46 protein-coding genes (1 of these 46 running past the window's edge) are annotated in these 57,671 nt (G+C 62.7%); 36 read left to right on the top strand and 10 right to left on the bottom strand.

Translation table 11 applies throughout. The features are described from left to right. The 3 genes in view from pqqC to pqqE are tightly spaced (at most 7 nt apart) and all read left to right on the top strand, a layout consistent with a single transcriptional unit that may run on beyond the window. Window positions 1-450, top strand: the 3' portion of a protein-coding gene (pqqC, locus tag DIE17_RS31000; protein ID WP_124489109.1) for a pyrroloquinoline-quinone synthase PqqC. The gene continues 270 nt to the left of window position 1, outside the view; 450 of the gene's 720 nt are visible here — the last part of the coding sequence; its start codon lies off the left edge, out of view; it ends in the stop codon at window positions 448-450. Beyond that, window positions 447-728 (top strand): pyrroloquinoline quinone biosynthesis peptide chaperone PqqD, encoded by a 282-nt coding sequence (gene pqqD / locus DIE17_RS30995; protein WP_124489108.1) that lies wholly within the window; start codon window positions 447-449, stop codon window positions 726-728. The genes pqqC and pqqD overlap by 4 nt, the downstream gene beginning before the upstream one ends. Window positions 729-735: 7 nt before the next feature. Next, on the top strand, window positions 736-1,854 hold the full coding sequence (gene pqqE / locus DIE17_RS30990; protein ID WP_124523763.1) for a pyrroloquinoline quinone biosynthesis protein PqqE: 1,119 nt from the start codon (window positions 736-738) through the stop codon (window positions 1,852-1,854). A gap of 28 nt (window positions 1,855-1,882) precedes the next feature. Here pqqE and DIE17_RS30985 read toward each other — a convergent pair whose 3' ends face one another. Continuing rightward, window positions 1,883-2,947: a DNA topoisomerase IB gene (locus DIE17_RS30985; RefSeq protein ID WP_124523776.1), complete on the bottom strand. Its 1,065-nt coding sequence runs from the start codon at window positions 2,945-2,947 to the stop codon at window positions 1,883-1,885. 475 nt (window positions 2,948-3,422) lie between these two features. Here DIE17_RS30985 and DIE17_RS30980 point away from each other — a divergent pair, with 475 nt between their 5' ends. From DIE17_RS30980 to yjfF, 4 genes are all read left to right on the top strand, one after another. After that, window positions 3,423-4,385: an ABC transporter substrate-binding protein gene (locus DIE17_RS30980; protein ID WP_124523762.1), complete on the top strand. Its 963-nt coding sequence runs from the start codon at window positions 3,423-3,425 to the stop codon at window positions 4,383-4,385. Between the two features lie 68 nt (window positions 4,386-4,453). Next, window positions 4,454-5,968 carry a sugar ABC transporter ATP-binding protein gene (locus tag DIE17_RS30975; RefSeq protein WP_124646673.1) on the top strand — a complete coding sequence of 505 codons (1,515 nt, stop codon included), beginning with the start codon at window positions 4,454-4,456 and terminating at the stop codon, window positions 5,966-5,968. After that, window positions 5,965-7,005, top strand: a complete 1,041-nt coding sequence (locus tag DIE17_RS30970; RefSeq protein WP_124921560.1) for an ABC transporter permease — start codon at window positions 5,965-5,967, stop codon at window positions 7,003-7,005. The genes DIE17_RS30975 and DIE17_RS30970 overlap by 4 nt, the downstream gene beginning before the upstream one ends. Then, the gene (gene yjfF / locus DIE17_RS30965) at window positions 7,002-8,138 is read left to right on the top strand and encodes a galactofuranose ABC transporter, permease protein YjfF (protein WP_124921559.1); all 1,137 of its coding nucleotides are present in this window, start codon (window positions 7,002-7,004) and stop codon (window positions 8,136-8,138) included. The genes DIE17_RS30970 and yjfF overlap by 4 nt, the downstream gene beginning before the upstream one ends. A gap of 3 nt (window positions 8,139-8,141) precedes the next feature. On the opposite strand, the gene DIE17_RS37605 is transcribed toward yjfF, so the two are convergent. Together DIE17_RS37605 and DIE17_RS30960 are read right to left on the bottom strand one after the other, a co-directional pair. Continuing rightward, on the bottom strand, window positions 8,142-8,300 hold the full coding sequence (locus DIE17_RS37605; RefSeq protein ID WP_185715776.1) for a hypothetical protein: 159 nt from the start codon (window positions 8,298-8,300) through the stop codon (window positions 8,142-8,144). 143 nt (window positions 8,301-8,443) lie between these two features. After that, complete coding sequence (locus tag DIE17_RS30960; RefSeq protein ID WP_124921558.1) at window positions 8,444-9,604, bottom strand: porin; 1,161 nt, start codon at window positions 9,602-9,604, stop codon at window positions 8,444-8,446. 1,648 nt (window positions 9,605-11,252) lie between these two features. Here DIE17_RS30960 and DIE17_RS30955 point away from each other — a divergent pair. Then, entirely contained in the window at window positions 11,253-12,296 is a 1,044-nt protein-coding gene (locus tag DIE17_RS30955; RefSeq protein WP_185640906.1) for a GlxA family transcriptional regulator, read from the top strand. Window positions 12,297-12,364: 68 nt separating this feature from the next. Here the strand turns inward: DIE17_RS30955 and DIE17_RS30950 are convergent, their stop codons facing one another. Further along, on the bottom strand, window positions 12,365-12,826 hold the full coding sequence (locus DIE17_RS30950; RefSeq protein ID WP_124921557.1) for a GDP-mannose mannosyl hydrolase: 462 nt from the start codon (window positions 12,824-12,826) through the stop codon (window positions 12,365-12,367). 703 nt (window positions 12,827-13,529) lie between these two features. Here DIE17_RS30950 and DIE17_RS30945 point away from each other — a divergent pair. The 16 genes from DIE17_RS30945 to DIE17_RS30870 all read left to right on the top strand — a co-directional run bounded on the left by DIE17_RS30945 (window position 13,530) and on the right by DIE17_RS30870 (window position 31,859). Further along, the gene (locus DIE17_RS30945; protein ID WP_044846981.1) at window positions 13,530-13,787 is read left to right on the top strand and encodes a hypothetical protein; all 258 of its coding nucleotides are present in this window, start codon (window positions 13,530-13,532) and stop codon (window positions 13,785-13,787) included. A gap of 667 nt (window positions 13,788-14,454) precedes the next feature. Beyond that, entirely contained in the window at window positions 14,455-15,429 is a 975-nt protein-coding gene (locus DIE17_RS30940) for a GlxA family transcriptional regulator (RefSeq protein ID WP_124921556.1), read from the top strand. Between the two features lie 89 nt (window positions 15,430-15,518). After that, window positions 15,519-17,036, top strand: a complete 1,518-nt coding sequence (locus tag DIE17_RS30935; protein ID WP_124921555.1) for a mannose-1-phosphate guanylyltransferase/mannose-6-phosphate isomerase — start codon at window positions 15,519-15,521, stop codon at window positions 17,034-17,036. Window positions 17,037-17,081: 45 nt separating this feature from the next. After that, window positions 17,082-18,461 carry an undecaprenyl-phosphate glucose phosphotransferase gene (locus tag DIE17_RS30930; protein ID WP_124921554.1) on the top strand — a complete coding sequence of 460 codons (1,380 nt, stop codon included), beginning with the start codon at window positions 17,082-17,084 and terminating at the stop codon, window positions 18,459-18,461. 57 nt (window positions 18,462-18,518) lie between these two features. Continuing rightward, a complete protein-coding gene (locus DIE17_RS30925) occupies window positions 18,519-19,691 on the top strand; it encodes a polysaccharide biosynthesis/export family protein (protein ID WP_409410400.1) in 1,173 nt (390 codons plus the stop codon). Continuing rightward, the gene (locus DIE17_RS30920; protein ID WP_124921553.1) at window positions 19,688-20,128 is read left to right on the top strand and encodes a low molecular weight protein-tyrosine-phosphatase; all 441 of its coding nucleotides are present in this window, start codon (window positions 19,688-19,690) and stop codon (window positions 20,126-20,128) included. The genes DIE17_RS30925 and DIE17_RS30920 overlap by 4 nt, the downstream gene beginning before the upstream one ends. 4 nt (window positions 20,129-20,132) lie before the next feature. Beyond that, window positions 20,133-22,346 (top strand): polysaccharide biosynthesis tyrosine autokinase, encoded by a 2,214-nt coding sequence (locus tag DIE17_RS30915; protein WP_124921552.1) that lies wholly within the window; start codon window positions 20,133-20,135, stop codon window positions 22,344-22,346. A gap of 51 nt (window positions 22,347-22,397) precedes the next feature. Next, window positions 22,398-23,516: a GDP-mannose 4,6-dehydratase gene (gene gmd / locus DIE17_RS30910; protein WP_124921551.1), complete on the top strand. Its 1,119-nt coding sequence runs from the start codon at window positions 22,398-22,400 to the stop codon at window positions 23,514-23,516. A 5-nt stretch (window positions 23,517-23,521) separates the two neighbouring features. After that, window positions 23,522-24,484 (top strand): GDP-L-fucose synthase, encoded by a 963-nt coding sequence (locus DIE17_RS30905; protein ID WP_185735408.1) that lies wholly within the window; start codon window positions 23,522-23,524, stop codon window positions 24,482-24,484. A gap of 1 nt (window position 24,485) precedes the next feature. After that, window positions 24,486-25,787 carry a lipopolysaccharide biosynthesis protein gene (locus DIE17_RS30900; protein WP_124921549.1) on the top strand — a complete coding sequence of 434 codons (1,302 nt, stop codon included), beginning with the start codon at window positions 24,486-24,488 and terminating at the stop codon, window positions 25,785-25,787. A gap of 4 nt (window positions 25,788-25,791) precedes the next feature. Next, window positions 25,792-26,415 (top strand): acyltransferase, encoded by a 624-nt coding sequence (locus tag DIE17_RS38340; RefSeq protein ID WP_124921548.1) that lies wholly within the window; start codon window positions 25,792-25,794, stop codon window positions 26,413-26,415. Further along, the gene (locus DIE17_RS30890; RefSeq protein ID WP_124921547.1) at window positions 26,405-27,613 is read left to right on the top strand and encodes a glycosyltransferase family 4 protein; all 1,209 of its coding nucleotides are present in this window, start codon (window positions 26,405-26,407) and stop codon (window positions 27,611-27,613) included. Before DIE17_RS38340 ends, DIE17_RS30890 begins: the two co-directional genes overlap by 11 nt. Next, complete coding sequence (locus tag DIE17_RS30885; protein WP_124921546.1) at window positions 27,613-28,977, top strand: hypothetical protein; 1,365 nt, start codon at window positions 27,613-27,615, stop codon at window positions 28,975-28,977. Before DIE17_RS30890 ends, DIE17_RS30885 begins: the two co-directional genes overlap by 1 nt. Before the next feature lie 31 nt (window positions 28,978-29,008). After that, window positions 29,009-30,163, top strand: coding sequence for a glycosyltransferase (locus DIE17_RS30880; RefSeq protein ID WP_124921545.1), 1,155 nt, complete (start codon window positions 29,009-29,011; stop codon window positions 30,161-30,163). A 47-nt stretch (window positions 30,164-30,210) separates the two neighbouring features. After that, on the top strand, window positions 30,211-31,356 hold the full coding sequence (locus DIE17_RS30875) for a glycosyltransferase (RefSeq protein ID WP_124921544.1): 1,146 nt from the start codon (window positions 30,211-30,213) through the stop codon (window positions 31,354-31,356). An 8-nt stretch (window positions 31,357-31,364) separates the two neighbouring features. Then, window positions 31,365-31,859, top strand: a complete 495-nt coding sequence (locus DIE17_RS30870; protein WP_124921543.1) for a hypothetical protein — start codon at window positions 31,365-31,367, stop codon at window positions 31,857-31,859. 84 nt (window positions 31,860-31,943) lie between these two features. Here DIE17_RS30870 and DIE17_RS30865 read toward each other — a convergent pair whose 3' ends face one another. Both DIE17_RS30865 and DIE17_RS30860 read right to left on the bottom strand, forming a co-directional pair. Further along, on the bottom strand, window positions 31,944-33,077 hold the full coding sequence (locus DIE17_RS30865; RefSeq protein WP_124921542.1) for an acyltransferase: 1,134 nt from the start codon (window positions 33,075-33,077) through the stop codon (window positions 31,944-31,946). A gap of 150 nt (window positions 33,078-33,227) precedes the next feature. After that, entirely contained in the window at window positions 33,228-36,728 is a 3,501-nt protein-coding gene (locus DIE17_RS30860) for a hypothetical protein (RefSeq protein WP_124921541.1), read from the bottom strand. Window positions 36,729-37,218: 490 nt separating this feature from the next. On the opposite strand from DIE17_RS30860, the gene DIE17_RS30855 reads away from it, so the two are divergent. Genes DIE17_RS30855 through DIE17_RS30845 form a run of 3 tightly spaced genes read left to right on the top strand, consistent with a single transcriptional unit; the run spans window position 37,219 to window position 38,847 of the window. Further along, entirely contained in the window at window positions 37,219-37,776 is a 558-nt protein-coding gene (locus tag DIE17_RS30855; RefSeq protein ID WP_124921540.1) for a putative colanic acid biosynthesis acetyltransferase, read from the top strand. Beyond that, entirely contained in the window at window positions 37,766-38,623 is an 858-nt protein-coding gene (locus tag DIE17_RS30850; protein WP_124921539.1) for a glycosyltransferase family 2 protein, read from the top strand. The genes DIE17_RS30855 and DIE17_RS30850 overlap by 11 nt, the downstream gene beginning before the upstream one ends. Next, entirely contained in the window at window positions 38,620-38,847 is a 228-nt protein-coding gene (locus DIE17_RS30845) for a hypothetical protein (protein WP_124921538.1), read from the top strand. Before DIE17_RS30850 ends, DIE17_RS30845 begins: the two co-directional genes overlap by 4 nt. Before the next feature lie 1,009 nt (window positions 38,848-39,856). Here the strand turns inward: DIE17_RS30845 and DIE17_RS30840 are convergent. The 4 genes from DIE17_RS30840 to galU form a co-directional block, all read right to left on the bottom strand. Beyond that, entirely contained in the window at window positions 39,857-41,266 is a 1,410-nt protein-coding gene (locus DIE17_RS30840) for a UDP-glucose dehydrogenase family protein (RefSeq protein ID WP_124921537.1), read from the bottom strand. A 31-nt stretch (window positions 41,267-41,297) separates the two neighbouring features. Then, the gene (locus tag DIE17_RS30835) at window positions 41,298-42,563 is read right to left on the bottom strand and encodes a glycosyltransferase WbuB (RefSeq protein ID WP_124893924.1); all 1,266 of its coding nucleotides are present in this window, start codon (window positions 42,561-42,563) and stop codon (window positions 41,298-41,300) included. 176 nt (window positions 42,564-42,739) lie between these two features. Next, entirely contained in the window at window positions 42,740-43,321 is a 582-nt protein-coding gene (locus DIE17_RS30830) for a phosphatase PAP2 family protein (RefSeq protein WP_124921536.1), read from the bottom strand. Between the two features lie 98 nt (window positions 43,322-43,419). After that, the gene (gene galU, locus DIE17_RS30825) at window positions 43,420-44,304 is read right to left on the bottom strand and encodes a UTP--glucose-1-phosphate uridylyltransferase GalU (RefSeq protein WP_044846964.1); all 885 of its coding nucleotides are present in this window, start codon (window positions 44,302-44,304) and stop codon (window positions 43,420-43,422) included. Between the two features lie 401 nt (window positions 44,305-44,705). On the opposite strand from galU, the gene DIE17_RS30820 reads away from it, so the two are divergent. From DIE17_RS30820 to DIE17_RS30780, 9 genes are all read left to right on the top strand, one after another. Further along, window positions 44,706-44,903 carry a flagellar transcriptional regulator FlhD gene (locus DIE17_RS30820; protein ID WP_044846963.1) on the top strand — a complete coding sequence of 66 codons (198 nt, stop codon included), beginning with the start codon at window positions 44,706-44,708 and terminating at the stop codon, window positions 44,901-44,903. A 724-nt stretch (window positions 44,904-45,627) separates the two neighbouring features. Then, on the top strand, window positions 45,628-45,861 hold the full coding sequence (locus tag DIE17_RS30815; protein ID WP_124489821.1) for a flagellar transcriptional regulator FlhD: 234 nt from the start codon (window positions 45,628-45,630) through the stop codon (window positions 45,859-45,861). Between the two features lie 281 nt (window positions 45,862-46,142). Beyond that, window positions 46,143-46,598, top strand: coding sequence for a cellulose biosynthesis protein BcsD (bcsD, locus tag DIE17_RS30810; RefSeq protein ID WP_124646745.1), 456 nt, complete (start codon window positions 46,143-46,145; stop codon window positions 46,596-46,598). Between the two features lie 45 nt (window positions 46,599-46,643). Beyond that, window positions 46,644-47,069, top strand: a complete 426-nt coding sequence (gene bcsP / locus DIE17_RS30805) for a cellulose biosynthesis protein BcsP (protein WP_124646744.1) — start codon at window positions 46,644-46,646, stop codon at window positions 47,067-47,069. Further along, entirely contained in the window at window positions 47,066-47,845 is a 780-nt protein-coding gene (gene bcsQ, locus DIE17_RS30800; protein WP_124489818.1) for a cellulose biosynthesis protein BcsQ, read from the top strand. Before bcsP ends, bcsQ begins: the two co-directional genes overlap by 4 nt. After that, window positions 47,794-50,019, top strand: a complete 2,226-nt coding sequence (gene bcsA, locus DIE17_RS30795; RefSeq protein ID WP_124646743.1) for a UDP-forming cellulose synthase catalytic subunit — start codon at window positions 47,794-47,796, stop codon at window positions 50,017-50,019. The genes bcsQ and bcsA overlap by 52 nt, the downstream gene beginning before the upstream one ends. A 15-nt stretch (window positions 50,020-50,034) precedes the next feature. Next, window positions 50,035-52,542, top strand: a complete 2,508-nt coding sequence (gene bcsB, locus DIE17_RS30790; protein ID WP_124646742.1) for a cellulose biosynthesis cyclic di-GMP-binding regulatory protein BcsB — start codon at window positions 50,035-50,037, stop codon at window positions 52,540-52,542. Between the two features lies 1 nt (window position 52,543). Further along, complete coding sequence (locus DIE17_RS30785; RefSeq protein WP_124921535.1) at window positions 52,544-57,016, top strand: cellulose synthase subunit BcsC-related outer membrane protein; 4,473 nt, start codon at window positions 52,544-52,546, stop codon at window positions 57,014-57,016. A gap of 215 nt (window positions 57,017-57,231) precedes the next feature. Beyond that, complete coding sequence (locus DIE17_RS30780; RefSeq protein ID WP_044846956.1) at window positions 57,232-57,465, top strand: flagellar transcriptional regulator FlhD; 234 nt, start codon at window positions 57,232-57,234, stop codon at window positions 57,463-57,465. Window positions 57,466-57,671 lie beyond the last annotated feature (206 nt).

The following is a 57,671-nucleotide window of genomic DNA, read 5'->3' as shown; positions in this document are numbered from 1 at the left end:
GACCACGACGGTCATGGCGGCCAGGAAGGCGGGATCGAGGCCTGGGCGCGGCTCGGCGAGGCGGTCGGCATCGAGCGCGCGGAGCTGTGGTCGCTCGCGCACGTGCTGCCCGGCGTGCGGTTCGCGGTCGACGCCTACGTCAATTTCGCGCGGCACGCGCCGTGGCAGGAGGCCGTGTGCTCGTCGCTGACCGAGATGTTCGCGCCGCAGATCCACCTCGACCGGCTCGCGGGCTGGCCGTCCCACTATCCGTGGATCGAGGCGGACGGGCTGCAGTATTTCCGCAGCCGCGTGCCGCTGGCGCAGCGCGACGTCGAACACGGGCTCGCGGTGACGCTGAGCCATTTCACGACACCGGACGCGCAGCGGCGCGCGCTAGACATCCTGTCGTTCAAGCTGGATGTGCTGTGGTCGATTCTCGACGCGATTGAAAAGGCGTACCCCGCATGAACTCCAACGAAGCCGTCAGCGGCGTGCCGCTGCGCCCCTCGCTGAGGGGCATGTACCGCCTGCAGTGGGAGGCGGCCCAGGATGCGTACGTGCTCCTGTATCCGGAAGGCATGGTCCGGCTCAACCCGAGCGCGGGCGAGATCCTCGCGCGCTGCGACGGCAAGCGCGAGCTCGACGACATCATCGACGAGCTCGAGCGGCTGTTCAGCACGTCGGATCTCGCGTCGGACGTCTATCGCTTCCTCGATCATGCGCGACTGCGCGGCTGGCTCGACTGACATGGACATGACACCGCCTCCGAACCGCCCGAGCGCGCCGCTGTGGCTCCTCGCCGAGCTCACGTACCGCTGTCCGCTGCACTGCGCGTTCTGCTACAACCCCGTCGACTTCGCGACGCACGGCGCGGAGCTCGACACCGACGCGTGGCGCACGGTGATCAGCGACGCGCGCGCGCTCGGCGCCGCGCAGATCGGCTTTTCCGGCGGCGAACCGCTGCAGCGCGACGATCTGGAGGTGCTGGTCGAGCATGCGCGGTCGCTGGGTTTCTATACCAACCTGATCACGTCGGGCGTGGGCCTGAATGCCACGCGCATCGGCCGGCTCAAGGCGGCCGGCCTCGATCATGTCCAGTTGTCGCTGCAGGATTCGACGCGCGAGCTGAACGACTTCCTGACCAGCACGCGCACCTTCGACCTCAAGCGCGGCGTCGGGCGGCTGATCAAGTCGCATGGCTATCCGATGGTGCTGAACTGCGTGCTGCACCGGTACAACCTGCCGCACGTCGGCCAGATCATCGAGATGGCGCTCGACCTCGGCGCGGATTTTCTCGAGCTTGCCAACACGCAGTATTACGGCTGGGCGATGCTGAATCGCGACCAGCTGATGCCGACCGCCGAACAGCTGCGCGAAGCGGAGGAAACGGTCAACCGCTACCGGAAGCTCGTCGGCGAACGGTGCAAGATCCTGTTCGTCGTGCCCGACTACTTCGAGCAGCGGCCGAAGGCCTGCATGAACGGCTGGGGCTCGGTGTTCCTCGGCGTCGCGCCGGACGGCACCGCGCTGCCGTGCCATGCCGCGCGCGGCTTGCCGGGCCTCGCGCTGCCGAACGTGCGCGACCGGTCGCTGCAGGAGATCTGGTACGACAGCGACGCATTCAACGCGTTTCGCGGCGACGGGTGGATGCGCGATCCGTGCCGCACCTGCGACGAGCGTCACACGGATCATGGCGGGTGCCGCTGCCAGGCGTACATGCTGGCCGGCGATCCGGCGCAGGCCGATCCGGTCTGCGCGAAGTCCGAACATCACGGCCGGGTCGAACAGGTCGTGCAGTTCGCGCGGCGGGCAGGGCGCGAGGACGAGCGGCCGCTGATCTTTCGCAGTATTGCGAATTCGATCGCGAGTTGAGCGGCAGCGGGCGGCGCGTCGGTGAGCCTCACTTGTTCGACCGCTTGACCGCCTGCCGCGCCGCCTGCTCGAGCAGCGCCGCGAACGCCGCTTCGTCGACGCGCAGCCCCCTCGGCGTGCGGCGCACCTGCAGCGCCGCAAGCATCCCGGCCTCGAACGTATCGAGCACCACCGGATGAATGTAGCAGCGCCGGCACACGGCCGGCGTGTTGCGCAAGACCTCGGCGACGGTGCGCACCGTTTCGACGATCTGCTTGCTGGCGTGCGCGACGTCCTGCTGCGGGACGCGCCGCAGCAACGCGAGCGCCTGCACGCTGCCTGCCCACGTCCGGTAATCCTTGGCCGTGAACGCCGCGCCCGCTGCGTCGCGCAGATAGTCGTTCACGTCGCACGAGCCGACCGAATGGCGCGTGCCGTCTTCGTCCAGATACTGGAACAGCTCGTGTCCCGGCAGCTCCGCGCAACGGCGCACGATGCGGCCGACGCGCGGGTCGTCGACCGTCACGTCGTGCTCGATCCCGCTCTTGCCCGTGAAGCGCAGCCGCACCTGGCCCGGACCGATCGTCACGTGGCGCTTGCGCAGCGTCGTCAGCCCGTACGACGCGTTCTCGCGCGCATACTCGGCGTTGCCGATCCGCGCGAGCGTCGTGTCGAGCAGCCGGACGACCGTCGCGACGATCTTCGCGCGCGGCATGCCGGGCAGCGCGAGATCGCGCGCGACGCGTGCGCGGATGCGCGGCAGCGCGCGGGCGAATTCAGCCATCCGTGCGTACTTGTTCGCGTCGCGTGTCGCGCGCCACTGCGGGTGATAACGATACTGCTTGCGTCCGCGCGCGTCGCGCCCCGTCGCCTGCAAATGGCCGCGCGGGTCCGTGCAGATCCACACGTCGGTGTAAGCGGGCGGAATCGCGAGCGCGTTGATGCGGGCGATCTCGTCGGCGTCGCGGATCCGCGTGCCGTCCGGCGCGTAGTACGCGAAGCCGTTGCGCAGCCGCCGGCGCGTGTAGCCGGGGCGCCGGTCGTCGACGTGGCGCAGCGGCGCGGCGGACACGTCCGCGTCCGGAGGTGCCGCGCGGGGCGTGCGCGTCTTCATGCTGCGATGCGTCGATCGACGCGCGCGGTTGATTCGCGCATCGGCGGTGCGGGTTCCGCTCGTCGCTGCTGCGGGCATCGTCTTCTCCTTGTCTTTCGCGCGATTCGGAGCGTGACAGCAAGAAGCGTGCGCCGTGCTTGCGGCGCCATGCCGTTACCGTTGCGCCGGCCGACCATGGAGAAAAACAATCCGGGTGGCGTTCTCGTTGATCGCCCCGAGTTCATTTGACGACGCCGCCCCGCCCGCTTAGGTGTTTATACGTATGCAGATACCGATATCGCTTCAATCCAATATTTCATTGGAAGGTTATCGGACTTGTTCCTAGACTGATCCGGGGCGTACATCTCGGGCCGGCCGCAACGGCCGGGCCGCCTCGCCCCGAACCGCGCCCGTGCCACGCAGAACCACAACAGCACGACACGGCATCGCGCCAGGCCGGCGCCGCGGCATACAACGACACCATCGGAGACGGACCATGACATTCATCAGGAAGCTGGCGGCCGGCGCGATCGTCGCCGCGGCGACGGTGCTGGCCACCGGCGCGCACGCGCAGCAAAAGCCGATCACGCTCGGGTTCTCGCAGGTCGGCGCGGAAAGCGCGTGGCGCACCGCGAACACCGTGTCGGTGAAGGGTGCGGCGAAGGAGGCCGGCATCAACCTGAAATTCTCGGACGCGCAGCAGAAGCAGGAGAACCAGATCCGCGCGATCCGCTCGTTCATCGCGCAGAAGGTCGACGTGATCGCGTTCTCGCCGGTCGTCGAGTCGGGCTGGGAGCCGGTGCTGACCGAAGCGAAGGCGGCCCGTATTCCGGTGATCCTGACCGATCGCGGCGTCGACGTGAAGGATCCGTCGCTGTACGTGACGATGATCGGTTCGGACTTCCTCGAGGAAGGGCGGCGCGCGGGCCACTGGCTGGAAGAGCGCTACAGGAACGACGCGGGCCCGGTCAACATCGTCGAGCTGCAGGGCACGGTCGGCTCGGCACCCGCCAACGACCGCCGCGCGGGCCTGCTCGAAGTGATCAAGAACAATCCGAAGTTCAAGGTGATCGCGTCGCAAAGCGGCGACTTCACGCTCGCCGGCGGCAAGCAGGTGATGGAAGCGTTCGCGAAGACCTACGGCAAGCAGATCAACGTCGTCTACGCGCACAACGACGACATGGCGCTCGGCGCGATCCAGGCGATGGAAGAAGCCGGCATCAAGCCCGGCAAGGATGTGAGTGTCGTGTCGTTCGATGCGACCAAGGGCGGCTTCCAGGCGATGGTCGCCGGCAAGATCAACGTCGACGTCGAATGCAGCCCGCTGCTCGGCCCGCAGCTGATGACCGCGGTGAAGGACGTGGTCGCCGGCAAGCAGCTGCCGAAGCGCATCGTCACGAACGAGACGGTGTTCCCGATGAGCGTCGCGGCGCAGGTGCTGCCGACCCGCAAGTACTGAATCCCGGCGCACGCGGACGGCGGCGCGTTCGCCGCCGTCCGGCCGCCGCTTCGAATCGAGGGCGATCCATGACGAGTCCGCCGGTGGTCGAGATGATCGGCATCGACAAGGCGTTTCCGGGTGTCCACGCGCTGCAGCGCGTGAACTTCCGGCTGTTTCCGGGCGAGATCCACGCGCTGATGGGCCAGAACGGCGCCGGCAAGTCGACGCTGATCAACGTGCTGACCGGCGTGCACGCGCACGACGCGGGCGAGATTCGCGTCGGCGGCGCGCCGGTGAGCTTCGCCGCGCCGCGCGAGGCCGAGGCGGCCGGGATCCAGACGCTGTACCAGGAAGTGAACCTGTGCGCGAACCTGTCGGTCGCGGAGAACATCTTCGCGGGCCGGCAGCCGATGCGGCGCGGCGCGATCGACTGGAAGACGATCCACGCGCGGGCACGCGATGCGCTCGCCGAGCTCGACCTGTCGCTCGACGTCACGCGCTCGCTCGACGCGTATCCGATCGCGGTGCAGCAGATGGTCGCGATCGCGCGGGCCGTGTCGGTCGACGCGCGCGTGCTGATACTCGACGAACCGACGTCGAGCCTCGACGACGGCGAGGTCGCGCGGCTGTTCGACGTGCTGCGTCGGCTGAAGGCGTCGGGCATCGCGATCCTGTTCGTCACGCACTTTCTCGAACAGACCTACGCGGTGTCCGACCGGATCACCGTGATGCGCAACGGCGAGCGCGAGGGCGAGTACCTCGCGCGCGACCTGCCGGTCGACCTGCTGGTCGCGAAGATGACCGGCCGTGAGCCGATGTCCGGCACGCTGCAGGCGGGCGCGGCGGCCGTGCAGCGCGATGCCGATGCGGCCGCGCCGTTCCTGTCGATGCGGCAGGTCGGCCGGCGCGGGATGATGAGCCCGCTCGATCTCGACGTGCGGCCCGGCGAAATCGTCGGGCTGGCCGGGCTGCTCGGCTCGGGGCGCACCGAGACCGCGCGGCTCGCGTTCGCGGCCGAGCGCACCGACACCGGCGCGATCGAGATCGACGGCGCGCGCAAGCGGCTCGCGTCGCCGCACGACGCGGTCCGCAACGGGATCGCGTATTGCCCGGAGGATCGCAAGAAGGAGGGCATCGTCGCCGCGCTGTCGATCCGCGAGAACATCGTCCTTGCGCTGCAGGCGCGGCGCGGCTGGTGGCGGCTGATCAGCCGTGCGCGCCAGCGCGAGCTTGCCGAGACCTACATCGCGCGGCTCGGCATCAAGGCGCGCGACGCGGAGCAGCCGATCGGGCTGCTGTCGGGCGGCAACCAGCAGAAGGTGCTGCTCGCGCGCTGGCTCGCGACGGAGCCGAAGCTGCTGATCCTCGACGAGCCGACCCGCGGCATCGACGTCGCCGCGAAATTCGACATCATGGAGCGCGTGCTCGCGCTGTGCGCGCAAGGGCTCGCGATCCTGTTCATCTCGTCGGAGATCAGCGAAGTGGTGCGCGTGAGCCACCGGATCGCGGTGCTGCGCGACCGCCGCAAGGTCGCCGAACTGACCGGTGCCGACGCGTCGGAGGAACACGTGTACCAACTGATTGCGGGAGGCCGGTCATGATGCGGCTCCGTGGATTGCTTCGTCATCCGCTCGTGTGGCCGGTGCTGACGCTCGCGCTGCTGTTCGCGCTCGACGTCGCGCATCGCCCGGGCTTCCTGTCGATCGCGCTGCTCGACGGTCACCTGTTCGGCGCGCCGGTCGACATCCTGAATCGCGCGGCGCCGCTCGTGATCGTGTCGCTCGGCATGACGCTCGTGATCGCGACGCGCGGGATCGACATCTCGGTCGGTGCGATCGTCGCGATCGCGGGCGCCGCCGCGGCGATCGTGCTCGACGGCGATCCGGCGCGGGTCGGCACGGCGCTCGCCGCCGCGCTCGGCGTCGGGTTGCTCGCCGGCGCATGGAACGGCGTGCTCGTCGCGTTCGTCGGGATGCAGCCGATCATCGCGACGCTGATCCTGATGGTCGCCGGACGCGGCATCGCGCAGCTGCTGACCGGCGGGCAGATCATCCCGATCGGTGTGCCCGGCTACCTCGCACTCGGCGGCGGCTATCTCGCGGCCGTGCCGTGCGCGGTCTGGATCGCGCTTGCGACGATCGTGGCGAGCGCGCTGCTGGTGAACCGCACGGCGCTCGGCCTGTTCATCCGCGCGATCGGCGTGAACCCGGTCGCGACGCGGCTCGTGGGCTTGCGCGCGGGGGCGGTCGTGTTCGGCGTGTATCTGTGCTCCGGCGTGATGTCGGCGCTCGCCGGGATCCTCGCCAGCTCGAACGTGCGCAGCGCCGACGGCAACAACGCGGGGCTGCTGCTCGAGCTCGACGCGATCCTCGCGGTGACGCTCGGTGGCACGTCGCTGCTCGGCGGCCGCTTCAGCCTCGCCGGCTCCGTGCTCGGCGCGCTGATCATCCAGACACTCACCTACACGACCTATTCGATCGGCGTGCCGCCGGAGGCGACGCTCGTCGTGAAGGCGATGGTCGTGATCGTCGTGACGCTGATCCAGTCGGACGCGGCGCGCGCGCTGGTCGTCCGGCACGCGTCGCGGCTGCTGCCTTCCGCGCGTTCGCGCGCCACCACCGGAGCGACGCCGCGATGAACCGATTCCTCGCACGGCTCGCCGACCCGCGCACGCTGCCGATCGTCGTGACGATCGTGCTGTTCGCCGCGCTGTTCGGCTTCGGATCCGTGATGTATACGGGTTTCTTCTCGATGCAGGTGCTGACCGGGCTGCTCGTCGACAACGCATTCCTGCTGATCGTCGCGATCGGGATGACGTTCGTGATCGTGTCGGGCGGCATCGACCTGTCGGTCGGCTCGGTCGTTGCTCTGACAACGATCTTCTGCGCGGTCGGCGCCGAGCGATGGCACTGGCCCGTCTGGGCGATCGTGCCTCTCGTGCTCGTGTTCGGCGCGTTGTACGGTGCGGCGATGGGCGCGCTGATTCATTACTTCCGGCTGCAGCCGTTCATCGTCACGCTGGCCGGGATGTTTCTCGCGCGCGGCGCGTGCTTCCTGATCACGACGCAGTCGATCACGATCAACGAGCCGACCTTTCATGCGCTCGCGGGCATCAGCGTGCCGGTCGGCGGCGGGACGCTGAGCGCGGGCGCGCTGATCGCGCTCGCGACGCTGGCCGCCGCGCTCTACGTCGCGCATTTCACGCGCTTCGGCCGCAACGTGTATGCGATCGGTGGCAACGAGCGCTCGGCGCTGCTGATGGGGCTGCCGGTCGCGCGCACGAAGGTCGGCGTGTATGCGCTGAGCGGCTTCTGCTCGGCGCTCGGCGGCGTGGTGTTCACGCTGTACGTGCTGTCCGGCTATGGGCTGCAGGCGCAGGGAATGGAACTCGATGCGATCGCCGCGACCGTGATCGGCGGCACGCTGCTCACCGGCGGAGTTGGGTACGTGATCGGCTCGGTGTTCGGCGTCGGCATCCTCGGCACGATCCAGGTGCTGATCACGTTCGACGGCACGCTGAGCTCGTGGTGGACGCGGATCGTGATCGGCGCGCTGCTGTGCGTGTTCTGCCTGCTGCAGCGAATCATCGAGCGGCATGCGGCGCGGCGGCGGAGCGGCGGCACCGGGCTCGATCCGAAACGGCGCAAGCGGGAAGTCGCGCAGGCCGGGTCAGCTGCGCCGGGTGACGATGCGGCGCTGGTGTCGACGATGCGGCGGGTGTGGCGGGTGTGGCGGGTGTGGCGCTTCACGCCGTCGGCGGCGCGCCGGTGACGGTTATGCAGGTTCGGGCATATCCATCTCTGGTTCGGCGTTGAACGGCGTATGTTTCGACGCATCGGCGATGCCGATGTGTTTCAGCAACGCGGTCAGCCGCTCGATCGCGTGCAGGTCCGGCGCATCGAGCGGCTCCCGTACCGCCTGCACGAACGCCACATGCATGCTCGTCGAGTCATGCCACGATATCGGCAAGGCGGCCGTTGCCGGCGAGCACGGCCGGTTCGTCGAGCGCCGCGCCGGCCGGCCGTCACGAGTGTTTGGGGACGACCTCCGGACATGTCGGCGCCCCGAAGTGACGATCAGAACCGGTGACGCAGCCCCAGATTGACCAGGGCCTGCTTTTTCGTGCCGTTGTAGCCGTATGAACCGATCGACGCCTGCGCCGGCATCGCACCGCCGGCACCGTCCCCGGTATTCCCGCTTGCATGCTGATAAGCGGCCGTCATGTAGACATCCGTACGCTTCGACAGGTTGTAATCGGCACCGACCGATGCCTGGTGGTAGTTCGCCGCGGTGTCGCCGCCCGACTTCGTGAAGCTGTAGCCGACCCCGACGAGCAGCGCGGCGGACGCCTGATAGTTCAGGAAGCCCTGGGCGGTGTTGTAGTGTTCGTTCTTCGCGAACACCGATGCGCCGTCGCGTCGATACTGGGCGTTGCTGTAGCCGGCGCCCACGGTGAACGCACCGATCACGTACTGACCGGCCACCCGAGCGATGCCGATGGAATGGGCCGTCTGGTAGCCGGTATTGATTGCGCCGTCGAACGTTCCGTCCGACGTGCTCGACCATGTCGTGCGGTTTCCCGTGACGGGATTCGCGTTGGCTGCATAGAAGTATCCGCCGGCGAGACTCAGCGGACCGTTGGCGTACGACACGCCGGCCGAATACGACTGCTTCGAGCCGGTGCTGCCCGCGACACCGCCTAGCGAATACATCGCCTCGAACTGGAGTCCGGCGATGACGGGCGACGTGTATTTGACCGCGTTGTCGACGCGGAAGCTGTTGTCGTAGTTGTCGACATCACCGGCGGTGGCGAACACGCTGCCGAAGTAGTTGTCGGCGGTAATCGGCTGCACGAGGTCGATCAGCGGATCGTATTGGCGACCGAGCGTGAGCGAGCCATACTGGTTGCTGGTCAACCCGACATAGGCCTGGCGGCCGAAAATGCGGCTGCCCTGACCGAGGCCGCCCGTACTCGGATTGAAACCGTTTTCCAGCTGGAAGATCGCCGCCAGGCCGCCGCCGAGATCTTCCGAACCCTTGAGCCCCCAACGACTGCCCGACAGATTGCCGGCGCTGCTGTTGCCGAGCGCCCAAAGGTTCTTGCCGCCATCGGCGTTGCGCACGTACGTGAGCGACGTGTCGATCGTCCCGTAAAGCGTCACGCTCGACTGCGCGTGGGCTACGCCGCCCATCGCGACCGACGCGATCGCAAGGACAGGAAAAAATGCGTGTTTCATGGTCTCTCCTTTTGCAAGCATGCCTGCGTTCAAATGAACGGAAGCAGACTACATCGAGAGATTTTTAGTGCGAAATTAAAATGGCGAGGTGTCTCAAAAAAATAACGGAGAGTGATGCATTTCGGTTCGTGCAGGCTGGTCGAATTGACGATGTCTTTGATCGAAGTGGAGTTTGCGGAGAGAAGGGAGGGTGATTTCTTTCGATGAATAAATGAGGGTGCGGCGGGATAACATAGTCGTGATACGCCAATGATTTGATTTAATCGGACTTCATGGTTTTTTGGGAGCGATTTTCGATTTTATTATTGGCGAGTCCGGGGCGAGCCGGCGCGGAGTCGGCACTCTCGTTCATCGTGCAGCCTCATCGTCCGGGGTATGTGCCGACTCTTCGGGAAACCGTGCCGAGGCGTATCGAAAGATCCGGGGCGAGACGTGCGGAGTCGGACCGGCAAGGAAACCGCATCGAGTGATGGTGGTGCAGACACGCTCATTTCCGAGGCTGGGGTGCAGTGCATTCTGCATGCTTGGTCTACAGGCGCTGCGGTATTAACTCATGGTTGTTCCGCAAGCGACATCGTCCGGGAAGGAAGGCGTTTTCAAACTGCGTCCCACATTGGAAAATTCCCGGTTATGGGCGTTGAAGACGCAGGAATCAATGGCCGGAAAATTCGAAGACGATGGCGAGCCGATAATCGCTGCACGATGAGCGAGATCGATGTGCGGGTCGACCGTCCGATCGAATGGTGTATGTAAAGCCTGTTCGACGATGCTTCACAGCGAGAGCAATCATCGCGACCGAAGTCATGCCGGCAGGAATTCGATTCCCGAGCGTGATTGGTTGAGGCGGGCGCCGCCAAGCGTCGGATGTCAACGCGCACGTCGTACGATCACGCCCGTGACAATTCGGTTTCCTTAGCGATTGGCAGGGCGATATCTCCGATTCGCGAGTTGCCGCATGCGCCTTCGAGCGGTCGACGACCCGGCAAGCATCACGATCGGCCGGCGGCAGAGTCGCATGTTCCGGAAGCCGATGGCCCTGGTGATGTGACGCGCGGGCCGTGGCGCACGTCGGGTTTGATGTTACGAAATATTCGGGCATTCCCAGTCGCGCGGATTTATCTGCCGAAATTCGGCTATCATCGTCAAATAATATTTCGAATGCATCTGGAAGAATTTACTTAATATAGGCAAACGTTAAAGCGCTTGCCATCTATGATTTTTTCGTATCGCGCTTGCATGGTAAAGCTTGCAAGGTAATATCCCCTCCCGCAGAGGGAGGCATTGCGCATATTTTTTTGTCTCATCCCCTCCAGCCGTCGAGGCGGCGGACAACGCGAACGCGTCGATTCCTTATGACCAATGCTGTAAGGATCTGTAAGGAACTGAACGCATGTTCTATTTCCGGAGTGAAACATGCGCTGCTCGTTGTGTTGCAAAAATGTTTCGTCAATGATCTGGATCAAATCTCCATGACTTTGTGCCGTCACGCCAGCTCCTATTCCTGATTATCAACAAATAATTGGTTCCATATCATCGCCTTGACTGATTCCGTCAACAATGAGGCGGGATCGGACACCGACGGATCGGCCGACGATTTAGCCGCATATGATGCGCTGCAGAAAATGCAAAAAATTGTTAAGAGGCCGAGATGATGCAAATAGCGCCGAACGAAACGACTACGGGGTTCAGAGTGAGTGGTGACCGGGGAAGAAGCGTCGGTCGTCGGCGGGACAGCGTCATCATCCTGCTGCTCGACGGATTTTCGATCATGCAAATGGGCCGGCTGGCCGCGGTATTCGAACTGGCAAATCAGCTCGAAGGCGTGAACGTCGCGTTTGCCGATCGCTATGAATTGCGGCTTTATTCCAGTCACGGCGGTGCCGTTCGTTCGTCGTCGGGTGTACAGATCTGGACGGAAGCGGCCCGCCCGCTCGATGCGAGCAGTGTGCAGGCCATGTTCGTGCTCGGTGGACAGGGGCGGGCAAGCGGCCTCGACGATGCGTTCATCAGCTGGTTGCAGCATGCCCATCAGCGCGCCCGCGTGGTCAAGGGCGACAATGCCGGCGCCGAAATGCTGACGGCGATTCGCCTGAACCAGAAAGTTCCGGAAGTCGTGCCGCAGGCGGTGCTTGCCGTTGGCGGTACGGGCGAATCGGGGCCATCCGACGACGATGGCGAAGGCATGTTCGCGGCCGCGTTGTCGATCGTCGTGCGTGACGCCGGCTACGAAGTCGCGCAAGAGATCGTTTCGTACATGATGCCGGGGGCGAACCGGAAATTTGCGAGCGTCCTGTTCGGGGCGCAGGAGGCGCGAGCCAGTGAATTGATTCGCGCGGCCGCTCAGCATCTTCGAGCCAACAGTGCGAATCGCATCTCGATCGCCAATGCTGCGCAGGCCGCTGCGATGAGCGAGCGGAATTTCCTGCGGCGCTTCAAGAACGAAATCGGCGTGACGCCAACCGAATTCGTGCTGCGGGTGCGGCTCGAAAAGGCATGCTCCATGCTGGTCGAGACGGATTTGCCCGCCGACAAGGTCGCGCGGCGGGTCGGCCTCGGTAGTGGAGACCGGCTGGCCAAGCTGTTCCGTCAGCATCTGTCGATGTCGCCGACGGAGTATCGCGCGGCCGCTCGGGACAGAATGTTCGCGTCGGTCGGCGGCTCGGACATTCGCAACGGTACATCGTCGCTTTGATGCCCGCGCCGGGCTAACGACCGGCGTCGGGTAGTCGATTTGTCCGCCGGAGCAGCGTTCGCCCGATTTCAGGCGGACGTGCCGAAGTAGGTTCGCGTATTCGAATGGACCGTTTGATCGGCGACGATCTCGTCGGCGGTCGCCCATCGGTAGGCAGTGTGCTGGGCATTCGGCAGCGACACGAGGTCGAACTTGCCCCGGAGCTTGTATCCCATCACCACATAGTGCGTCGAGATGCCCGGTTCGCCGCCAAAGTTGTCTTCGTAGAGGTGATCGTAGATGCCGATCAGTTCGGCATCCGCACGTTCCAGACCGCTACGTCCGAGTTCGTCGCGCGCGATGCGATTGAACGCATCGTCGAGACGCTCGTTCTTGCGAATCCGGCCGCCCGGCACGAACCAGAAACCCTGCGCGGGACGATTGACACGGTGACCGAGTAGATACGCGCCATCGCCGTTCGAGATGATCAGGTCGATCGCAACGAGCGGGGTTGCGTCGACGACGCGCAAGAAAGTGTCCAGCGGAAGCATGGCGGATGGGCTCCTGGAAGTCTGTCGAAGTGCACCGGCATCGTTGCGCGTTCGAGGCGACTCGGTCACGACGATGACATGCCGGCTTCGGCGATGAGCGAACGTTGAATGTCCGTCTGCACGCATCTCATCATGGCCAGTCGAGGTTGCGCTCGTCGGCCAAAACACCGAAGCAATCCGCCAATTGCAGGAAGCGGATCGGGCGTGACGGCGCAATGCCCGTCGAGAAACGTGTGCGCGTGCATCAATACATTTTCATTCGGCCATGATCGTGGTCGAAGCCGCCATCTCGTTTTGAAACGGTCGATTCGACGTTACGCTTTTGTCTGGCCTTTCGAGGAGACGCGTTCACCCCGGAACTCTCCTCGGAATTTTGCCTGCGTGCCGTGTGGCACGCAGGCCTTTTTATTCATCACGGGTCGAGCTGCGCGTACGGTGAATGTCAGTCGCCGTCGTTCGAGTCGTGGATCCGCAAGACGATCCGTGTGACCTGGCTTCGAACATTACGAAGCAGTGCGAACGTTGTTGCACGCGCGCGGTGCTTCGCGTCGCGCGCCGCCCGGAGGAAACGTACGGTAACCGGTTGGCGGAATCGTCGGATCAATTGTCATGTCCGGCATGCTGCATTGCAATGTACGCTATCGGCATCGAACCGCGCGCCATCTGATGCGCGGTATCTCGCCGAAAACGGAGCATCGCCGCCATGAACGTCGCGCTTCTTATCTTCTCGAGGATTTGCTTCGTCTGGATTCTCGTCTACCTCGTCTTCAGCACCGCGTCCGGCCTTTGGGCCGGCGCACGTCATGGCCAGGGGCTGCTGCTGCTCGAATTTCAGTCGCGCCGGGCCCGCGGCTCGCGTGAGGTGGCGCGAGCTCGAATCTTGAAAAGGATGGCGCTGTCGGCGCTGTTCGCGCTACCCGTGGCGATTGCGTCGCTCGTTGCGAGCGCGGTGATGTCGTAGACGCCCGGCTCGCGTGTGCGTCGTCATGCGGCTGGAGCGAGTACCGGCCGGCTCGAACTCGAAAAAAATGCAAGGAACTGAAGGGGCGGCGGATTGCTGCATTGCGTCGTCAGCGCGTTTCGCCAGGCGCCGGGCTGGCGGATCCGGGCTAATCGGCTATGCGCGGCACCCGTGGCCGAATACGACGCATCGATGCAGGCTGATCGTCAACGACGCCGATCGCGTTGCGCCACCGTACTGTCGAGTTCCAGGGCCGAATCGACTGCTGCTCCACAGCGATGCTCGCCAGCACATGATCATGTCGCACCACATTGCTTGCCGTTGTGATTCATGCACGAAGGTGCCGCGCAGCATCTTGCCGAACGCCTGACGGCCAGTGGGGCGCACCACGACGCTTCGATCACCGAACGACTGCCGTCGGATATCACTCGCTCGTCATGCGAGCGCCGCTGTTTCTGCAAGCTCTTCGTCATCCGTTTCGCTGCCGCGAGGTAGTCGGAAACCGCCAACATTTGGCCGATCAGGGAATTCCCGCAGACTAATCCGACGACTGTTTGTTCGAATCGGCCAGTGTTTAAACGCCATTCGGCGCCCTCGGTATGATGCGTCGCAACGGAGTAAAAAACGACGACCGAAGTTGATTGGACTGATTGTCCGAGAGCACGCCATGACGCACACGAGTGTCGATCATTCGGGAGATGAAGCGGCAGCAGATGTTGGGGAAAAGCGGTCACGCAGGAATCGGGATATCGGCGTTGTCGTCTTCGACGGGTTCTCGTTGTTTGCGGCGGGCGCGGTATTCGAGGTGTTCGAAGTAGCCAATGAAATCTATGCGCCGCGCGCGACAGGACTTCCGCTGTACGACATTCGCTTCTATTCGTCGAAGGGTGGAAACATCGTCTGGTCGTCGGCCATCAGCGTGCGGACATTCGCATGCGATGCGGGCACGGCGCACGCATTCGATGCGCTGTTCGTCGCGGGTGGCGAAGGTGCGCGTCGCGCGTCGCGCGACGCCCGGGTGATCGACTGGTTGCGGATCGTGCTGCCGAAGGCGGGCATGGTCGAGACGATCGGCGAAGGCAGGATGTTGATCGATGCGGCGCTGAATGGCTCGCACGTGATCGATGCAGTGGATGCGGTGCGCGTGGGTCGCGGCGGCTACGAGCCGGCAAGAGCCGCATTGGCGCTCATCGAACGCGACCTGGGTGGCGATGCGGTGCGAGGCATTGTGGCGCGGCTCGCGCTGGGCGACGCATTCGAGCCGGCCGAGCAGGAGGGTGAAGTGCGCAATGGCACGCCAGCCGATCGGGTCCGCGCGACGGCGAGCTGGTTGCGCAAGAACTGTGGAAGAGCCATATCCGTCAGCGATGCAGTGCGGGTTGCTGCAATGAGCGAACGGAACTTCCTGCGCCATTTCAAGCAGGAAATCGGCATGACGCCGTCCGAATTTCTGCTGCGGGTTCGCCTGGAGCGCACGGTGCAGATGTTGATGGAAACCGACTTGCCGATCGGCACGATCGCACGGCAATGCGGGTGGGGGAACGGTGATCGCCTGGCCAAGATTTTTCGGCGACACCTCGACGTGACACCCTCGGAATACCGGCTCCAGGCACGCTCGAGCCAGACGGAACTGGAGTTGTAGAGAAGGCTGGATAAGCTTCGGCGAAGGGACGGAGCTCATTCCCGGATTTTCAGATCGAATTATTGCCTGAGAGAATAGGAGTGCAGATTATGTCGGCATCCATCGAAACAGAGCGCGGCGAAACAGGACCGGTCGGCTCCGGTCGCGGCGACGCAGTCGACGTGAAGGTCAGCGTCGCGCCCGTCGTTCTCGCGGGCGGATCGGGGTCGCGCTTGTGGCCCATGTCGCGCGAACAGTATCCGAAGCAGTTGATCGGCGTACTGGGTGCGGATTCTCTGCTGCAGGCAACCGTCCAGCGCATGACGGGTCTTTCGATCGAGGAAGGCGATGTGTCGGCGCCCATCGTCGTTTGCGGCGACGAGCATCGTTTCGTCACGGCGGAGCAGCTCCGGGCCAGCGGCCTCGATGCCCGCGTCATCGTCGAGCCGGCCCGGCGCGATACGGCGCCCGCACTGACGCTGGCGGTCGCTGCCGCCAGTGCGGACGGGAAGGACGCGATCGTCGTCGCGATGCCGGCCGATCACGCCATTGCCGATACCGCCGCGTTTCATCGTGCGATTGCACTCGCGGTGGAGCATGCGCGGCGCGGCGCGATCGCGACGCTTGGCGTGCCGCCGACCCGGCCCGATTCGGGGTTCGGCTACATCAAGATCGGCGAGGCCCTTGGCGCCGGTGCGCACCGCATCGAGCGATTCGTCGAGAAGCCGGCCGCCGAACTCGCGGCGCAGTACGTCGAATCGGGCTCGTACTGGTGGAACAGCGGCATTTTCGTCGTGCGCGCGAGCGTCTGGCTCGACACGTTGCGCACGCTCCAGCCCGATATGCACGCCGCATGCCTCGCGGCACATGTACACGGCAAGCACGATGGTCCTTTCTTCCGGCCGCATGAGGATGCCTTTCTCAAGTCGCCGTCGGATTCGATCGACTACGCGGTGATGGAACGCCTCGTGTCCGACACGAGCCTGGTGGAGGGCGTGGTCGTGCCGCTCGATGCGGGCTGGTCGGATCTCGGCTCGTGGGATGCGGTTTGGGAGGCGCTCGACAAGGATGCGGACGGCAACGTCGGGCGCGGCAAGGTCGTGTTCGAAGGTGCGACGTCGAGCTTCGTGCATTCGGAAGGGCGGCTCGTCGCATGTGTCGGCATGACCAATGCGGTGGTGGTCGAAACCGCCGACGCGGTGCTGGTGGCGGACCGCTCGCGCGTCCAGGACGTGAAGGGCCTCGTGAACCGGATCCGCGCGCAACAGGCGCCGGAAGCCGACACGCACCGGAAGGTGCGCCGCCCGTGGGGCTACTACGACTCGATCGATCACGGCGCCCGATTCCAGGTGAAGCGCATCGTCGTGCATCCGGGCGGACGATTGTCGCTCCAGCTGCACCACCACCGTGCCGAGCACTGGATCGTCGTGAGCGGAACTGCGCTCGTTACCCGCGGCGACGAGCAATTCATGCTCGGCGAAAACGAGTCCACCTTCATTCCGCTTGGTGTGACGCATCGGCTCGAGAACCCGGGAAAGTTGCCGCTCGAGCTCATCGAAGTGCAATCGGGATCGTATCTCGGCGAGGACGACATCGTGCGGTTCGACGATACGTACGGGCGTGCGTAATGCCCCGATTCGACTGTGATCGTTGGCGTCAGACGGGAGATTGAAATGTTCGGTCTACAAGGCTTGATGGCTCGACTCGTGGATATCGCGTTGATCGTCGCCGGCTCGTTGCTTGCGTCGCAATTTCGCTATCAGACGGTTTCCGAGGGGCACTTCGACAGCGCACTCGTCACGTTCGCGATTGCGTTCACGCTGGTGCTGTTTCCGGTATTCGGCGTGTACGAATCGTGGCGGGGACGGTCGATGCTGAGGTTGAGCGGGAAGATCTCGCTCGCATGGCTCGTCGTTCAGGCGTGCGGGATCGTGTTGATGTTCTCGCTCCATCGCTCGGACGTGATTTCCAGGCTGTGGTTCGTGTACTGGACCGCGATGACGGGGGGCGCACTGATCGCGTCGCGAATCGGCACGCATCTGTTTCTGCGCAGTGTTCGTCATGCGGGCATCAACCTGCGCAGCGTCGCGGTTGTAGGACACGCTCAGCACTGCCAACAGGTGGTTCGAAACATCGAGGAGTCGCCGGCGAGCGGATTTCGGCCGGCGGCTGTATTCGACCTGCGCCCCGTTACCGCGAATGCTTCGCATCGCTTGCCGGTATTCACGGAGCTCGATGCGTTCGCGCAGTTCGTCCGGGAGAACGGTGTCCAGGAAATCTGGCTCGCGCTGCCTTTGTCGGAGGAGGCGACCGTTCTGCGGTTCGTCAATACGTTCGGCGACGATCTCGTGAACATCCGCTTCATTCCCGACGTGCGCAGCGTCGCGCTGTTCGACGGCGCGATGATCGACCTCATCGGCGCGCCGGCGATCAATCTCGTGGCGTCGCCGCTTCCGCGTCATGCAATGTGGCAGAAGGAGGTGTTCGATCGCCTGTTCGCCGCAGTCGCGCTGGTGGCGCTGCTGCCGCTGATGGTGCTGATCGCCATCGCGGTGAAGTTGTCGTCGCGCGGGCCGGTGTTCTTCAAGCAATACCGCAAGGGTGCGGACGGGCGCAAGTTCCAGATCCTGAAGTTCCGCACGATGCGCGTGCACGCCGAACAGGCTGGCGTGGTCACGCAGGCGACGAAGAGCGACTCGCGTATTACCCGTGTCGGACGCTTTCTCAGGCGAACCAGTCTCGACGAGCTGCCGCAGTTTCTTAACGTGCTGCGCGGGGAGATGTCGGTGGTCGGGCCGAGGCCGCATGCGATCGAGCACGATCGGCTTTATCAGAAAGTCGTCGACGGGTACATCCATCGCTATCGGATCAAGCCGGGGATTACCGGATGGGCCCAGGTGAACGGGTATCGCGGGGAAACCGATCGTCTCGAGAAGATGCAGAAGCGTGTCGAGTATGACCTTTATTACCTGCGGAACTGGTCGTTCGCGCTGGATATGCGGATCGTGTTGGCGACGGTGGCGAAGGGGTTGGTGAATGCGAATGCTTACTGAGCGGTGATGGAAGTCGATGCAGGTACATGCAGTTCAACAAGAACCGGGGAAGATCTGATGGGATGTTTCTGGCGAGGGCCCGACGAGTCGACGAAGCGGATTCGTCGAAACACTGCCCGAATCATGGCTGCGGCGGCAGCTAGCACGATGTTGGCGGGCTGCGGCATCGCGCCTGGGATGCGCATGGCGTCGCCTGCGACGCTGCCTGTAGCGAGCGGCGATGCGCAGACGCCGCAAAAAGATGTCGACGTACCTATTACCGATATCAACCTTAATCTGATTCGGCAATTGCGGGATGCGGACGCAAATGCCGGCGACAGTCGGATTCTCAGCCTGATCGGCAAGCCACCGCCATATACGCTCGGTGTCGGCGACGTGCTGCAGATCACGGTTTGGGACCATCCGGAATTGTCCGGCGCGGTGGCGACGCAGACGCAGAGCGCGGTTCGTCCGGCAGATCCGGCATCGGGCTTCGTGATCGGCGAGGACGGTAACCTGACATATCCATATGCCGGAACGATGCATGTGATCGGACTTCGTGTCGACCAGGTGCAGGCGAAGCTCTACGAGCGACTCGCGTCGGTCTTCAAGCGGCCGCAACTGACGGTTCGTATTGCGTCGTTCCGATCGCAGCAGATTTATGTTGACGGTGAAGTGCATACGCCTGGCCCGCAGGCGATCAGCGACATTCCAACGACTCTGTACGACGCCGTCAGTCGAGCGGGCGGCTTTTCTCAGACAGCGGACCAGAGCCGAATGGTGCTGGTCCGGAATGGAACAACTTATCCGATCAATTTTCCGCAGCTGCTCGCACAAGGGAAGAACCCGGCAAGCATCATGTTGAAGAGTGGCGACCTGCTGCGCGTCGTGTCTCGTGACGACAACGGCGTCTATGTGATGGGCGAAGTGTCGAAGCCCGCAACTGCTATCCCGATGCGTAACGGGAAGCTGTCGCTGAGCGATGCGATTTCCCAGGTCGGCAGTCTCAACAGTGCGACGGCCGACGCCGCGCAACTGTATGTCATTCGTGGGTCCAGTGATACGGCCCCGCAGGTCTTCCATCTGGACGCGCGCTCTCCGGTCGCAATGATTCTGGCGAATCAGTTCGAGTTGCAGCCGAAGGACGTCGTCTACATCGACGGCAACGGGCTGGTGCGAATCAGCCGCGTGTTGAACCTGCTGTTGCCGGCAATCAATGCCGGTCTGTATGGTGCGGTCGCGACGAAATGAAAGCCACGATTCTGGTTGTCTGCGAAGGGAACATCTGTCGAAGCCCAATGGCGCAAGGCCTGTTGGCTTCAAAGCTGTCGACCATGCGCATCGTATCGGCGGGCCTGAGTGCATTGTCCGGCAGACCCGCAGATTCGACGGCGGTCGAGTTGATGGCCGAGCGCGGCATCGACATCAGCGGCCATATCGCATCGCCGGTGAACCTGCAATACGTGCGCGACGCCGGCTTGGTGCTCGCGATGACGATGGAACAGAAAAGGAGGCTTGAAGAGGGTTATGCCTTTGCCAAGGGCAAGGTGTTTCGTCTGGGGGAAAGCAACGGCGAAGACGTGATCGATCCGTATCGACAGGATCGCGCCGTATTTGAAGCGTCGATCGCTCAGATCGAGCATTACGTGTCGAGCTGGATCGACACAATTATTCGAATATTTCATTGATCGTATGGCCACGATACCCGAAAACCAACTCAACGACGCTGCTGCAGGCGACGCCGTCCGTTTGGCAGACTATCTCGTCGTCCTTGCCGAGAACTGGCGACTGATCGCCGTCGTCACCGCAATGGGGCTGTTCGTCGGCGTGTTGTATGCGTTTCTATCGCACCCGATCTATCGTGCCGACGCAATGATTCAGGTAGAGGACAACTCGGGATCGGCGAAGGATGCGCTCGGCGAATTGGCGTCCATCTTCGACACAAAGGCGACAGCCGCCGCAGAAATCGAATTGATTCGCTCGCGGATGGTAGTGGGCGAGGCGGTACGACAGTTGCATCTCGATATTGAAGTTCGGCCGCGGTATTTCCCGATCGTCGGTGCATGGTTTGCGAGGCGGACGGGCAGAGATGGTGTTGCCGCACCTATGCTGGGTCTGAAGCGGTTCGCATGGGGTGGGGAGCGCATCGTCGTATCCAAATTCGACGTACCCGATGTGTGGAACCGCAAGGCATTTGTGCTGAAGGCGACGAAAAATCAGTCGTACGAGCTGTACGACGAGGACGCAAATTTGGTGTTGCAAGGAAAGGTCGGCGTCGAGGCAAACGGTGCGCTAAAGGACAAGGGCATGGCGCACATTGTTGTCGAGCAACTCGTCGCGCGCCCGGAGACCGAATTCCAATTGATGCGTACTTCCACGCTCGCGACCATCGACGCGATCCAGAAGTCGTTGACGATCGACGAGAAGACGAAGGATTCCGGGATCATTGGCCTGAAGTTGGACGGTTCTGACAACGCGCGGACAACCGAGACCGTCAATGCGATCGCGCGCAACTACGTAAAGCAGAACATCGACCGCAAGTCGGCCGAGGCGGAACATACGCTGTCCTTCCTCGATCAACAGCTGCCGCAGTTGCGCAAGGAGCTCGACAAGGCAGAGGACCGGTACAACGCCTTCCGCAACAAGAACGGCACGGTTGACTTGTCCGAGGAAAGCCGATTGCTGCTGCAGCAGATCGTCGACAACAAAACCAAGCTCCTTGACCTGCAACAACAGCGACTCGGGTTGGCCGAGCGCTTCGCGGCGACGCATCCGTCGATCGCTGCTCTGGATGCACAGATCAAGGCGATGCAGGCGGCGCAGGACACATTGACGCGCCGCATATCGATGCTACCCGACACTGAACAGACGGCGCTCCGACTGTTGCGCGACGTCCGGGTCAACACCGAGCTGTACTCGAACCTACTAAACAGCGCACAACAACTGAAGATCGTGAAAGCCGGCCAGGTCGGTAACGTTCGCGTGGTCGACTATGCGGAACTCGCGGAGCGGCCTTTCCGGCCCAATCGCCCAGTCGTCGTGGCGCTTGCCACTGTACTTGGTCTGTTCGCAGGCGTGATCGCCGCATATGTGCGCAAGGCATTGTACGGCGGCGTCGAGCACTCGGAGGAAATCGAGTCGATTGGCCTGCCGGTCTACGGCGTGGTGCCGCACAGTGAGAAACAACGGCAGATCCATCGCGGTTTGCAAGTCAGTAATGCAGACGCACGCGTGCTTGCAGTAGAGGCGCCAACCGACGTCGCAATTGAAGGCGTGCGCAGCCTGCGCACGGCGCTGCAGTTTGCACTTATCAATGCAGAAAACAACATCGTGATGGTGACCGGGTCTCGCCCGGAAGTCGGCAAGACGTTCATCTCATCGAACCTGTCGGCGGTATTGGCTGCGACCGGAAAGCGTGTCCTGCTCATCGACGCCGACATGCGGCGCGGTGACGTGCATTCGTACTTCGGATTGAAGAGGCGGTCGGGCCTGTCCGATGTGATCAGTGGTGCCGCGCTCGACAGTGTGATCGTCCGCGACATCGTGCCGGGACTCGATGTGCTGCTCAACGGGATGTCGCCACCGAATCCGTCCGAACTCCTGATGAGCGAACAGTTCCGCGCGTTGCTTGACTACGGTTCTCGTCACTACGACATCGTGATTGTCGATACGCCGCCGGTGCTTGCGGTCACGGATTGCGTGCTGATCGGCAAGCATGCGGCGACGACGCTGCTGGTCGTGCGTCACGGCTTCCATCCGTTGTCCGAGATCCGGGAGAGCGTCAAGCGACTCCGGAACGGTGGCGTGGTCGTGAAGGGAGCGCTGTTTACCGACGTACCACAGCGACGGGTTGGATACGGAACGTACTACGCCGGCTACTACGGTTACGAGAGCAAAGCCAGCTGAAGCTTTCTGAAGGCAATTGAAACCATTACGGAATTGGGTGAGGAAAACAACATGGACCGCAAAGTTGCGTTGATCACAGGTGTGACCGGCCAGGACGGCTCGTATCTTGCCGAGCTGTTGCTGAACAAGGGCTATCAGGTGCACGGCATCAAGCGCCGCTCGTCGCTGTTCAACACGGATCGCATCGATCACCTGTACCAAGATCCTCACGTCTCTGACGCACAGTTCTTTCTGCATCACGGAGACCTGTCGGACTCGACCAGTCTCGTCAGAATCATTCAGCGCGTGCAGCCCGACGAGATCTATAACCTTGCCGCGCAAAGCCATGTTGCCGTGTCGTTCGAGGAGCCCGAGTACACGGCAAACACCGATGGCATTGGCGCACTGAGAATTCTCGAGGCGATTCGTATCCTCGGGCTCCAGAAGAAGACGCGGTTCTATCAGGCATCGACGTCGGAACTTTATGGGCTCGTCCAGGAAATTCCGCAGAAGGAAACGACACCGTTCTATCCGCGCAGCCCTTACGCGGTGGCGAAGTTGTACGCGTATTGGATTACGGTCAATTACCGAGAGGCATACGGCATCTACGCGTGCAACGGCATTCTGTTTAATCACGAGTCGCCCGTGCGGGGGGAGACGTTCGTGACGCGGAAAATCACGCGTGCAATTGCTCGTATTGCGGTCGGTCTGCAGGATTGCCTGTACCTCGGAAATCTATCCGCGCTGCGTGACTGGGGGCACGCGCGTGACTATGTCGAGATGCAATGGCTCATGTTGCAGCAGCAGCAGCCGGAAGACTTCGTGATCGCCACGGGCGTGCAGTACAGCGTGCGCGATTTTGTTCAGACTGCGGCGGCCGAAGTTGGCATCACCGTCCGGTTTGAGGGACATGGTGTCGATGAGATCGGTGTCGTCGAAGCGGTCGACGACAAAGAAAGCAAAATTGCTGTCGGCGATGTAATCGTCCGCGTTGATCCGCGCTATTTTCGTCCAACGGAAGTCGAAACCCTCCTCGGGGACCCGTCGAAGGCTCATGAGAAGCTGGGTTGGAAGCCCGCGACACCGTTTTCGCAGCTCGTCCGTGAGATGGTTCATTCCGACCATCAGGCCGCAAAGCGCGATGCATTGATCAAGCTGGCGGGTTTCAAGGCGTTCGAATACAACGAGTGAGCGCGATGACTACCACTAAACGAATCTTCGTCGCCGGTCATCGTGGCATGGTCGGTTCAGCGATTGTCCGGCTGCTTGAAATGCAGGGGAAAGTGGACGTCGTGACGCGATCGCGAAGCGAACTGGACCTTATCAACCAGCATGCGGTAGAAACGTTCTTCCGAGAGAACAAAATCGACGAGGTGTATCTCGCTGCCGCGAAGGTCGGCGGGATCCTGGCGAATAGCCACTATCCGGCCGACTTCATCTACGAGAACGTGATGATGCAGTCTAACGTCATCCACCACGCGTACAAGGCAGGGGTGAAGCGCTTGCTGTTTCTTGGGTCATCCTGCATCTATCCGAAATTCGCAGAGCAGCCGATACGCGAAGACTACCTGATGACGGGAAAGCTTGAACCGACGAACGAGCCGTACGCGATCGCGAAGATTTCCGGCATCAAGATGTGCGAAAGTTACAGTCGACAATACGGCGTCGACTATCGCAGCGTCATGCCGACCAATTTGTATGGCCCGGGCGATAACTACCATCCGGATAACAGTCACGTGATCCCGGCGTTGTTGCGGCGCTTTCACGAGGCGAAAGTCGATCAGTTACCGGTCGTGCGCGTCTGGGGATCAGGTAAGCCGCTTCGCGAGTTCCTGTATGTGGACGATCTGGCCGCGGCATCGGTGCTCGTGATGGAGTTGCCTTCCGACCAGTACCGAAACATCACCGATCCGATGGAATCCCACATCAACGTCGGAACTGGCATGGATACCACGATTGCGGATCTGGCCACCCTGATCGCGGATGTCGTTGGTTATTCGGGCGCGCTCGAATTCGACACGTCGAAGCCTGATGGTACGCCGCGCAAGCTCTTGGACGTTTCGAAGCTTAGGTCGATCGGCTATGTACCGCAAATTGCGTTGGCCGACGGCTTACGGCGTGCCTATGACGACTTCCTGCATTCGGCGTACCGGAAGTGACATGCTTGCTACTCTCAGGAATCAGATCAGGAAAAGCAAGCTGCGGTCTTCATCGGTGTTGTCCGGGGTCGTCGCAAATATCTTCAACCAGGGCATCACAGTCATCATTCAGCTCGCTTCGCTGCCGATATTCCTGCATTTCTGGGGAGCAACCCGCTATGGCCAATGGATCGTCATCTCCGCGGTACCCGCGTATTTCGCAATGTCCGACATTGGTATCGTCTCGGTCGCGATCAACAAGATCGGTATGTTTCATGCGCGGGGCGAGGTCGAGCAGGCAAATGTCACGCTGCAAAGCGCGTTCGTTGGCGTAACAGGGCTAGTAGTGCTCGGAACGCTGACGGGCGCTGCGTTTGTGTTCCTGTTCGATTCGGACACGCACGGCGAACCCTGGGCTCTGTTGCTGTTAGTGACGACAGCGTTGCTAAATTTGTATTCAGGTCTGTTCGATGCTTCCTTTCGCGTGATTGACCGTTATGCGGCCGGAGTGTTCCTGCTTTCATTTGCTCGCCTCGGTGAATGGCTGGCCACTGTCGTGTGCGTTGCCTCGGGGGGCGGGATCGTCGCCGCAGCCGCGGCAGCGTGCGGCGCACGCGCCGTAATCCAGCTCGCGATCCTGTTCGGCCTAATGCGCTCGGACAGTAATCTGAAGTGGGGTTGGTCGAAGAGCTCGTTTGCTGAACTGCGGTCGCTGCTTCCACAGGGCGCAGCGTTTCTCGGGTTCCCGCTCGGTAATGCGTTGAGTATCCAGGGAATGACTCTGGTGGTCGGCCATTTTATCGGCATGCGCGAAGTCGTTGTCTTCAATGCGTATCGCACGCTGTCGAGATCGATCACGCAACTCATCACTACAGTCAGTCGCGCGGTATGGCCGCGTTTCTCGAACCTTTACGCGCGAGGACAGCATCGTGAAGCGACGGCACTACGCAGAAGAGCCGAGGCCAGTGTCGGGATCGCCGCAGCAGTGACCTTCGTGTTGTTGGTCGCCTTCAGCCGCCCGTTGATCGAGTTCTGGGGACGTGGCAAGTTGCCATACCAGCCGATCGTCCTTGTCTGCCTGCTTTCGGTCGCCGTGGTTACGTCACTGTATCAGGTGAAGTTGGTTGCCTTGATGGCGACGAACCGTCACACCGGCGTGTCGATTCAGTTCTGCGTGATTTCCGCCATAGCGGTAGGCGCCGGCTGGGTGCTGTCCGCCTTTGTCGGAATGACGGGCCCGATCACGGCGGTTGTCATCGCGGAGATCGCGATTTTCATGTCAGTCACACGGGCGTTTCGCGTCATGACGGCGGGAGGGTTCTAACGCGATGAAATACTTGTGGATCCATCGAGAGCGTCCTCGCCTTGGGTCGCGTCGCTGGTTGGTGGTTTGGGCAAAGCGCGCACTGATGTTGCGCCGCTTGGTTCGGCTTGCACTGATCCAGGCGCGGCTGCGCGTGAAGGGCATGAAAATCGGGGAGCTGTCGGTGCTTTATCGCTTCAGGATCCAGGGATCGCCAGCTCGGATAAGCATCGGTTCACACTGTTTCGTCTCCGAGAACGTGATGATGGCGGCGCATGACAGGATCACAATCGGGTCCCGCGTCGTGATCAACGACGGGGTCAATATCTTGACGGCGTCGCATGCACTCGACGATCCGCACTGGCGCATGTACTCCCGCGAAGTCCGGATCGACGATTATGCATGGATTGCAACCAACGCGACCATTCTTCCGGGCGTCCATGTCGGAACCGGCGCGGTGATCGGGGCCGGTGCGGTTGTGCGCTCCGACGTCGCGCCTTACACAGTTGTGGTCGGCAACCCTGCGGCTCCTGTTGCCAGACAGCGAGTTCAGAGACTGACCTACGACCCAGCGCTGTTCAGTGCGCCCTTCGAGGCTTGGGTGGGGACTAATAATCAGACGAAGCTGGAAGGCGAGTATGGGAAATGATGTTCTCGTTGCTCATCCGTACAAGCACCACGCGTTCGAATTGGGCGCGGCGATCGCGGAGGCCGGACGGAATGTGCAGTTCGTGACGCCGTTTTACAGCAAGGGGTTGACCGCATTGCTGTCCCGACTTCCAATGAATGCCGGTCGCCGCGCGAGCGGCTACGCACATCCGGGGCTGCCCGCGTCGAACGTGCGTTGCCCGCTTGCGGCAACACTACTGCGTGCTGCGCTGGGTACAACGCGGCCCATCGCCTTTCGCGATGCGTTTGACCGGATGACCGCGCGCTACGTTCTGGAGTCCGCAGGTCGATTCGAGTGGCTTGTGACGTTGCAGGACTACATGCCGCGAACGGTCGATGCCGCAGTGCAGGTTGGCGTTCGAATCTGGTCCGACCAGATCCTGAACCAGACGGATGGCGCGATGGCTCGTATCGCAGCCCACCATCGTGTTCTCGGACTGCCCATCCCGGACCATGACGAATCGAAGAACGACGCGATCCTGCAGAAAGCGCAAGTGATCACGGTACCGTCAACGTACTATGAGCGTTCGTTGTTGAGCGGCGGTATTCCGCCAGGTGACATCTACAAGATTCCGTACGGCGCTTTTTTTGAGCCGCAACACGCGGTCCCACACACCGCCGCTCGCGAGCGGCAAGAATTCCGTGTCGTCGCGCGCGCGAATACGATCCGCAAGGGCGGACATCTCCTGTTGTCCGCCATCGAGTCCTGGGGCGAGCGCTGGGTGGCGGCACTCGGCGGCGGCACCATGCTGGTCAGCGTGCTGGGCGAACTGGCACCTTCCCTCGTCGGGAAATTAAGCGCGCTCGCCATCCCACGGAACGTGAGGATCACTCACGGTACGATTCCGCATAATCTAGTTGGAGAACTATATGGAAATGCGGACCTTTTCGTTATGCCGTCGCTGTCCGAGTCGCTGTCGCTCGCGTGCCTCGAGGCGTTGAGTTTTGGCCTGCCGCTGGTCGTGACGCCCTATACGGGAATCGAAGACGTTGCGGGCGTGTGCGGATTCGTGGTGGAGGACAGCATGGATAGTCTCGGCGAAGGCATTCTCGAGGCGATCGCGTCGCGCCAGCAGTTTCCCGGCATGAGTATACGCGGGCGGGCGCTCGTACGGGACGTCTACAACTGGCAGCGATACCGGCGACTGATGAAAGACATGATCGAAGCGAGGATGTGATGCGGCGGTCCCATTATTTTGCGTATGTCGTCGCCTTGCTGTTCGTGGTCGGGATGGCGCAGTATGCGCCGCTGGCGATCGATTCGATCATTCGCGGAAATGTCCAATTATGGACGGTCGATTCCGGCGCACTGGATGGCGCGGGCCCGACTCGCTACCTCAAGGATCTGTTCGTATTCGGGTTCGGCGTCTATTGGCCTATCGTCGTACTGCGGAGAAGACAGACCGTCGAAATTTCGAAGATCTGCTCGTTCTACTTCGCCTGGATCGCAACGCTCGTATCCATTGGTCTGATCGCCTTCGTGGCCGAACTTAGTCCGGCGTTTTTCCTGCCAGCTGGTATCCGCTGGGTGATGCTTCTCCACTGTTCGTTTGGGTTGTTTCTCTTCTCGCGGGATTTCCCGCGGACGCCGGCGGTTCAGCGCACGCTGATCGTGCTGCTGTTGGTGCTCGGCATGCTCAATGTCTATGTCGCAAATAAGCAGGCGTCGCTGGGCGCGTCGCTATCGCACGTCGTATTGGTGCAAGGTCGTGTGACGGGATTGTTCAGCAATGCCGGAATCGCCGGGATGTTCGGTCTTGCACTCGCAATCTTCTCCTTGCTACTCGATCGCGCGCATGCGTGGCAGCGTGTCGCATTGATCGCTTCTGCATTCCTGACCGCTCTGCTATCGGGTACACGATTTGCGGTCTTATCGATTGCGTTGCTAGCTGCCGTGCTTTGCTGGGAACTGATCGCTGAAGGCGCCGAGAGGAGCAAGAAGATGTTGCTCACGGTTTTCATCGTGCCTTTTGCACTGGGTGCCGCTGCAGCCGGCTACGTGTCGCTAATGGCTGCGGCTGGCCGTGGTGACATTGTCGGCTCGCAGCTAGAGAAAGGCGGTCGGATTTCCAACGCGGTGACGACCTTGTCGGATCTGGAGAATGCAGATCTCGACGAGCTGTTTGTCGGACGTGGCCTGGGTATAGGAACCAATACTGCGGTTGGATATCTGCAAGCGAGTGGCATTGATCCGAAACAATTCCGCTTCAACTGGTTGATCGACAACGCGTTCATCACGCTGATTTTCCAGACTGGCATCGCGGGTCTTTTGGTATTTGCGAGTGGCATGTTTGCCTTTCTATGCAAGGTAAAGCCGAAATGGAATCGCTCCCTTAAGGCCCGATACTGGGCGTTGTTGATCATCACGATGGTGACATTCAACGGCGGAAATGTCCTAGAACACTATTTTCTGCTGACGTCGTTCTTCGTAGGCTTCGGAACACTCTTCTGGGGAGACCGTCTGGAGGCGCGCACGGCGGCGGCAGTGTCGGCCTATCGAGCCCCTCGCGCGCTGATTGCGGGCGAAGTGAGGCCGCGATGATCGTGTCGCTCAATCGACGGAAACGAAAATTATGATCGTATTCATCGCGGCCTACAGTCCGCCCGACCGAATCGCCCATACCAGCCTGGGCGCAGTTAGAAAGATCGAGTTTTTCCTCGGACTGCTGGGACGCTTGTCGCGCGATGTACTGCTGGTCAATACAGCGCATAACGAAAGCGCTTGGCAGGAGCGCCGTGTGCGCGAGTGGACTCTGGCCGGCTCCCGCATCCGTGAGATATCGTTGCGTACGTATCCGGTTCGGCCGGTCGGAAAGATGCTTAATCTGCTTGAAGTGAATGCCATCGTCCGAGAGATTGGGCGACATGGCAAACCATCGTTGATATGGATATACAACCCATACGCACTCGAATCGATGCTTGCAAGAGCGTTGCATCGCCGATACGGAAAGGGTGTTGTCCTGGAGTTCGAGGACTGGGTGCTGGCGAGACGCACGATGCATCCGAAATCGACTCTCGACTGGATGGCATGGCGTTATGTGTTACCGAAGCCGGTGCTGTGCCTCGCCGTCAACAAGGCGCTGCAGAGCCGAGAAGCCGAGCGAAGTGGTTGTCGAACGATGCTATGCCCCGGTGTGGTTTCGCGGAAACTGACGATTGCATGCGCGCAGCGCGCGCCGTTTTCGGACCCGACGCGGGGAAAGATCGTTGTTGGATATTTCGGGAGTCTCAACGCTGAAAAGGGAGCGGGGAAGGTGCTGGCGCTGGCGGAATATGCTGATCCCACGCTCGAGATCCATGTATGCGGAGCTGGTCCGCTGTCCGGCGCGTTCGAGGCTGCAGCGCGGCGTTCCAGCACATTAACCTTCCACGGAGTTCTCCCCGATGACCAGTTATTCGAAAGGATCTCCGCATGCGATGTGTTGCTCAACCTTCATAGTCCGATCGAGAAGATGAGCGGTGGCGTATTTCCGTTCAAGGTCATGGAGTATGTCGCGTCAGGGCGGCTAGTGCTGTCGACATCTCTGCCGGACATAGGAATCAGTGAGATTACCGACGCGCTGCACGTCGTCGGAGATGATCTTTCTACACTCGTTGAGCTACTGCGAAACGCGGCCGAGTTGTACGGAGCAAGCCGAAATGCCATCAAACGAGCGCAATCGCGTGCCGAAACGATGTTCGGCGAGCACGGAATGGAAGATGCGGTCAGGCGCTTGCTGAATGCATAGTGGAATATTGTGTAAATTGATATGCGATGATTAATCGAGGTGGGCGATTGAGGCTTCTTCATGTTATTTCGTCGATCGATGCAACCGGAGGCGGCCCGATCGAAGGTGTGACGCGTCTGGCGGCACAAGTCAAACTGCTGGGGCACAGCATCGATATAGCGTGTCTGGACGACGATGAGCGGGATGCGCCGAGCAACGGTCCGTTTGGTCGAGTGATTCGCCTGGGAAAGGGCAAGGGAAAATACGGCTTCAATCCAAAATTGACCCGATGGCTAGAGGAGCACGCGTCAGAGTACGACGCGGTTGTGGTGAATGGCCTCTGGCAGTTTCACGGCGCTGCGGTACGGGCGGCATTAAGTCGCTGCACGATCCCGTACTTTGTGTATTCGCACGGCATGCTGGATCCATGGTTCAACAAGGTTTATCCGATCAAGTACCTGAAGAAGTTGCTGTACTGGCTCGTAATCGAGCGAAGGGTGGTGAATCACGCGAAATCGATCGTTTTTACGAGTGAGACAGAGCGTGTGCTCGCGCGCACGTCGTTTCCGCTGTACCGTGCGAACGAAGCCGTGACGGTCTACGGTACCGCGCCACCGCCGGTTGCCGAGCCTGGCCGCCATTTGCCCGACACAGGGAAGTCGGCGGACTCGAGGAAGATCATCCTGTTTCTCGGACGTATTCACGAAAAGAAGGGTTGCGATCTGCTGGTGAGCGCGTTCGCGGCACTAGGAGCGTTGCGGAGCGAGTATCGATTGATAATTGCGGGGCCCGACGAAAGCGGGTTAGTAGAACGGCTGTGTGCTGAAGCTGTCCGCCTTGGAATTGATCGGGACATCACATGGGCTGGCATGGTGACTGGGCGCGACAAGTGGAACCTGATGTACTCCGCCGACGTGTTTTGCCTGCCGTCGCATCAGGAGAACTTCGGTATCGCCGTGGCGGAGGCATTAGGGTGTGGCGTACCGGTGCTGATTACCGACAAGGTAAATATCTGGCGCGAGATCATTGAATATGGAGCCGGGTACGCGGCAAGCGACACGGTGGAAGGCGTGACCGAGGTGCTCCGGAACTGGGTGAATACGACGGATGCGACCAAGCAACTGATGCGTGAGAGAGCGCTCGCGTGCTTCAACGAGAAGTTCCATATCGAACAGGTCGCGTTAAGCTATTTGCGGATTGTCGGCGGACAATAGGAGCCGGGATGATTGCGATCTGTATGCAAACGAACATTACTCGAGTATCGCTGTGCATGGCGTTGGCACTTTCGAGCGTGGTAGTTGAGGCCCAAACAGGAAAGGCGCTTCGTATCGATTCGGCGAAGCATGTCGGCGTATCGACAAGCATTGCTGCGAACGGGCCCCGCACGCCTGTAGCGACCGGCGGCACGGTACCGGATTCGTTACTTGGCGGTCCGCCGGGGTATGACGACGCCAAACTGGCGAGCTTCGGGGCGCCTGAAGAAATGCCTGCGCCTCGCGCATACGACAAATTGACCGATATTCCGCCGACGCCAACCGAACGGCTGGCACTCGCATCTGTTCGAGCAGGTGTTGATCGTAGCGCTGGTGTGAGATTCAAAGTGCGCAGGGAGGCACGTGCGGCAAGGGTGTCTGACGAGATGCCGGCGATCTATCCGGCCGACGTATATTCGCAGGGCAGCGTAAGTAAGCTGTCGGTCTACTCACTCCCCTGGTAGCAGGGAACGTTGTCCCGCATATCGCGTCCCCTGCGGGCAGGCAGCGGGGTGTCGCGACTGGCGCTACGTTGCTGCTTGCTACTTCTATTGTCCGCGTCGCAGCGATTCGGAGCCGCCGATCGGAAATCGCGCAGACAGTAGCAGTGCCTTGAAATATTTCGGGCGCTCGACGAACTTCGCGAGCGCCCGTGCAAACACGATAGCGATCGCGAAGGCAACGGTGCCACACGCGGCCGACCGATACAGAGACGTGCCGATCCAGCCGAGCGAGAAGGCCAACACAAGCGCTAAAATCGGAAAATGTACGACATACAGCGTATAGGAAAAATCACCGGTCCGAACCAGCCAGCGGGGATAGGCGCGATCGAGCGCGCGCCAGCCGAATAGTAGGTAGCCGTATAGGAAGGCAAAAGCAGCACCGGCGGTCAACTCGATCGAGCGAACCGGGAATGCCGCAGCAATCATCCGCGGGTTGGTTGCCGCGAGCTTGGCGATCAGGACCACGCCGACGATGCTGGCTGTTGCCAGCACCGCATTGCGATATCGGTAGCGATAATGCGTCATCAGGCAAGCTGCTGCGCCGTATGACCAGATCGCGAAGAAGAAGGCGAAACTCTCCTTTCCAATCGACGCAGCGATGGCCGCTGTCACGGCGATTGTGAGTGCCACCGTACGGAGGCCGCGATGGCGTGCGAAGCAGCCTAGTGCGAAGAAGAACGCGATCACATAGCTCCAGACTTCAAGATACAGCGACCAGAGCGGCGGATTTGCGCGGGTCATGCCCTTGAGCATCACAAAGGACTCTACGAATTCGCGCGATGATAGGGTCATGGCGGGAACAGCATAGGCGTCGGTTGGCAAACCGAACCGTGTACTCGAACCGGGAAGATGCAATGTGTGCAATGTGAGCCAACAGAGCACTATCACAACGAGGCTGGCAACGAACGGTGGATAGATGCGCGCGATGCGCGCGGCGAAGAACTCTCTAATTCCGAAGCCACCGGTCGATTCGTTGTTCTTCAGGATGCTGAGCGTAATCAGATAGCCGCTCAGCAAAAAAAATACGATCACCGCGTGCAATCCCAGTGTGCGCGACAGAATCCATGCCGGATGCTCCTGGCCGATCAGTCTGACAAAGTAGATCTGGCAGATGTGTGATAAACCGACGAACAGCGCTGAGGCGCCACGGAAAGCATCGAATTTCTCGTGATTGTGCATTACTACTCCGGTCGACTTGCTCGGCTCGTTCTGACACACACCTATAGGGCGCGCAACTTGTTGGAAAGTGTAGAGGCTATCGACGTTCGCAATCCGACAACATCTGGGCGATTGCAGCTACGCAGGCATGGTGGCGTGCGGTCGACGGCATCAGCGGGAGAAATGAATATCACCCCACAGTTTCGGGGTGAGCTCGGCTTCGCTTGGCACGTCACTTACCAGCCCCGTCGCCTTGTTTGACCAATACGAGCGCTGAAGTGTCTCGATTCCGTTTCCTCGCAGCACGCCGATATCGCCTTTTAGACTCGTGCCAGCAGGCGCGACGAGTCGTAAGGTCTTCAGTGGAATTGAGATCCTATAGATGAACCGTTTGGTCCCACTGGTGGGGCTTCGTTCGACGTCTTGCGTCAATTCCAACTGGTCGCTGACGTCGGTGACTTGATCGAACCGGATCGTTCGAAGCGGCGAGCTGAAGGTCGCCGAATTGCTGGTGCTTCCCGGTTCGACGGGGCGATACAACACCGCGGTTTTTTTGCCTTCAACACGTGCGACAAGCAGGCGCTCGTCACCTTCGACTGCGAGCGTTCGATCTCGCGACGCACTGGCGTCGGTACCCAGCATCAGGTCGATTCCGCCACCAGTCTTGAATAAGTTCTGTAGTGCATCACCGCTATTCTCCAGCAGCGCAGGATCGTCGGTTCGCACCGCGATCAGCAAGCGGTTAGGCGAGATCGCGAGCGCTGCGTCCGTATCGACCTGACGGCGTGCCCAACTTCCAACGAGAATATTTCGCACATCGATGGTGACCCAGCGGGTTGTCTCATCTGGCCAGCGCGGGCCGGTGGCGAGTGACGCGGCGCTGTCGTCGGATACACGTTCAACTTCGAGAACACTGGGTTGCGTCGTCCTCGACGCGGAACTGGCAATTTCGTCGAGCATGACTTGACGCTGTGCATCTGCAAGTTGCCGCGCCGTGACGGTGATTGCAGCATCACGCAAACGTCGTATTCCGTCGAGACCGTAGAGCCTAAACAGTGAACCGGTATGTCCGGCCTGGAGGTAGATCTTGCCGTCGTCAGTCGCTGTCAGGATCGAATGAAAACTCTCAGGGAGGAGGCTCGTCGATGTGAAATCCGTGCCTCGTATGCCGCGCAGTGGTAGCGGATCGAATTGGCTTCTGGCATCCCGGAACAGCGTAGCGACGAACAGGCCATCTATCGTGAACAGGTAAACTTGCCCCTCGTTGCCGTTAATGGCCCATAACTGTCCGGCATCCGACGGCGCTGGTGCGTCGATCGGATTGCCTAGCACGCGGGTCGTACCGATCAGCTCACCAGGAGACTCGGGAAGGGGGGCGATGTGCGATGCGTGGAGGCCGGGCCATAAGCTCGGGTATGACCACACTGCCGTACCGTTGCGCGAGCCGCCAACGCCTTGCGGCCCCAATGGGGCAGCAGGCGTGGTCAGCACGACCCAACCGCCTTTGCCGACTAGGACTTGTCCGCCCCCAGAGCTGGCTGGAGGTTGCACGTTCCGTGCGAGAACGTCGCCGCTCTGAATGGTGTACTGGGGAACGCCTTGTGCCGAGATCCGGGTTGGCGCAAAGCGTAGCGCAACGTCACCGACGTTCGCGATTGTAAAAGACAGGTCGTTGCCGATACCCACGCCGCCGACGAGCGTTCCGTTTTTTCCGGTTGGCGTCGGCGACAGGAACTGGACTTCGTCGGCATCGAGGCGCCCGTTGCCGTTTTCGTCGGACCAGATGAACAGAAGCGATTGCCTGTCTGGCGCAACACCCGTCGGCATGCGTTGTCGCATGGCGGGCGACGAGAATGCGGGCAGCAACTTTCCTGCGCCGTCCAGCGTACTGCCCGCCGCCGCGACCGGGTGTGCGATTCCTTTGTCGATGCGCCAGAGTATCGCGCTCGGCGGTCCACTGACTTCTGACGCGTGCGCGTTGGTCAAGTAGAGCGAGTCGTTTCGATGGATCGGGTATTCGGGCATCGTACCGGTTCCTTTGCCGGTCAATCCAATGTCACCATTTTCGGTCCTGAAGTAGATAGCTTGCGGAACGCTTGTTCCACCGTTCGGGTCGATCCGGAATTCCATTCCGCCGCCTTCGTCCGCGTAGAACATGCGTGTTGAGTCAATTGGATCGACGGCACCGCCGCCGCCGTAACGGCTCGGGCCATAGAACGCGTTGACGAAGCGACCGTCAGAAGCATTCCAGACGCTAACCCTTTTTGGTGTTTTATCGCTTTCGGCAACCCAAAGGTGTCCGCGTTCGTCGAGCGTGACGCCCGCGGGGTGGTTCATATGAAGTGGGTCATAAGGTCCGAGGGATGGCTTACCAGGATGTCCTATCGTGCGCAGCAACTTGCCACCTGCACTGAAGACCTTGACCTGATGGCTTTGCCCCCAATCGCTGATGTACAGAGTCCCGTTGTCGTCCACGTATATATACTGCGGATCGTCGAGGCTAGCCTTGACCAGTACGTCCGGTACGGTCAGCTTTGCCGGCGAGGTCTCTGATATACGGAAGCGCAAGACGTCGTGCGTGGTCAGAACGAGCAGGCGCCCGGACGTATCGAACGACAATCCGCGCGGGTCGGGAACGTTGCTGGTACCGAGTACAGTCTTCCGCGCGGCATCGATAAATAGCAATTGATTAAGTTGGCCAAATGCAACGACCACCACGCCATCATGTGCGGCGAGCCCCGTGAGATCGAATCTCTGCGTATAACCAGTCACATCCGACGCGTTTGCATCCGCCGGCATTGGTATACGGTACGGCTGGTCGAGCACCGGCACATCTTCGCCCGTACCCAAACGGCCATCTTTGGGTTTTGATCGAGGATGCGAAAGCAGCGCGTTCAAGCGTAGCTCGCGAACATTGCCATTGTATTTGTCGCCATGCCACGACGTCGCAGCGTAAGCATAGACGTCCTTCAACGGGTGTACACCTGTATCCCGCGCCAATTGGGTGGCACCTGTCCAGTTGCCGCCGATCCACATTTGCCCCCAACGCTTACGTCCATCGAGGTCGAGCCACGCAAGACTGCTTCCGCCTTCGGTGAAGTAGCTGCCGACAATCACCTGCCCGATGTTAGCGGACCGCACTCCTGCAGGGTCCGAAATCGTTCCTGCCGGGATGAAGAGCACTGAACTCGGTGCCGAATGGTTTGCAAGCCATTCACTGCTGCGATCCTTCGTTTGCCATGGAGGGACACCATTGCTATATGGTGTGAGTTCATAAGCGATCCTGATAGAAGGTCGAACCAGGCCGCGCACGAGATATCGACCTGGAGCGACGGTTTTCCCGGGGATGTGATACTGACCATGCGCCGCAGCATCGGTGTCGCGGCCTCGATCGTCAAGGCCGTCCCACCACGCGATATGGTTTCCGGCAGGAAACCGGGTTTCGCTGATGAGGTTCCTGACACGCTTGCCGTTTTGATCGTCGATAACTAGCGTCACAAATCCAGCTTGCGCGATCGAAAATCGGATTGGAATCGAAATCGGAATGGATGACGATGTCGTGGCGGCGAGTTGCGGCGGCGAAGTCGATTCCGCGATACTCGGGGCACTTGTTAGCATCCCGGCAATCGTGATAACGAAGCTGCACAATCGTGATGCAACCTTTCCTTGCATGCGGATCACCTTGAACAGGGCGGCAGCGCGCCCGCGCCGGAGCATTGTGCGCTTGACGTATGACCGATGCGTTGACGTCGGCGACACTGAGGCGCAACGGTTCCGCAAGAATAGTAGAGATTTCCTAAGTGCGCATGCGTTGGATAGAGTCGATTTCCGCCAATGCGTCGTCGAAGCGGCGCGCTTGTCGTTCCTGATCCGGCAGCAAACTCCAGCACGGTCCGTGTTGTCAATGGCGAAAGCTGACAGGAATATGGCCGGCCTAAGAATGGTCCGATGGTATTGTTCGTCATCAGTTCGATTCGCGCGATTCATCACGTGATTTCCACGTACTCCGATACAAGGGTCGCCACGCTCGTTTCGGACGAGGCGAGCTTTGCGCAAGCGTTCTTGCTCGACACGACCATGCTGCGGTGACCTCGCGAGACGCGAATGTGGTGCTTTGATAGTTCGGCACTGCATGGTCGAGAACCGGCACCTTCAAACGACGATGATCATCCAGGGCAACGATCCGACTGTCTCCCCATCGTTCACGCTGCGCAATCGCGTGATGCGCCAAATATGGAACTGGGCGTGGCTGCTGCTGTTCCGTCCGAGTCCCAGACCATGTCATGCATGGCGTGCCGCGTTGCTTAGGATTTTCGGTGCGCGCATCGGCGAACACGTGCATGTCTATCCGGCCGTGCGTGTCTGGGCGCCGTGGAATCTTCACATAGGGGATCGCGTGGGCGTCGCCGACGGTGTGACGATCTACAACATGGATGTGGTCACCATCGGCGACTATTGCGTTGTCTCTCAGGGAGCTCATCTCTGCGGCGGTTCTCACGATTATCAGTCGAAAAATTTCCAGTTGATTGCCGCGCCAATCGTGTTGCAAGCTCATACGTGGGTATGTGCGGAAGCATTTATTGCGCCGGGCGTGACCATTCCCGCCGGAGCCGTGATTGCAGCCCGCTCGGTCGTGACTCGCAGCCCACTGGAAGCGTGGGCGGTTTATGCCGGGATGCCGGCAAGAAAAATTGGAAAGCGGACGAAGCATGACACCTAACCCATCCGGTATCTCAGTCATCATTCTCACGAAGAACGAGGCACGCGATCTGCCAGGTTGCCTCGAGAGCGTCGCATGGTGCGACGACATTCACGTTTACGATTCGATGAGTACCGACGCGACAGTCGAGATCGCGAAAGCATTCGGTGCGACGGTCACTCAACGTCCGTTTGACAACTGGGCCAGTCATCAGAACTGGGGACTTGCCAATATACGGTTCAAGCATCCGTGGGTGTTCTACATCGACGCAGACGAACGGATGACGGATGAACTGGTTCGTAGCGCAAAACAGGCAGTGGCGTCAGCTGGCGATGTCGTGGCGTTCAGTATTCAGCGAAGGGATTTCTTCATGGGAACCTGGCTAAAGCATGTCCAGACGTCACCGTACTATCTCCGGTTGTTTCGCCCCGAGAGAATGCGATATGAACGCCTCGTGAATCCGATCTCGATTCCGGACGGGCCGAGTGCACGCATCGCGGGTTACCTCGATCATTTTCCGTTCAGCAAGGGGCTTGATCACTGGGTTGCCCGGCACAACAGCTATAGCACGCTGGAAGCCATGCAGATTGTCGAGAATCGACGAGGCCAAGCATCATTCAGTCTAATCAAGGCACTGACGAGTCGTGATTTTCATGAGCGACGATTCCATCAAAAGGAAATTTTCTATCGTATTCCGATGCGGCCGCTGGCGAAATTCCTGTTGCTCTACGTGGGAAAACGGGGATTTCTGGACGGAAAGGCTGGGCTCACGTATGCGGCACTCCAGTCCATCTACGAATATTTGATCATTGTGAAAACGGATCAGATCAACAGGCAGGACGCCGCCGGCGCCGTCTCCGATCGATGATGACCATTGGGTTAGTTACCTATGTGGCAGGGCGCTCGGAACAACTCATCACGCAACCACCCGCGAATCGTGCGGTAAGCAACATTGATTCAGGGCACACCGAGCATCAACGCGAACAGAATTCCGATATCCGTGAAATCGTGGAGACCGGTGTGCGTGCAAGGCCGAACCTGGCGAACCTGAAGACGCCAACAGGAAAGGTCAGCCTCACCAACCGAGGTTGAACGGGAGACCTTCCCGGCGGGAGTGCCGCATGACGAGCAATGCAGTAGCAAGCCACCAGAGGCCGGCGCCTTAAAGCAGCAATGTACCGAATACACCGAAGTTGCTCGCCAGTGTCGTCCCACCTTCCAGGCTAATTTGTGCGGAGACCTTCGTGGCAGCGTCGCCGAGGTAATGAGATCGATCGCACCCGTTCCGATCGGACAGAGGGTGGCCGGCTCGTGACGCCGAATTCACGGGGAAGGGAAGCTTATCAATGATCAGGTGGACCACGTCGATCGCCAAGATCGAGAACGCAAGCGGCACAAACTAAACCCAAAGCATGTAACCCGCGCCGACGACCTGTTGCGCAATTTTCGCCGGAAGATGCGGCGCGAGCACCCCCTGCACTGGATACGCTGGCTTCCCCTGCGACGATCGGCAGCAACAATGCGATTGTCCGTTGCTCGAGGCCGTGCTCTTGACGAGTGAAAGTCTTGAAAGGCACGCCGCCGCGACAATCAACGACAGAGGCATGTCGACGATCCAGAGGCTCAGCGCAACAAGATACGGTGACGCTAGATGTCGATGCGTCGGATGTCTGCAATCGCGCACAACTCTCAAATTCGGAACGCCAAACTGAGATCCGCTTTCGCGCCGGCAAATTGTGCTTGCCGATATGTCCGCTTCATTAGAGGTAGTTGATCGCCACGACGACCTTGGCAAGTTCTTCAGAAATGAGCGGCGTGGCTATGGGATTCTGCTGCAGTTCGCATTGGATCCAGGCGATGCGATTCGTGTGGACGTGTTTTTCCTGGGCATCAAATCTGCCGTCGCCTGACCTGGATGGCATTCCGAGGTTCGAAAATTCGAAAAGGTCCGGAACACGGTGTGCGGCCGGGAAGTTAGTGGTTCGTTTCGGTTCACTCTCGCATCTTCTCGATCCTCTCCCGCATTACCTCGATAAACGCACGCATCCTTGCCAAAGGCAGTCGCGACGGGACCGCGTCCATGAACTCCCGGGCGTCATTTTCACCCTTTTGCGACTCTCAATGTCCTCGCCGCTTCACGCGCTCCCCCCACACCCGCCCGCCCAATACTGTAATACTCGACCCCCAACTCCCGCATAGTCTCCGGCTCATAAAGATTCCGCCCATCGAAAATCACCGGCTCGCTGAGCAACTCGACGAGCGCCGCAAAATTCGGGCTCTTGAACACCTTCCACTCCGTGACGATCACGAGCGCATCGGCCCCTGCAGCGGCCTCTTCCGACGTCGTCACGAACTCGAGTCGCGAATGCGCGGCCGGATCATCGCTCAGATCGAGCGCAAGCACGCGCCGCGCCTCATCCGTCGCAACAGGATCATAAGCACGCACGTTCGCACCACGCTTCAGAAGCCCAACCACGAGCTCACGGCTCGGCGCTTCGCGCATGTCATCGGTATTGGGCTTGAACGCGAGTCCCCACACCCCGAACGTGAGCCCCGACAGGTCATCCCCGAAGCGTTCCGAGATCTTCTCGAGCAGCACCTTCTTCTGCGCATCGTTGACCGCCTCGACGGCTTCCAGAATGCGCAGCGACTGCCCATACTCGGCAGCGGTTTGCACCAGCGCTCGCACATCCTTCGGAAAACACGAACCACCGTAACCCACACCGGCGTAAAGGAAGTCATACCCGATCCGCGGATCCGACCCGATCCCCCGGCGCACGGCTTCGATATCCGCGCCGACGCGATCTGCAAGATTCGCGAGCTCGTTCATGAACGAGATCCGCGTCGCCAGCATCGCATTCGCCGCATACTTGGTGAATTCCGCCGAGCGCACGTCCATGTAGCGCGTACGCTCGTGATTGCGGTTGAACGGCGCATACAGCCGCTTCATCTGTTCGCGTGCATGCTCGCCGGCCTCGTCGGCGTCGGTGCCGATCACGATACGATCGGGCCGCATGAAATCGTCGACGGCAGCGCCTTCCTTCAGGAACTCCGGATTCGACACGACCGAGAATTCGTGGCGCAGGCCGCGGCGGGTCAGCTCGGTTGCGATCGCATCGTGCACGTGCAGCGCGGTGCCGACCGGAACGGTCGACTTGTCGACCACCACCTTCGGCCCGCTCATATACCGTCCGATATTGCGCGCGGCGGCGAGCACGTACTGCAGATCGGCGGAGCCATCCTCGTCGGGCGGCGTGCCGACCGCGATGAACTGGATGTCGCCGTGCGCGACGCTGGCTTCGATGTCGGTCGAGAACTGCAGCCGGCGGCTCGCACGATTGCGATCGATCAGCTCTTTCAAGCCGGGTTCGTGAATCGGTACGCCGCCGCCGTTCAGGATATCGATCTTGCGTTGATCGACGTCGACGCAAAACACGTCGTTGCCGATTTCGGCAAGGCATGCGCCCGTCACGAGGCCTACGTAACCGGTACCGATGATGGTGATTTTCATGTTGCCGTATGGAGAGGAATCGATTGCGGGTTCAAAAATCCGGATGCCGTGCGCCTGACACGTCGGCATTGGACGGCTCGGGGCGCAATGCGCGCAACCTGGTGTCGAATTCGCTCAACACCGCGTCACGCGACAGGACGGCCTCGGCGAATCTGCGCCCGGCCTGTCCCAGGCGGGTGCGCTCGGCCGCATTGGCGGCGAGCGCGTCGATACTCGATGCAAGCGTTTCGGGATCGCCCGGCGGCACGACGATCCCGCGCGGCGCGACCACGTCATGCAGCTCGGTTCCCGGGCTCGCCATCGCGATCACGGGCCGTCCGCTCGCGAACATCCCGGTCAGCTTCGACGGCATGACGAGGTCGGCAGCGTCGGCGCGTTGCGGGAGGACGTGAATGTCGGCCAGGTTCAGCAGCTCGTTGAGCCGGCCGATAGGCTGCAGCTCGATGAAGCGGCAGTTGCTGAGGCCGCCGCAGCGCATGAGGAGTTCGGCGCGCGCCGGCCCGTTGCCGCAGAAGACGAACACCAGATTGTCGCGCGATACGAGTCGCTGGGCCGCGTCGGCGAGAATATCCAGCCCTTGCTTGGCACCCATGTTGCCGGAATAGAGCACTACCGTCGCGGCGGGAGAGATGTACAACGCCGTTCGCAGCTCGCTCGGCCGTTTGAGCGGATAGATCGAGTGGGTGTCGGCCCAGTTCGAGAAATGCACGAGCTTGCTCGAATGAATCCCCTTGCGCAGCGCGTGCTCGACCATCTTCCCGGAGATCGTCGACACGGTATCGAAGCGCTTCAGCAGCGTACGCTCGATGGCAAGCACGGCGCGCTTCAGCAGAGATCCCTTGAGCATTCCGAGGCTGAACGCCGCATCGACCTCGTAATCCTGGATATGGATCCACGCGTGGGCGCCGGTCAACCGTGCGACGAGCCAGCCGGCTGGCGCGTTCAGCAGGCTCGGCGCGATGCACACGACGACGTCGGGCCGCCAGAACGCATGCCGCAGCATGACGGGGAAGCTCGAAAGCGCGAAGCTCGCGAGATGCGCGATGCGGCGCGCACCGCTCGGTCGCGACGGAACCCACAACGGTGCGCGCCAAAGCGCGACGCCGCTGCGGCGTTCGGTCGAGTAGCTGAGCGCCGAGTAGCCGCTGGCGACCCGCCATTCGGGGTAGTACGGCGGTGCACACACGACGCGCACGGTATGGCCTTTTTCGACGAGCGTTTCCGCCATTTCGGCGGTGTACTTGCCGATGCCGGTCAGCTCGGGCGCGTAGTTGATGCCGTATACGAGGATCTTCATCGGCTCACAGCGAAAGATAAAAATGGTGCGGTGCGTTATAAGCGCATTGTCGGTAATGCTTATCGTGCGAGTCCGACAGAATGTTGATCGGTGCCGCCAATCGTCTGCGGCGGCCGTGCGAATCGTGGGCGAGATTGCACGCTGCGGGCAGCGTTACCCGATGCGGCAGACAGTCGTCAGAAAAGACGCGTGCAAACCAGCGGCGAATACATCTCGATCGCCGCCTGAATCGGTGCGTGATATCCGTAGGCGACGGCGGACACGGCAAGCGTCGAAGCCACGGCGAGCGGACGCATGGCCGGCGGCAGGATCGGTGCGTCCGTCCATCGTTTCAACAACACGACGGTAACGAGCGCGCCGAGCATCCACCCCGCGATCACCTCGGACGCGCTATGTGCATCGTCGCGTACGCGTGCAACGCCGATCGTCGCGGCGAGGACGAGCCCCGGCAACAGCGCCGGGCCAGGGCGAACGTTCCACCCGTCGTGCAGCATCAGCAGGCACGCCATCGGCCAGACAGTCGCGGCAAGCATCGTGTGCCCGCTGATCATGCGGAAGTTCATCGAGCGGATCTGCAACCCGCATCCGGCATAGAGAACTTTCGTCAGTCCGACGGCGAGCATCGCGACGGCAAGCAGCACGACCCACGACAACGCAATGCGCCAGCCATACATCGAACGAGTGAGCCACGCGAAACAGATGGCGGCAAGCGGCAGCGTCAGCGCCGCGTCACCGAGGTTGCCGATAGCGAGCCACATGTCCGGTCCTCGCTGGACGAAACGGAGTTATCGATCGCTCGTGGGATGAAAAGCCGGCAACGCGACGCGCCGCGCGTCACCGCGGCGCACGATCGGCATCAGACGACCAGCTGTTCCGACATCCGCGCAAGCAAATACCGCTCGAAGTCCGCCGCAACCTCCGGATGCCGCAGCGCGAACTCGATCGTCGCCTTCAGGTACCCGAGCTTGCTGCCGCAATCGAAGCGCGTGCCGTCGTAGCGATACGCGAGCACCTGTTCATCGGTGAGCAGCGACTGGATCGCGTCGGTCAATTGCAATTCGCCGCCCGCGCCGGGTTTGAGCCCGCGGAGATGCTCGAAGATCTTCGGTTTCAGCACGTAACGGCCGACGACCCCGAAGTTCGACGGCGCATTCGCCGGTTCGGGCTTCTCGACGATGCCGGACAGCTTGAAGAGATCGTCTTCCCAGCGCTTGCCGTCGATCACGCCATAGGATTTCGAATCTTCAGGAGCGATTTCCTCGACCCCGATGACCGACGCGTGATAGTGATCGAAGACGTCGATCATCTGGCGTAACACCGGCTTCGGGCCATCGAGCAAATCGTCGGCGAGGATCACCGCGAACGGATTGTCGCCGACGAGCTTCTCCGCGCACAGCACGGCATGACCGAGCCCGAGCGCTTCGGCCTGGCGCACGTAAAAGCAGTCGACATGGCTCGGCTTGATGCTGCGCACCAGCGACAGCAGCTTGTCCTTGCCGCGTGCCTCGAGTTCGGCCTCGATCTCGTAGGACTTGTCGAAATGATCCTCGATCGCGCGCTTGCTGCGTCCGGTCACGAAAATCATCTCCGTGATGCCCGCTTCGATCGCTTCCTCGACCGCATACTGGATCAATGGTTTGTCCACGACCGGCAGCATTTCCTTGGGACTGGCCTTGGTGGCCGGCAGGAACCGCGTGCCCAGGCCGGCGACCGGAAAGACGGCTTTCGTCACTTTCAACATAGTGGTAATTCCATGAGTTCGGAATGAAGAGCAGACAACGTCGAGGTGCGATGTCGGTGTCCGGACGCAACAAGAGATTCGAAGTCGCACAGGACGCAATTGCCCGGCCGCGCACGTGCGATTCGGGAAATCCTAATGTGTTCGGAAATAAAGCGGCGACTGAATCTTGGACGAATCCGACAGGTTGATTGGGAAACCATACGTCGGCGCAAGAATTATTTTGAAACAGTGTGCAAATGGCCGGCTCGGCGTTATATAGCGGATGACGGCTGTCGTTTGTCGACAGGCGTTCGCTTGGTTGGGATACGGTTCGAAGCGAAAGCCCGGAACCCGGTCGGATTTTGCAGATGCGAGTGTGTGCCGATGCATCGCGTTCACGGGCATGTCTTTAGGAGAGCGTGATGACGGAAGAGGATGATATTTGCCGGGCGTTGGGCGCACTCGATCCTGCCTATCTCGAACTGATGCAGCAGATGTTGAAGATCGATTGCGAGGTCGCGGCACGCGAGTTGGGCATCTCGAATCAGATCGCGTCACGGATCATCGCGCTGACGCCAACCGAGATCGAAGCGCTGGTCGGCCGCGGATCGCAGCCGTAGCTGGCAACGCTGGCGTCGTCTCGTCGCAACACCTGCTGGCAAATGTGCGGGCCGGATTGCGATGGTGGCCCCGCTGCCGGGAGCCGTCGAGTTTCCGGCATGCATGGACGAAAACGCGCCACGGTCCCGCTATATGCGAAGGAAGAAAAAGAACCGAACGAAATATATTTAGCGTTGAAACGCAATTGCCAAACAGAAGGGCGAAAGTGGAGTCACCATGACGCATTCGACCATAGACACCATGACGATATCCGAACAACGGCAGCGCACCGGCTGGGCCGGTGTCTGGCTTCCATGCACCGATCCTCCCGCGCAACCGATGTGGTGTGAGGGCCGATGGCCGGGACATCCATACGGCTTTCCCGTGTATTGGGACGGTACCAAATGGTGCAGCAAGATTTTCGGCGCCCGCGGGGATTTCTGGCGCGAGCGCGTGATACGGGCTGCATAGCAGGCATCTGCCGGCGGCGCTGCGCGTTCCGGCAAGGATTTGGGTGGGCCGGCGATCTTCACGCGACTTTGCCGAACCGCATGTCGCCGGTCCGTCGTGTCGTGCATTCACGAACGGAAATACGGGCAACCCGCGAGGTGGCGGATTACCGCTAGGTTTTGTCCGCTCGTCGCCGTGCGCGACACGTAGAGTGCGGGGCCGACACTCCGCGTATTGCCAATACGCGCCCTGCGGCCGGCTGAATGCAATCACCGTCCAAAATCAGGAACGCCCATGCCCGAACAGGACGACATCTTCGACGCGATTGCGGAATTCAACCGTTCGTATCTGACGCTTGCCCAGCGCTTGCTGCAAGCGGATCGCGAAGCGGCGAAACAACAACTGGGCATGTCGGATGAGACGGCTGCGATCGTCGCCGAATTGACGCCGGCACAGATCGACGAACTCGCCGAGCGTCGCGAACTGTTCTGCGAATTCCGCGCGGAATCCTCGCCCGGCCGGGCCTGATACGGCAACCTTTCGAACGTTTCATGCGTCGCGCCGCGCACGAGCCTGGCCGTATACCGGCTTGCATGTCCGCGACCGATCGCAGCTCGGCTGCCGCCGAGGCCGCAGCCGTCAATTGTCGGCGGTGGCCGATAGTTTGGCGTTTTTCGGCTAGATGTCGAATCCCATTCGTCTAATTGGATTCGCTACGATGCGCAAAAACGCTGTTGCCACGATGTCCGCACGCGAAGCACACGATGCGGCCACGCCGATAATTGTCTTTCACCGGGGATTCGTCGTCCATGCAGGGAATGTTGGAGCATCTACTCGAGCGCCAAGTATCGATCCAATGGCGCGGCTTCCTGGAGGCATTGGCCGGTGAATTCACCGATCAGCTCGATCGGGACGAGCTGAGGCAATTGATGGCGCGCATCGGCATGCGCTTCGCAGCCGCGCATCCACTTGGCCCTTGCGAGTCGACGGACGATCTCGCGGATGCATTGAATGCCCGCTGGCGCGACATCCAGTGGGGTTACGCCGAACTGTCCGACGAGCACGATTTCCTGCGCATCGTTCATTACGCCGCGCCGTTGCGCGCGTTCGGCGACGGCTGTCTCGCATGGTCTTCCGCCTTCCTCGAAGGCGCGTATCAGGGCTGGTTCGACAGTGTCGGCGCGACCGGTTTGCGCGTGACGCAGGACGTCGCGCCGCCGGACGATTCGCGGATCGAGCTGCGTGTTGCGCGCGCAAAGAGCTGAGCGACCGGGCCGGCCGGAACTTCCGCGACAACCAATGGGCACGCTATGTCGACTTCACGGGATATCGAATCGTTGTTCAAGCGTTTTGGCGGCGATGCCGGACGCTATCACGAAGTACGTGCGGAAGCGGATGCCGAAGTGGCCCGCGCGCGTTGGCCGCTGCTCGGCGGTGTCGAATTGCGCGCGAGCGCGTCGCAGGGGCAGCCGGGCGCAGGGTCGCCGGACGGCGCGCATAGCCTGCGCAAAATCGTACTGGCCGACACGCGTGCGTTGCCTGCGTCCGCGCAGGATAACGGCGGACGGGAACCAGCATCCGGCACGCTGAAGAAGCTGGTTGGCAGGCCGGCGGCATCGGATGGCACGGACACGCAAGGTCCGTCACTGCCGCTGGTTCGGTTGTTCGAGCGGCTGCGCACGGAGCCGACGGGAGAGGCGCCGAAGAAGCCATCGGTGTGGACCGGCCGCTCATGAAAATCGTCGCGATCGCTTCGGCAAAGGGCGGCGTCGGCAAGACGACGCTGGCGGCGAATCTCGCGGCCGTGTTGGCGGCGTCGCGGCGCCGGCGCGTGAGCGTGGTGGATCTCGATCCGCAGAATGCGCTGAAGCTGCATTTCGGCGTGCCGCTCGACATGACCGACGGGCTCGCCCATGCCGCGCTCGACAGGCTGAACTGGCCGGCGGTGGTCGTCGACGGGATCACGGTGTTTCCGTTCGGCCTGGTCAGCGAAACGGATCAACGCCGTTTCGAGCGGCTGCTCGACCGCGATCCGTCGTGGCTCGCGCACGGGCTTGCCGCGCTCGGGCTCGGCGACGACGACATCGTGATCATCGATACGCCGCCGGGCACCTCGGTATACATGCGCGCCGCGCTGACGGCCGCGCATTTCGTGCTCAAGGTCGTGCTGGCCGATGCGGCCTCGTACGCAACGATTCCGCAGATGCGGCGGATGCTCGACGCGTATGCCGCGAGCCGCGCGGATTTCGTGGGTGACGGCTACGTGGTCAATCAGGTCGATCAGTCGCGCGAGCTGGGCCGCGATGTGCTGCGCGTGCTGTGCGACAGCCTCGGCGCGGCCCGGTTCGGCGGCGTGATTCACCGCGATGAAGGAGTCGCGGAATCGCTCGCGTCCCGGACGACCGTGAATCGCTACGACCCGCGTTCGCAGGCCGCCGCCGATCTGAACGCGTGCGGTGCATGGCTCGAGCGCGTGCTCGATCGGCGCGACACCGCGCGGAGCATCGCTTGAGCGCCCGCGGGGAGGTCGCGCGGCCGTCGGCGGTCGACCGGTTCGTCGATGCATTGCCCGGGAGCGGCTGGTTCGTCGCGCTGCCGGTGGCCGCATGCACGCTGCTGGCGCTGTATTTCGTGTGTACGGTGCCGCTCGACGCGATCGGGCAGCTCGTGTTCGCCACCTGCTGCATCGCCTGTTCGCTGGTGGTCCGTCGCCTGGGCGGACGCTATGCGACGCTCGTGATGATCGTGCTGTCGGTGGTGGCCACCGGCCGGTACATGTATTGGAGATTGTCCGGCACGCTGGTGTGGTCGCATCCGCTCGACGCGGTGTGGGGCACGCTGCTCGCGGCGGCCGAAGTCTATGCGGCGGCGGTGCTGATCCTCGGCTACTTCCAGACCGCGTGGCCGCTCGGGCGCAAGCCGCTGCCGTTGCCCGCGTCGCGTGCGCATTGGCCGAGCGTCGACGTGTTCATTCCGACGTACAACGAACCGTTGAGCGTCGTCAAGCCGACCATCTACGCGGCGCTCGCGCTGGATTACCCGGCCGACAAGCTGTCGATCCACGTGCTGGACGACGGACGTCGCCAGGAATTCCGCGCGTTCTGCGAGTCGGTCGGCGTGCACTGGACGATTCGCGATCACAATCGCCATGCCAAGGCCGGCAACCTCAACGAAGCGTTGAAGATCACCGACGGCGAATACATCGCGATCTTCGATTGCGATCATGTGCCGACGCGCTCGTTCCTGCAGATCTGTCTAGGCTGGTTCATTCGGGATCCGAAGCTGTCGATGCTGCAGACGCCGCATCACTTTTTTTCGCCGGACCCGTTCGAGCGCAACCTCGGCATTTTCAGAAAGGTGCCGAACGAAGGCGAACTGTTCTACGGACTGGTGCAGGACGGCAACGATCTCTGGAACGCGACGTTTTTCTGCGGATCGTGCGCGCTGATGCGCCGCTCGATGGTGGAGGAGATCGGCGGCATCGCGACGGAGACGGTGACCGAGGATGCGCACACCGCGCTCAAGCTGCATCGCCGCGGCTATACGACGGCCTATCTTGCGATACCGCAGGCGGCGGGGCTGGCCACCGAGAGCCTGACCGGGCACATCGGCCAGCGCATCCGCTGGGCGCGCGGCATGACGCAGATATTCCGCATCGACAACCCGCTGTTCGGGCGCGGACTGACGCTGAGCCAGCGGCTGTGCTACCTGAACGCGATGATGCATTTTTTCTACGGGATCCCGCGGCTCGTGTTCCTGACCGCACCGCTGTCGTTCCTGTTCTTCGACGCACATGTGATCCATGCCCCGGCCACGATGCTTGCGCTCTATGCGCTGCCCCACGTCATCCATGCAAACGTGACGAACTCGCGGATGCAGGGCCGCTTCCGGCATTCGTTCTGGGCCGAAGTCTACGAAGCCGTGCTCGCGTCGTACATCGCGCTGCCGACGATGCTTGCGCTGATCAATCCCCGGCTGGGCAAGTTCAACGTGACGGCCAAGGGCGGACGGATCGACCGCGGCTACTTCGACTGGGCGGTGTCGAAACCGTATCTGAGCCTGGTGGTCCTGAACGCGATCGGCCTCGCGGTGGGCGTCCTGAACCTGTCGCTCAACCGTCATGTCGGCAGCGAAGTCCAGACGACGGCGTTCAACCTGGCATGGACGACCTACAACATCCTGATTCTGGGGCTCGCCGTCGCGGCGGCGAACGAGCGCCGGCAGGTACGCGTGTCCCATCGTGTCGCGGCGCGGATTCCGGTCATGCTGCGCTTCGCGAATGGCCGGACGCTGGCATGCGAAACGCGTGACTACTCGGAGGGCGGGATCGGCGTGGCAGTCCCCGACGATGCGCGCATTCCGCGTGGCGAACCGGTGACGGTATCGCTGTTTCGCGGTGTCGAAGAGTACGCATTTCCCGCGACGGTCGAATACGTCGAACCGGGGCGCGTCGGCATCCGGTTCGAGAGCCTGTCGCAGCAGCAGGAGTTCGATCTCGTCAGTTCGACCTTTGCCCGAGCCGACGCATGGATCGACTGGACGGACGGCCGCCGTCCCGATTCGCCGCTGCGTGCGTTCCTGCATCTGTTGAAGGTCGGCGTGCAGGGCTTGCTTCGCCTGATCGCGCGCCTGTACGCGGACCTGCGCGTGTACGCGCGCGGCGGCCGCAGCAACGAAAAAAAATAGCATGAGGCGGAAAGAATGACGTGGGCGTCGCGACAGCGCGGCAGCACGCGCCGCAAGGCGTGCATTTCGCAGGGCGCGGTTGTCGCGGTTCCTGCACGTGTCGGCCGGTATGCGCGCGTGTCGCGCAGGATGGTGTCGCTACTGCTCTGGGCAATGGCGAGCGGCATCGCATCGGGCAGCTGGGCCGCGGCCACCGGGATGCAGGCACCCGGCGCAATGCGGGCGGCGGATGGCGCGATGTCGTCGGGCGATGCGGCGCCGCCGTCGCCGGCCATAGTCGTCGGGCCCGACACCGCGCGCCCCGCGCCGCTCGCCGAACCGGTGCCGGCGGCCGACGCCGCGCGTCGCCGCTTCGGTATGCTGCCGACCACGGCCGAGCCCGGCACGCTCGTGCCCGGCGGCCGGCGCCAGGCATTGACGTTCGCGGATCTCGGGGCACGCGATCCGCTGCAGCTGCGGGGCACCGACGGCCAGAACGGCATCGCGTTCTCCGTCCGGCGCGACGAGGTCGTCATGGGCGCGACGCTGCATCTGGTCTACAGCTACTCGCCCGCGCTGCTGCCGGATCTGTCGCAGCTCAAGGTGCTGATCAACGGCGAAGTGGCGGCGACGCTGCCGTTGCCGGCCGCTCAAGCCGGCATGACGGTTGCGCGCGACGTGTCGATCGATCCGCGCTTCGTCACCGAGTACAACCATCTGAACATTCAGTTGATCGGTCATTACACGAAAGACTGCGAGGATCCCGCCAACTCGTCGCTGTGGGCAACGGTGAGCAACGCGAGCCGGCTCGAGCTGACCTACGCGGCGTTGCCGGAGCGGCCGGAACTCGGCGTCCTGCCCGCGCCGTTCTTCGATTCGCGGGACGTCCGGCGGCTCGAGCTGCCGTTCGCATTCGCCGCGCGACCGCCGCGGGAGACGCTGGAAGCGGCGGGCATCGTCGCGTCGTGGTTCGGCGCGCTGGCCTCGTATCGCGGCGCGCGGTTTCCGGCCCGCCCCGGCGGCCTGCCTGAATCGGGCAATGCGGTGGTATTCGCGACGGCCGACGATCGTCTGGACGGTGTGACGCTGCCGGCGATCGACGGACCGACGCTCGCCGTCGTCGAGCGGCAGGCGCCGGCTCACGGCCAGCTGCTGCTGGTGCTCGGTCGCACGCCGGACGAAGTGAAGGTCGCCGCGCTCACGCTCGTGCTCGGCAGCAAGACGCTCGCGGGTACGCATGCCACGGTGAGCCGGCTCGAGAACGTCGCGCCGCGCGTGCCGTACGACGCGCCGAACTGGCTGTCGTCGACGCGCCCGGTGCGGCTCGGCGAACTGGCCGAGGGGCGCGCGCTCAGCGTGTCCGGCTACGACGCGGGCGCCGTCCGGATCGATCTGCGCGTCGCCCCCGATCTGTTCACCTGGGATACGCGCGGCGCGCCGATCGACCTGCGTTATCGCTACACGCCGACGCTGCGCGCGGACCGTTCGTCGCTCAACCTGAGCGTCGGCGACACGTTCGTGAAGGCGCTGCCGATCCCGGCACGGGAAACGTCGCGCTGGAGCCTGAGCCGCTACCTGCCGTTCGTCGCCAACGGTATCGACCGCGCGACGCTGCACGTGCCGCCGCTGCTGCTCACGCCGCGCACGCCGTTGCAGCTGCACTTCTTCTACGAGATCCCGGACATGGGCCGATGCACGGGGCGGCTGCTGCAGAACGTCGCGGGTTCGATCGACCCGGACTCGACGATCGACGTGTCGTCGTTTCCGCACTACAAGGCGCTGCCCGACCTCGCCGCGTTTGCAAACAGCGGCTTTCCGTTCACACGGATGGCCGACCTGTCGGACACGGCCGTCGTGCTGCCCGCCGAGCCGGGCGCGGACGTCTACGGCCTGTACCTGCTCGCGATGGGGCGCATGGGCGTGTCGACGGGCTATCCGGTCAGCGGTGTGACGGTGACCGACGCCGCCGGTGTCGGCGCGTTCGCGTCCAAGGATCTGCTGATTCTCGGCGCGCCGGACACCCAGCCGCTGCTGACCCGCTGGGCGGCGCGCATGCCGTTCGGCACCGATCGCGACAGCGGCCTGTTTGACGGCCGGTTCGGTGGCCTGTTCGGCGGCGCCGAGGCGGCGCCGTCGCCTGGCGCCGAGCGCGAACGCGTGCGCGCCGGCCTGTCGATCGTCTCGGACGGCACGCGCGCGCTGATCGCCGGCTTCGAGTCGCCGTTGCGCAAGACGCGCAGCGCCGTCGCGTTGATCAGCGCGAGCGGGCAGGCGGACGAGGCGCTCGGCCGCGCACTGCTCGACGACGACATGCTCACGTCGGTCCAGGGCGCGATGGTCGTGATTCGCGATCGCACCGTCACGGTGACGTCGAACGAAACGTCGTATCACGTCGGTGCGCTGCCGCCGCTCACTTACCTGCGCTGGTTTCTGTCGGGGCGTCCGCTGCTGCTTGCGCTGTTCAGCGTGCTGGCCGCGTTCGTCGCGGCGGCGCTCTTCTATCGTCTGCTGCGTGCGCGTGCGGCGCGCCGGCTGAAGGAGTGACATGCGAAACCGACGGTTACGCGGGCTCGGCGCCGCCCGCGCGGGCGGTATCGCGAGTCTGCTGCTCGCGCTGACACTGCCGCACGCGGCGGCGGCCGGCAGCGACCCGCTGAAGGTACTCGTCGATCAGGGGCGATACTGGCAGGCGCATGGCCGGGGCGACCTCGCGGCACAGGCCTGGAAGAAGGTGCTGGGCGTCGATCCGAATCAGCCCGACGCGCTGTTCGGCATGGGCATGGTGCTCGCCGATCGCAAGGACGTCGACGGTGCGCGCCGCTACCTGGAACAGTTGCGCCGGATCGCGCCCGGCTTCGCGCGGACCGACGAGCTGGGCCAGCGTCTGGGCGAGACGAGCGTGCGCGACGGCGAGATCAGCGACGCGCGCCGCCTCGCGCAGACGGGGCAGAGCGCGCTGGCCGCGCAACAGTATCAGCGCGCGCTGCAAGGCGCGCCGTCGTCGCCCGCGCTGCAGCTCGAGTACTTCCAGGCGCTCGCGGCGACGCCGAGCGGATGGGCCGAAGCCCGCCGCGGCCTGGAGCGTCTCGCGCGTGACAACCCCGACGATCCGCGCTACGCACTCGCGTATGCGCAGCACCTGACCTATCGCGACGCGACGCGCCGCGACGGCATCGCGCGGCTCGAGTCGTTGTCCGCCGACGCGAAAGTCGGGAAGGCGGCGCGCGAGAGCTGGCGCCAGGCGCTGCTCTGGCTCGCGGCCAGGCCGTCGGATCAGGCGCGCTACCTCGCCTATCTGAAGGTGGTGCCCGACGATCCGCCGGTCAAGGCGCGCTACGACAGCATGGTGCGACAGGATCAAACCGCGCGCGAGGGCGATCAACGCAGCGCATCGAACGAAGCGCGCGGCCACGCGATCGAGGATGGCTTCGCGGCACTCGAGCGCGGCGATCTGGACACGGCGCGCGCCCGCTTCAATGCCGTGCTCGCCACGTCGCCGAACGACAGCGACGCGCTGGGCGGCCGCGGCATCGTCGAGCTGAAGCAGGAGCACTTCGCGCAGGCACGGAGCGATCTGGAGCGCGCGTCGCGAGGCGGGAATGCGGCGCGCTGGCGCTCGGCGCTCGGCAGTGCGACGTACTGGTCGTACACGAGCGAGGCGCTCGGCGCGCAAAGCAACGGCGACTTCGCGCGAGCGAAGGCGCTGTTCGAACGCGCGATTCTTGCGGATCCGTCGAACGTCACCGCGCAGGTGATGCTCGGCGACGCGCTGCTGGAGAATCGCGATGCGCGCGGCGCCGAGCAGGCGTACCGGATGGCGCTGCGGCGTCAGTCCGACAACCCGGACGCGATACGCGGTCTGGTCGGCGCACTGGCCGCGCAGGGGCGCGGCGACGAAGCGTTGCAGTTCGCGACGCAACTGAGCGCCGAGCAGCAGTCGAAGGCCGGCGGCCTCGACCGGTTGCGTCGTACGGCCGAGGCCGCGCAGGCGCGGCAAGCCGAAGCGCGCGGCGATCTGGGCACGGCGCGCAGCCTGTTCGAGGACGCGCTTGCCGGCAATCCGGACGATCCGTGGCTGCGGCTGGATCTGGCGCGCGTGTACGTGCGGCAAGGCGCGATCGCGTCGGCGCGCAGCATGATGGACGGATTACTGGCCGAACGGCCCGACATGACCGACGCACTCTATGCCGGCGCGCTGCTGGCCGAGCAGACGCAAGACTGGAGCCTCGGGCTGCAGCGGCTGGAGCGCATCGCGCCCGCGCAACGCACGGCGGCGATGACGACGTTGCAGCACCGCCTCTGGGTGGGCCAGCAGGTTGCACTCGCGACACGGCTGGTGCGCGAAGGCCGCCGCGCGCAGGCGCTCGGGGTGCTGCACGACGCCGAGGGGATCGGCCAGTCGGTGCCGGGACTCGCGGCGCAGTTGTCGGCGGGCTATGCGGCGGCCGGCGACACGTCGCGTGCGCTCTGGATCGTGCAGCGTGCGCTGGCCCGCGAGCCGGACAACGCCGATTTGCTGCTGCAGTACGCGCGGACGCTGCTGACCGTGCGCAACGATGCGCTGCTGAGCGACGCGATGCGCCGGCTTGCCGCGCTGCCGCTGTCGCCCGCGCAGCGCGGCGACTTCGAACGCCTGAACCTCGAGATCGTCGTGCGTCAGGCCGATGCGGTGCGCCAGGCCGGCGACCTCGCCGGCGGCTACGCCGTCATCGCGCCGTGGCTGGCCGCGATGCCGGACAGTCCCGAACTCCAGGCCGCGCTCGCGCGGCTGTACACGTCGGCCGGCGACGCGCCGAACGCGCTGAAATGCTATCGGGTCGCGCTGGCCCGCCGGCCCGACGATACGGGCTTGCTGGTCGCGGCGATCTACGCGGCGAGCAGCGCGAAGGCATGGCGCGACGGTGAAGCGTTCGCGGCCACGGCGCTGCGTATCGCGCCCGACGACCCGGGCTTGCTTGCCGCGACCGGCCGGCTGTATCGCGCGGAGGGGAATCTTTCGCTCGCCGCGCAGTATCTGCAGCGTTCGCTGCTGGCCGCCAATACGCCGCCGCCGGGCAGCAAGACGGCGCCATCGAACGTGCCGCGCGGCTGGGAAGACGCGATGCGGCGCATCGGCGCGAACCCGCTGCCCGGTACCAATCCGTTCGAAGGCAAGACCGCCGTCGATGTCGTTCATCCGTCGACCGGCTTCGGGGCCGCGGTATCGCCGCTGCCAGGCGTGCCTTCCTGGTCCACCCCGTCTTCTTCCGCTCCGACCGTGCCCTATACGATGCCTCCCGCGCCGCCCGCGACCTACGTCACCCCGTCCGCCGTGCCGGCCGCGCGCATGGTGCCGCCCGCCATGCCGCCGCAGGCGGTCACGCCCGATCCCGGCGGCTATGGCCCGGCCGCCGCCGGCGCGGGCGAGTCGGGCGGGCCCGCGACCGCGCGGCGCTATCAGACCTACCAGTCCTATCAGCCCTATCGGGAGCCTGCCGCGGACGTACCGCCGGCGGGGGCGTCCGCGGGATGCGTGGCGCAGTCCGATCCGAACGACGACTGTGCCGGCTACGTCGCCACGCCGTGGCCGATGTCGCCCGCGTCGCGGGCCGCGGCGGCGACCGGTTCGCCGGCGGCCGCGTCGGGCGCGAGGCCGGCCCGGCCGGCCCGCGGCGGGACGAAGGTCGCCGCGGCGCGCGCGCCCGTTCTTGCATCGGCCTACGGGCAGGCCGATGCGCCGCCTCGCTATATCCCGCAGCCGCCGGCCGGCTATGCGGGAAGCGAGGCCGTGGCCCGTGCGCCGCAACGGGATGCGGGCGCGGGCGCCAACGCCCAGATGCTCGACGTCGCGTCGGAACTGGCCCAGGTGAACAGCGAGCAGGCCAGCACGGCATCGGGCGGCCTCGTGTTCCGAAACCGGACGGGCGAGGCGGGGCTGTCCGGCCTCACCGACATCGAGGCGCCGCTGGAAGGGCGTATCAAGGCAGGCAACGGTCACGTCGTCGTGACCGCCACGCCGGTCATGCTCGACGGCGGCAACTCGGCCACCGACGTGCCGACTCTCGCCCGGTTCGGCGCGGGGCTCTCGCGGTCGGCCGGCGGCGGCTCGCCGGGTTCCGAAACGGCGAGCGGCGTCGGTCTCTCCCTGGGTTACGAAGGCAAGCAATTGAAGGCCGACATCGGCGCGACGCCGGTCGGGTTCCCGTACCAGGATGTGGTCGGCGGCGTGCGCTTCAATGGTGCGATCACCGATCGGGCGGCCTACTCGCTGGCCGTCACGCGTCGCGCGGTGACCGACAGCCTGCTCTCGTTCGCGGGCGCACGCGATGCGAGTGCCGGCCTCAAGTGGGGCGGCGTGACGCGCAGCGGCGCGCGCGGCGCGCTGAGCTGGGACGACGGCACCAGCGGCGCGTACGTCGCGGGCGCGTTCGACTATTACGACGGCCATCACGTCGAACGCAACTTCGCCGGCAAGGGCAGCGGCGGCGCCTATACGCGCCTGCTGCGCGACGCCGACCGGACGCTCACCGTGGGCGTCAATGCGACATGGATGCGCTTCAGCAAGAACCAGTCGTATTTCACGTACGGCCAGGGCGGCTATTTCAGTCCGCAGCAATACGTGATCCTGAATATACCGGTCGAGTACGCGGGACGAACGGGCGCGTTTGCGTACGATTTGAGCGGTTCGTTCGGCGTGCAGCATTACCGGCAGAACGCGGTGCCGTATTTCCCGCTCGATTCCGGCATGCAGGCGCAAGCGGCCGCGAATGCCGCCGCCAGCCAGGCGGTAGGGCTGGACGCGGGGGCCGTGTATCCCGCGCGCAGCAAGACGGGCATCGCGTATTCGCTCGCCGCGCGCGGCGAATACCAGGTCGCGCCGCAGCTGGCCGTCGGTGGAGCGGCTTCGTTCGGCAATGCGTATCAGTACCGCGAGTGGACGGCGGCCGTCTATCTCCGTTACAGCTTTACGCCGCAAGGCGGCCTGCCGGCGTTCCCGCCGCGCGCGTTCACGTCGCCGTATCTCGCCGACGCCGACTGAACGGATCCGCATCGCGCCGTGGCGATGCCGCGCGAATCGACGTGCGCGCCACGGTACGCGCGCCTGCGCGCGCTGGCGGATCCGTTCAGAGCTTTGTCGGTCCGGCGCTGCGTTCGCGACGTACAGTGTGTCATCGAAAATCCGGCGAGTGCCGAACCACCGGGTCGAAGCGAATCGACCGGCAAAGCACACGCGCTGGCCCTTCAAGACCGACCATGGCCGAACAACACGACATTTCCGATGCGATCGCGGAATTCAATCGATCGTATCTCATGCTTGCGAAGTGGCTGCTCCTCGTCAACCGGAGCGAGGCCACACGACAACTCGGCGTCTCGGAAATGACGGCATCGCGCATCGCATCGCTGACACTGGCCCAGATCGACCACCTCGCCACGCGCGGCAAGCTGTTTTGCGAGTTTCGTGACGAGTTCGCGCCAGGCTGTGCGTGAGTTCGTCGCGCGACGGTTCGCCATGACATCGGGACGGCGCCGTCGTCAGGACGCAGGGACGTACGCGCGCCGTGACGGCATCCTGAATCCGAACGCAGTGCGCGATCACGCAACGGTCCGACTGCTTCGTGCACGCAACCCAGAGAGAATCGATGATCTCCCAATCCATCTTCAAGGCATATGACATTCGCGGTGTGGTCGGCAAG

It is taken from the genome of Burkholderia sp. Bp9099 (assembly GCF_003857805.1).
Taxonomy (GTDB): domain Bacteria; phylum Pseudomonadota; class Gammaproteobacteria; order Burkholderiales; family Burkholderiaceae; genus Burkholderia.
The sequence above is the reverse complement of the archived record's forward strand: the minus strand, read 5'-3'. Positions and strand labels throughout refer to the sequence as shown.

Excerpts from the sequence above, each read along its gene's own strand:
- DIE17_RS30890 (WP_124921547.1), top strand. The coding sequence starts at position 26,405 with ATGGGAAATGATGTTCTCGTTGCTCATCCGTACAAGCACCACGCGTTC.
- DIE17_RS30930 (WP_124921554.1), top strand. The coding sequence starts at position 17,082 with ATGTTCGGTCTACAAGGCTTGATGGCTCGACTCGTGGATATCGCGTTG.
- DIE17_RS30840 (WP_124921537.1), bottom strand. The coding sequence starts at position 41,266 with ATGAAAATCACCATCATCGGTACCGGTTACGTAGGCCTCGTGACGGGC.
- DIE17_RS30845 (WP_124921538.1), top strand. The coding sequence starts at position 38,620 with ATGATGACCATTGGGTTAGTTACCTATGTGGCAGGGCGCTCGGAACAA.
- DIE17_RS30880 (WP_124921545.1), top strand. The coding sequence starts at position 29,009 with ATGATCGTATTCATCGCGGCCTACAGTCCGCCCGACCGAATCGCCCAT.
- gmd (WP_124921551.1), top strand. The coding sequence starts at position 22,398 with ATGGACCGCAAAGTTGCGTTGATCACAGGTGTGACCGGCCAGGACGGC.
- DIE17_RS30820 (WP_044846963.1), top strand. The coding sequence starts at position 44,706 with ATGACGGAAGAGGATGATATTTGCCGGGCGTTGGGCGCACTCGATCCT.
- DIE17_RS30935 (WP_124921555.1), top strand. The coding sequence starts at position 15,519 with ATGTCGGCATCCATCGAAACAGAGCGCGGCGAAACAGGACCGGTCGGC.
- DIE17_RS38340 (WP_124921548.1), top strand. The coding sequence starts at position 25,792 with ATGAAATACTTGTGGATCCATCGAGAGCGTCCTCGCCTTGGGTCGCGT.
- DIE17_RS30860 (WP_124921541.1), bottom strand. The coding sequence starts at position 36,728 with ATGCAAGGAAAGGTTGCATCACGATTGTGCAGCTTCGTTATCACGATT.
- DIE17_RS30925 (WP_409410400.1), top strand. The coding sequence starts at position 18,519 with ATGGGATGTTTCTGGCGAGGGCCCGACGAGTCGACGAAGCGGATTCGT.
- pqqD (WP_124489108.1), top strand. The coding sequence starts at position 447 with ATGAACTCCAACGAAGCCGTCAGCGGCGTGCCGCTGCGCCCCTCGCTG.
- DIE17_RS30950 (WP_124921557.1), bottom strand. The coding sequence starts at position 12,826 with ATGCTTCCGCTGGACACTTTCTTGCGCGTCGTCGACGCAACCCCGCTC.
- DIE17_RS30970 (WP_124921560.1), top strand. The coding sequence starts at position 5,965 with ATGATGCGGCTCCGTGGATTGCTTCGTCATCCGCTCGTGTGGCCGGTG.
- bcsP (WP_124646744.1), top strand. The coding sequence starts at position 46,644 with ATGTCGACTTCACGGGATATCGAATCGTTGTTCAAGCGTTTTGGCGGC.
- DIE17_RS30945 (WP_044846981.1), top strand. The coding sequence starts at position 13,530 with ATGAACGTCGCGCTTCTTATCTTCTCGAGGATTTGCTTCGTCTGGATT.
- DIE17_RS30920 (WP_124921553.1), top strand. The coding sequence starts at position 19,688 with ATGAAAGCCACGATTCTGGTTGTCTGCGAAGGGAACATCTGTCGAAGC.
- DIE17_RS30780 (WP_044846956.1), top strand. The coding sequence starts at position 57,232 with ATGGCCGAACAACACGACATTTCCGATGCGATCGCGGAATTCAATCGA.
- bcsD (WP_124646745.1), top strand. The coding sequence starts at position 46,143 with ATGCAGGGAATGTTGGAGCATCTACTCGAGCGCCAAGTATCGATCCAA.
- bcsB (WP_124646742.1), top strand. The coding sequence starts at position 50,035 with ATGACGTGGGCGTCGCGACAGCGCGGCAGCACGCGCCGCAAGGCGTGC.
- DIE17_RS30850 (WP_124921539.1), top strand. The coding sequence starts at position 37,766 with ATGACACCTAACCCATCCGGTATCTCAGTCATCATTCTCACGAAGAAC.
- bcsQ (WP_124489818.1), top strand. The coding sequence starts at position 47,066 with ATGAAAATCGTCGCGATCGCTTCGGCAAAGGGCGGCGTCGGCAAGACG.
- yjfF (WP_124921559.1), top strand. The coding sequence starts at position 7,002 with ATGAACCGATTCCTCGCACGGCTCGCCGACCCGCGCACGCTGCCGATC.
- DIE17_RS30915 (WP_124921552.1), top strand. The coding sequence starts at position 20,133 with ATGGCCACGATACCCGAAAACCAACTCAACGACGCTGCTGCAGGCGAC.
- DIE17_RS30985 (WP_124523776.1), bottom strand. The coding sequence starts at position 2,947 with ATGAAGACGCGCACGCCCCGCGCGGCACCTCCGGACGCGGACGTGTCC.
- DIE17_RS30885 (WP_124921546.1), top strand. The coding sequence starts at position 27,613 with ATGCGGCGGTCCCATTATTTTGCGTATGTCGTCGCCTTGCTGTTCGTG.
- DIE17_RS30955 (WP_185640906.1), top strand. The coding sequence starts at position 11,253 with ATGATGCAAATAGCGCCGAACGAAACGACTACGGGGTTCAGAGTGAGT.
- DIE17_RS30900 (WP_124921549.1), top strand. The coding sequence starts at position 24,486 with ATGCTTGCTACTCTCAGGAATCAGATCAGGAAAAGCAAGCTGCGGTCT.
- DIE17_RS30870 (WP_124921543.1), top strand. The coding sequence starts at position 31,365 with ATGATTGCGATCTGTATGCAAACGAACATTACTCGAGTATCGCTGTGC.
- DIE17_RS30980 (WP_124523762.1), top strand. The coding sequence starts at position 3,423 with ATGACATTCATCAGGAAGCTGGCGGCCGGCGCGATCGTCGCCGCGGCG.
- DIE17_RS30940 (WP_124921556.1), top strand. The coding sequence starts at position 14,455 with ATGACGCACACGAGTGTCGATCATTCGGGAGATGAAGCGGCAGCAGAT.
- pqqE (WP_124523763.1), top strand. The coding sequence starts at position 736 with ATGACACCGCCTCCGAACCGCCCGAGCGCGCCGCTGTGGCTCCTCGCC.
- DIE17_RS30830 (WP_124921536.1), bottom strand. The coding sequence starts at position 43,321 with ATGTGGCTCGCTATCGGCAACCTCGGTGACGCGGCGCTGACGCTGCCG.
- DIE17_RS30815 (WP_124489821.1), top strand. The coding sequence starts at position 45,628 with ATGCCCGAACAGGACGACATCTTCGACGCGATTGCGGAATTCAACCGT.
- DIE17_RS30855 (WP_124921540.1), top strand. The coding sequence starts at position 37,219 with ATGATCATCCAGGGCAACGATCCGACTGTCTCCCCATCGTTCACGCTG.
- DIE17_RS30865 (WP_124921542.1), bottom strand. The coding sequence starts at position 33,077 with ATGCACAATCACGAGAAATTCGATGCTTTCCGTGGCGCCTCAGCGCTG.
- DIE17_RS30835 (WP_124893924.1), bottom strand. The coding sequence starts at position 42,563 with ATGAAGATCCTCGTATACGGCATCAACTACGCGCCCGAGCTGACCGGC.
- DIE17_RS30975 (WP_124646673.1), top strand. The coding sequence starts at position 4,454 with ATGACGAGTCCGCCGGTGGTCGAGATGATCGGCATCGACAAGGCGTTT.
- galU (WP_044846964.1), bottom strand. The coding sequence starts at position 44,304 with ATGTTGAAAGTGACGAAAGCCGTCTTTCCGGTCGCCGGCCTGGGCACG.
- DIE17_RS30960 (WP_124921558.1), bottom strand. The coding sequence starts at position 9,604 with ATGAAACACGCATTTTTTCCTGTCCTTGCGATCGCGTCGGTCGCGATG.
- DIE17_RS30785 (WP_124921535.1), top strand. The coding sequence starts at position 52,544 with ATGCGAAACCGACGGTTACGCGGGCTCGGCGCCGCCCGCGCGGGCGGT.
- DIE17_RS30905 (WP_185735408.1), top strand. The coding sequence starts at position 23,522 with ATGACTACCACTAAACGAATCTTCGTCGCCGGTCATCGTGGCATGGTC.
- bcsA (WP_124646743.1), top strand. The coding sequence starts at position 47,794 with ATGGCTCGAGCGCGTGCTCGATCGGCGCGACACCGCGCGGAGCATCGC.